At 45.2% G+C, this 57671-nt stretch carries 56 protein-coding genes and 5 riboswitches (2 of these 61 only partly in view); of the genes, 10 read left to right on the forward strand and 46 right to left on the reverse strand.

The features are described 5' to 3' along the window. Positions 1 to 342, forward strand: the 3' portion of a protein-coding gene (locus A8F94_RS08230; protein WP_066198228.1) for a YhcN/YlaJ family sporulation lipoprotein. Its footprint begins 297 nt before the window's first position; 342 of the gene's 639 nt are visible here — the last part of the coding sequence; its start codon lies off the left edge, out of view; its stop codon occupies positions 340 to 342. 79 nt (positions 343 to 421) lie between these two features. Here A8F94_RS08230 and lipA read toward each other — a convergent pair whose 3' ends face one another. Then, positions 422 to 1351, reverse strand: a complete 930-nt coding sequence (gene lipA / locus A8F94_RS08235) for a lipoyl synthase (protein WP_066198231.1) — start codon at positions 1349 to 1351, stop codon at positions 422 to 424. 265 nt (positions 1352 to 1616) lie between these two features. On the opposite strand from lipA, the gene A8F94_RS08240 reads away from it, so the two are divergent. Continuing rightward, on the forward strand, positions 1617 to 2606 hold the full coding sequence (locus A8F94_RS08240) for a M23 family metallopeptidase (RefSeq protein ID WP_066198233.1): 990 nt from the start codon (positions 1617 to 1619) through the stop codon (positions 2604 to 2606). Positions 2607 to 3034: 428 nt separating this feature from the next. Here the strand turns inward: A8F94_RS08240 and A8F94_RS24895 are convergent, their stop codons facing one another. From A8F94_RS24895 to A8F94_RS08360, 25 genes are all read right to left on the reverse strand, one after another. Beyond that, a complete protein-coding gene (locus tag A8F94_RS24895; RefSeq protein ID WP_077247614.1) occupies positions 3035 to 3142 on the reverse strand; it encodes a methionine/alanine import family NSS transporter small subunit in 108 nt (35 codons plus the stop codon). A 1-nt stretch (position 3143) separates the two neighbouring features. Continuing rightward, positions 3144 to 4652 carry a sodium-dependent transporter gene (locus A8F94_RS08245; protein WP_066198236.1) on the reverse strand — a complete coding sequence of 503 codons (1509 nt, stop codon included), beginning with the start codon at positions 4650 to 4652 and terminating at the stop codon, positions 3144 to 3146. A gap of 207 nt (positions 4653 to 4859) precedes the next feature. Beyond that, on the reverse strand, positions 4860 to 5162 hold the full coding sequence (locus tag A8F94_RS08250) for a YunC family protein (RefSeq protein ID WP_066198238.1): 303 nt from the start codon (positions 5160 to 5162) through the stop codon (positions 4860 to 4862). Between the two features lie 148 nt (positions 5163 to 5310). Then, positions 5311 to 6663, reverse strand: coding sequence for a bifunctional metallophosphatase/5'-nucleotidase (locus tag A8F94_RS08255; protein ID WP_066198241.1), 1353 nt, complete (start codon positions 6661 to 6663; stop codon positions 5311 to 5313). 16 nt (positions 6664 to 6679) lie between these two features. Beyond that, positions 6680 to 7084 (reverse strand): DUF6157 family protein, encoded by a 405-nt coding sequence (locus A8F94_RS08260; RefSeq protein WP_066198242.1) that lies wholly within the window; start codon positions 7082 to 7084, stop codon positions 6680 to 6682. A gap of 14 nt (positions 7085 to 7098) precedes the next feature. Beyond that, the gene (locus tag A8F94_RS08265; RefSeq protein WP_066198245.1) at positions 7099 to 7917 is read right to left on the reverse strand and encodes a sulfite exporter TauE/SafE family protein; all 819 of its coding nucleotides are present in this window, start codon (positions 7915 to 7917) and stop codon (positions 7099 to 7101) included. A gap of 241 nt (positions 7918 to 8158) precedes the next feature. Further along, on the reverse strand, positions 8159 to 9004 hold the full coding sequence (locus A8F94_RS08270) for a DUF72 domain-containing protein (protein WP_066198250.1): 846 nt from the start codon (positions 9002 to 9004) through the stop codon (positions 8159 to 8161). A 462-nt stretch (positions 9005 to 9466) separates the two neighbouring features. Further along, positions 9467 to 10864 carry a Fe-S cluster assembly protein SufB gene (gene sufB, locus A8F94_RS08275; RefSeq protein ID WP_066198252.1) on the reverse strand — a complete coding sequence of 466 codons (1398 nt, stop codon included), beginning with the start codon at positions 10862 to 10864 and terminating at the stop codon, positions 9467 to 9469. A gap of 142 nt (positions 10865 to 11006) precedes the next feature. After that, on the reverse strand, positions 11007 to 11447 hold the full coding sequence (gene sufU / locus A8F94_RS08280; RefSeq protein WP_066198255.1) for a Fe-S cluster assembly sulfur transfer protein SufU: 441 nt from the start codon (positions 11445 to 11447) through the stop codon (positions 11007 to 11009). Next, positions 11437 to 12669 carry a cysteine desulfurase gene (locus A8F94_RS08285; RefSeq protein ID WP_441294181.1) on the reverse strand — a complete coding sequence of 411 codons (1233 nt, stop codon included), beginning with the start codon at positions 12667 to 12669 and terminating at the stop codon, positions 11437 to 11439. The genes sufU and A8F94_RS08285 overlap by 11 nt, the downstream gene beginning before the upstream one ends. After that, complete coding sequence (gene sufD, locus A8F94_RS08290) at positions 12666 to 13970, reverse strand: Fe-S cluster assembly protein SufD (protein WP_066198258.1); 1305 nt, start codon at positions 13968 to 13970, stop codon at positions 12666 to 12668. Before sufD ends, A8F94_RS08285 begins: the two co-directional genes overlap by 4 nt. Positions 13971 to 13987: 17 nt before the next feature. After that, positions 13988 to 14773: a Fe-S cluster assembly ATPase SufC gene (sufC, locus tag A8F94_RS08295; protein WP_066200335.1), complete on the reverse strand. Its 786-nt coding sequence runs from the start codon at positions 14771 to 14773 to the stop codon at positions 13988 to 13990. A 343-nt stretch (positions 14774 to 15116) separates the two neighbouring features. Beyond that, on the reverse strand, positions 15117 to 15305 hold the full coding sequence (locus A8F94_RS08300) for a hypothetical protein (protein WP_066198260.1): 189 nt from the start codon (positions 15303 to 15305) through the stop codon (positions 15117 to 15119). 282 nt (positions 15306 to 15587) lie between these two features. After that, positions 15588 to 15959: a carboxymuconolactone decarboxylase family protein gene (locus A8F94_RS08305; protein ID WP_066198263.1), complete on the reverse strand. Its 372-nt coding sequence runs from the start codon at positions 15957 to 15959 to the stop codon at positions 15588 to 15590. A 1324-nt stretch (positions 15960 to 17283) separates the two neighbouring features. After that, on the reverse strand, positions 17284 to 18123 hold the full coding sequence (locus A8F94_RS08310) for a MetQ/NlpA family ABC transporter substrate-binding protein (protein ID WP_066198266.1): 840 nt from the start codon (positions 18121 to 18123) through the stop codon (positions 17284 to 17286). 65 nt (positions 18124 to 18188) lie between these two features. Continuing rightward, positions 18189 to 18857, reverse strand: a complete 669-nt coding sequence (locus A8F94_RS08315) for a methionine ABC transporter permease (RefSeq protein ID WP_066198268.1) — start codon at positions 18855 to 18857, stop codon at positions 18189 to 18191. Then, positions 18850 to 19875, reverse strand: coding sequence for a methionine ABC transporter ATP-binding protein (locus A8F94_RS08320; protein WP_066198270.1), 1026 nt, complete (start codon positions 19873 to 19875; stop codon positions 18850 to 18852). The genes A8F94_RS08315 and A8F94_RS08320 overlap by 8 nt, the downstream gene beginning before the upstream one ends. A gap of 156 nt (positions 19876 to 20031) precedes the next feature. Further along, positions 20032 to 20147, reverse strand: a riboswitch (SAM riboswitch). A gap of 144 nt (positions 20148 to 20291) precedes the next feature. After that, positions 20292 to 20391, reverse strand: a riboswitch (SAM riboswitch). Positions 20392 to 20435: 44 nt separating this feature from the next. After that, positions 20436 to 20813, reverse strand: coding sequence for a hypothetical protein (locus A8F94_RS08325; RefSeq protein ID WP_066198272.1), 378 nt, complete (start codon positions 20811 to 20813; stop codon positions 20436 to 20438). Between the two features lie 462 nt (positions 20814 to 21275). Then, the gene (locus A8F94_RS08330) at positions 21276 to 22535 is read right to left on the reverse strand and encodes an MFS transporter (protein WP_066198275.1); all 1260 of its coding nucleotides are present in this window, start codon (positions 22533 to 22535) and stop codon (positions 21276 to 21278) included. 299 nt (positions 22536 to 22834) lie between these two features. Continuing rightward, positions 22835 to 23146, reverse strand: coding sequence for a thioredoxin family protein (locus tag A8F94_RS08335; RefSeq protein WP_066198276.1), 312 nt, complete (start codon positions 23144 to 23146; stop codon positions 22835 to 22837). After that, positions 23143 to 23511, reverse strand: a complete 369-nt coding sequence (locus A8F94_RS08340; protein ID WP_066198281.1) for a toprim domain-containing protein — start codon at positions 23509 to 23511, stop codon at positions 23143 to 23145. Before A8F94_RS08340 ends, A8F94_RS08335 begins: the two co-directional genes overlap by 4 nt. A gap of 169 nt (positions 23512 to 23680) precedes the next feature. Then, positions 23681 to 23920, reverse strand: a complete 240-nt coding sequence (locus A8F94_RS08345; RefSeq protein WP_066198284.1) for a YusG family protein — start codon at positions 23918 to 23920, stop codon at positions 23681 to 23683. A gap of 131 nt (positions 23921 to 24051) precedes the next feature. After that, positions 24052 to 24432: a glycine cleavage system protein GcvH gene (gene gcvH, locus A8F94_RS08350; RefSeq protein WP_066198290.1), complete on the reverse strand. Its 381-nt coding sequence runs from the start codon at positions 24430 to 24432 to the stop codon at positions 24052 to 24054. Positions 24433 to 24514: 82 nt separating this feature from the next. Continuing rightward, the gene (locus A8F94_RS08355) at positions 24515 to 24871 is read right to left on the reverse strand and encodes an arsenate reductase family protein (protein ID WP_066198293.1); all 357 of its coding nucleotides are present in this window, start codon (positions 24869 to 24871) and stop codon (positions 24515 to 24517) included. A 207-nt stretch (positions 24872 to 25078) separates the two neighbouring features. Continuing rightward, positions 25079 to 25855 carry a Cof-type HAD-IIB family hydrolase gene (locus A8F94_RS08360; RefSeq protein WP_066198301.1) on the reverse strand — a complete coding sequence of 259 codons (777 nt, stop codon included), beginning with the start codon at positions 25853 to 25855 and terminating at the stop codon, positions 25079 to 25081. A gap of 398 nt (positions 25856 to 26253) precedes the next feature. Here A8F94_RS08360 and A8F94_RS08365 point away from each other — a divergent pair, with 398 nt between their 5' ends. Further along, entirely contained in the window at positions 26254 to 26535 is a 282-nt protein-coding gene (locus tag A8F94_RS08365; RefSeq protein WP_066198304.1) for a transporter suffix domain-containing protein, read from the forward strand. Between the two features lie 51 nt (positions 26536 to 26586). Here A8F94_RS08365 and A8F94_RS08370 read toward each other — a convergent pair whose 3' ends face one another. From A8F94_RS08370 to A8F94_RS08380, 3 genes are all read right to left on the reverse strand, one after another. Beyond that, positions 26587 to 27498 carry an AEC family transporter gene (locus A8F94_RS08370; protein WP_066198307.1) on the reverse strand — a complete coding sequence of 304 codons (912 nt, stop codon included), beginning with the start codon at positions 27496 to 27498 and terminating at the stop codon, positions 26587 to 26589. A gap of 79 nt (positions 27499 to 27577) precedes the next feature. Continuing rightward, positions 27578 to 28006 carry a DUF5946 family protein gene (locus tag A8F94_RS08375; protein ID WP_066198310.1) on the reverse strand — a complete coding sequence of 143 codons (429 nt, stop codon included), beginning with the start codon at positions 28004 to 28006 and terminating at the stop codon, positions 27578 to 27580. A gap of 51 nt (positions 28007 to 28057) precedes the next feature. After that, positions 28058 to 28936, reverse strand: a complete 879-nt coding sequence (locus A8F94_RS08380) for an ADP-ribosylglycohydrolase family protein (RefSeq protein WP_066198313.1) — start codon at positions 28934 to 28936, stop codon at positions 28058 to 28060. A 137-nt stretch (positions 28937 to 29073) separates the two neighbouring features. Between A8F94_RS08380 and A8F94_RS08385 the strand changes: the two genes are divergently transcribed. Both A8F94_RS08385 and A8F94_RS24900 read left to right on the forward strand, forming a co-directional pair. Next, positions 29074 to 30072, forward strand: a complete 999-nt coding sequence (locus A8F94_RS08385) for an ankyrin repeat domain-containing protein (RefSeq protein WP_066198316.1) — start codon at positions 29074 to 29076, stop codon at positions 30070 to 30072. Between the two features lie 580 nt (positions 30073 to 30652). Beyond that, positions 30653 to 31681, forward strand: a complete 1029-nt coding sequence (locus tag A8F94_RS24900; RefSeq protein ID WP_077247615.1) for a polysaccharide deacetylase family protein — start codon at positions 30653 to 30655, stop codon at positions 31679 to 31681. Positions 31682 to 31902: 221 nt separating this feature from the next. On the opposite strand, the gene A8F94_RS25695 is transcribed toward A8F94_RS24900, so the two are convergent. The 14 genes from A8F94_RS25695 to gloA2 all read right to left on the reverse strand — a co-directional run bounded on the left by A8F94_RS25695 (position 31903) and on the right by gloA2 (position 47545). After that, on the reverse strand, positions 31903 to 32067 hold the full coding sequence (locus A8F94_RS25695; protein ID WP_175384379.1) for a hypothetical protein: 165 nt from the start codon (positions 32065 to 32067) through the stop codon (positions 31903 to 31905). 35 nt (positions 32068 to 32102) lie between these two features. Then, positions 32103 to 32189: riboswitch (cyclic di-GMP riboswitch) on the reverse strand. Positions 32190 to 32432: 243 nt separating this feature from the next. Then, complete coding sequence (locus A8F94_RS08395; protein ID WP_066198319.1) at positions 32433 to 33005, reverse strand: competence protein ComK; 573 nt, start codon at positions 33003 to 33005, stop codon at positions 32433 to 32435. A gap of 1177 nt (positions 33006 to 34182) precedes the next feature. Further along, positions 34183 to 35673 (reverse strand): UDP-glucose--hexose-1-phosphate uridylyltransferase, encoded by a 1491-nt coding sequence (galT, locus tag A8F94_RS08400; protein ID WP_066198322.1) that lies wholly within the window; start codon positions 35671 to 35673, stop codon positions 34183 to 34185. A 19-nt stretch (positions 35674 to 35692) separates the two neighbouring features. Then, positions 35693 to 36682 carry a UDP-glucose 4-epimerase GalE gene (gene galE / locus A8F94_RS08405; protein WP_066198325.1) on the reverse strand — a complete coding sequence of 330 codons (990 nt, stop codon included), beginning with the start codon at positions 36680 to 36682 and terminating at the stop codon, positions 35693 to 35695. Positions 36683 to 36684: 2 nt separating this feature from the next. Continuing rightward, the gene (locus tag A8F94_RS08410) at positions 36685 to 37869 is read right to left on the reverse strand and encodes a galactokinase (protein WP_066198328.1); all 1185 of its coding nucleotides are present in this window, start codon (positions 37867 to 37869) and stop codon (positions 36685 to 36687) included. Between the two features lie 252 nt (positions 37870 to 38121). Further along, on the reverse strand, positions 38122 to 39933 hold the full coding sequence (locus A8F94_RS08415) for a glycoside hydrolase family 2 protein (protein WP_066198331.1): 1812 nt from the start codon (positions 39931 to 39933) through the stop codon (positions 38122 to 38124). Between the two features lie 45 nt (positions 39934 to 39978). Continuing rightward, positions 39979 to 41055, reverse strand: coding sequence for a glycoside hydrolase family 172 protein (locus tag A8F94_RS08420; protein ID WP_066198334.1), 1077 nt, complete (start codon positions 41053 to 41055; stop codon positions 39979 to 39981). A gap of 70 nt (positions 41056 to 41125) precedes the next feature. Continuing rightward, positions 41126 to 41539: a hypothetical protein gene (locus A8F94_RS08425; RefSeq protein WP_066198337.1), complete on the reverse strand. Its 414-nt coding sequence runs from the start codon at positions 41537 to 41539 to the stop codon at positions 41126 to 41128. A gap of 32 nt (positions 41540 to 41571) precedes the next feature. After that, on the reverse strand, positions 41572 to 42408 hold the full coding sequence (locus A8F94_RS08430) for a carbohydrate ABC transporter permease (protein WP_066198340.1): 837 nt from the start codon (positions 42406 to 42408) through the stop codon (positions 41572 to 41574). 10 nt (positions 42409 to 42418) lie between these two features. Continuing rightward, a complete protein-coding gene (locus A8F94_RS08435) occupies positions 42419 to 43327 on the reverse strand; it encodes a carbohydrate ABC transporter permease (protein WP_077247617.1) in 909 nt (302 codons plus the stop codon). Positions 43328 to 43452: 125 nt separating this feature from the next. Continuing rightward, the gene (locus A8F94_RS08440; protein ID WP_066198346.1) at positions 43453 to 44706 is read right to left on the reverse strand and encodes an ABC transporter substrate-binding protein; all 1254 of its coding nucleotides are present in this window, start codon (positions 44704 to 44706) and stop codon (positions 43453 to 43455) included. Next, positions 44706 to 45776 carry a glycoside hydrolase family 43 protein gene (locus tag A8F94_RS08445; protein ID WP_217490910.1) on the reverse strand — a complete coding sequence of 357 codons (1071 nt, stop codon included), beginning with the start codon at positions 45774 to 45776 and terminating at the stop codon, positions 44706 to 44708. Before A8F94_RS08445 ends, A8F94_RS08440 begins: the two co-directional genes overlap by 1 nt. Before the next feature lie 390 nt (positions 45777 to 46166). Further along, complete coding sequence (locus tag A8F94_RS08450) at positions 46167 to 47075, reverse strand: ArsR/SmtB family transcription factor (protein WP_066198349.1); 909 nt, start codon at positions 47073 to 47075, stop codon at positions 46167 to 46169. 80 nt (positions 47076 to 47155) lie between these two features. Next, entirely contained in the window at positions 47156 to 47545 is a 390-nt protein-coding gene (gene gloA2 / locus A8F94_RS08455; RefSeq protein ID WP_066198352.1) for an SMU1112c/YaeR family gloxylase I-like metalloprotein, read from the reverse strand. A 133-nt stretch (positions 47546 to 47678) separates the two neighbouring features. Here gloA2 and A8F94_RS08460 point away from each other — a divergent pair, with 133 nt between their 5' ends. The 5 genes from A8F94_RS08460 (at position 47679) to A8F94_RS08480 (ending at position 53071) form a co-directional block, all read left to right on the forward strand. Next, positions 47679 to 48509 (forward strand): hypothetical protein, encoded by an 831-nt coding sequence (locus A8F94_RS08460; protein ID WP_066198355.1) that lies wholly within the window; start codon positions 47679 to 47681, stop codon positions 48507 to 48509. A gap of 218 nt (positions 48510 to 48727) precedes the next feature. Then, a riboswitch (SAM riboswitch) is annotated at positions 48728 to 48827 on the forward strand. Positions 48828 to 48904: 77 nt separating this feature from the next. Beyond that, a riboswitch (SAM riboswitch) is annotated at positions 48905 to 49006 on the forward strand. Between the two features lie 111 nt (positions 49007 to 49117). Next, the gene (locus tag A8F94_RS08465; protein ID WP_066198357.1) at positions 49118 to 50149 is read left to right on the forward strand and encodes a methionine ABC transporter ATP-binding protein; all 1032 of its coding nucleotides are present in this window, start codon (positions 49118 to 49120) and stop codon (positions 50147 to 50149) included. Then, a complete protein-coding gene (locus tag A8F94_RS08470) occupies positions 50139 to 50789 on the forward strand; it encodes a methionine ABC transporter permease (protein WP_066198360.1) in 651 nt (216 codons plus the stop codon). The genes A8F94_RS08465 and A8F94_RS08470 overlap by 11 nt, the downstream gene beginning before the upstream one ends. A gap of 71 nt (positions 50790 to 50860) precedes the next feature. After that, positions 50861 to 51691, forward strand: a complete 831-nt coding sequence (locus A8F94_RS08475; protein ID WP_066198365.1) for a MetQ/NlpA family ABC transporter substrate-binding protein — start codon at positions 50861 to 50863, stop codon at positions 51689 to 51691. 171 nt (positions 51692 to 51862) lie between these two features. After that, positions 51863 to 53071: a M20 family metallopeptidase gene (locus A8F94_RS08480; protein WP_066198368.1), complete on the forward strand. Its 1209-nt coding sequence runs from the start codon at positions 51863 to 51865 to the stop codon at positions 53069 to 53071. A gap of 441 nt (positions 53072 to 53512) precedes the next feature. Here A8F94_RS08480 and A8F94_RS08485 read toward each other — a convergent pair whose 3' ends face one another. The 3 genes in view from A8F94_RS08485 to A8F94_RS08495 are tightly spaced (each overlapping or abutting the next) and all read right to left on the reverse strand, a layout consistent with a single transcriptional unit that may run on beyond the window. Further along, on the reverse strand, positions 53513 to 55351 hold the full coding sequence (locus A8F94_RS08485) for a DUF2357 domain-containing protein (RefSeq protein WP_066198371.1): 1839 nt from the start codon (positions 55349 to 55351) through the stop codon (positions 53513 to 53515). Continuing rightward, entirely contained in the window at positions 55335 to 57449 is a 2115-nt protein-coding gene (locus tag A8F94_RS08490) for an McrB family protein (RefSeq protein WP_066198373.1), read from the reverse strand. Before A8F94_RS08490 ends, A8F94_RS08485 begins: the two co-directional genes overlap by 17 nt. Further along, on the reverse strand, positions 57442 to 57671 hold the end of the coding sequence (locus A8F94_RS08495; RefSeq protein WP_066198375.1) for a hypothetical protein. It continues 862 nt past the right edge of the window; 230 of the gene's 1092 nt are visible here — the last part of the coding sequence; its start codon lies off the right edge, out of view; the stop codon is at positions 57442 to 57444. Before A8F94_RS08495 ends, A8F94_RS08490 begins: the two co-directional genes overlap by 8 nt.

A 57671-nucleotide genomic window follows, 5' to 3' on the forward strand; every position in this document is an offset into this window, starting at 1 on the left:
GTAAATGAAGTCACTACCCTTGTAACAGATGAGGAAGTCTTGATTGCCTATGAGACAGATACAAACAATCGTGAACTGACAGCAGACCAGGTGAAACAAACCGCCATGTCTGTCGTACCGCGTTTCTTCCATGTGTATGTTTCCGATAACAAAATGCTAATGAATGATATTGAAACATTGTCCAGCTTGAATACTCTCAGTGATGATGCTGATGCTGCCATCGCTGCGGTCGTCAAGGAAATGAAGAAATCTCCACAGGGAAAACCGATGAGTAAATTGGAAAATGACAATGGGGAAACCAAAGATGATATGAAAAACAATCATCAAAAAGGCCAATCCTAATATCCGCGTCTGGCTTAGGCCAGGCGCGTTTTAAAAAGGCACCCGCAGTTTTGCGGATGCCAATGTAGTTTTTATCTTTTTACGCCTCTAGTGCTTCACCAGTTGCTGCTGAGGCAGCCATGGCTGCCTTTGCCTTTGCAGCTGAATTGACCTGCTCATCCGCATGATAAGAGGATCTGACTAGCGGGCCGGACTCACAGTGGCTGAATCCTTTTGAGAGAGCGATTTCTTTAAGCTGGTTAAACTCATCTGGAGTATAATATTTGTCCACTCTCAAATGCTTCTTGGTTGGCTGCAGGTATTGGCCGATTGTCATAATGTCAACATTGTTGGCGCGAAGGTCGTCCATCGTCTCAATAATCTCGTCCCATGTTTCACCGACACCGATCATAAGACTGGATTTAGTTGGGATATCAGGCTGCATTTCCTTCGCACGGCGCAGGAACTCAAGTGAACGCTCGTAGGTGGCCCTGGCGCGGACTTTAGGAGTCATCCTCCTGACTGTTTCGATATTATGGTTCAGTATATCAGGACGTGCATCCATAAGCGTTCTTAGATTTTCCTCAACCCCGCCCATATCCGAAGGCAGAACTTCGATGGTTGTAAATGGATTTTTGCGGCGGATAGCCCGGACGGTTTCAGCAAAAACGGCTGCCCCTCCGTCACGTAAATCGTCACGCGCAACTGCTGTGATGACAGCGTGCTTCAGGTTCATCTGTAAAACAGAATCCGCAACCCGTTCTGGCTCTTGAAGATCAAGTTCATTTGGAAGGCCCGTCTTGACTGCGCAGAACCGGCATGCACGGGTACAAATATCACCAAGAATCATGAATGTAGCCGTCCTTCTGACAGCCCAGCATTCATGGATATTCGGACAGCGTGCTTCTTCACATACTGTATGAAGATTCTTTGAGCGCATCATTTTCTTGAGGTCTGTGTAATTTTCATTTGTATTTAGTTTTATTTTCAGCCAGTCAGGCTTACGTTTGTATTCCTTACTCGTTGTCAATTGATCCACCCCAATGCTATGTATAGGATATTGAAGCTCTTTTCGTACTTTAACACATCAAAGCCCCGCCATTCAAGGAAAGAAGCCTTTTGCTCCCATTGAAAGCCCTGTCATTCCTAAGTTGGTACTTTTTTGAAAAAATATTTTCCCATTGAGAAGTATTTATATTAGGTTTGTCTTTCTGGAAATTATTGTCGTTATGAACATTTCATCAAGACGCCAAACTATTCTTATAAGAATTCACACTATAAAAGGAGGATGCCCTGTGAGGGTACTACTATTGCTGGCACTATCCTTCGCTTTGGCTGGGAATGCCCTTGCCGCCCCACAAGAGGCAAGCCCTGCAGATTTGTATAACAAGCGAATGGAACTTTATAAAAAAAACGAGGCAATCACACAAATTCCATGGTATTACATTGCAGCGGTAGATCAATATGAGCGAAATATCAGACTTACCCGAAAGGACTTGCCTGACCCTAAAGGAGCAGTTGCAATCTATTACAGCCCTGAAATATGGGCAGGCCTTACCAATCCAAATCCGAACGATAAAAAGCCAGGCTCAATTGCTTTTTTCGGCGGGGTTGGCGTAGATGGAAATGGCAATCGGAAAGCAAGCCCTAATGAAGGCGAGGATGTGCTCCAGGCATTCTCCAACCATGTGCTTAGTTATGGATATGACGATGATAATTTCAGGATTGCTCTCTGGGAATATTATCATCGGGATAAAACCGTTGGCATCATTATGGGAATAGCTAAGCTCTATAAAAAATATGGACGGATTGATCTTGAGGGAAATGCATTTCCCGTTCCCTATCGAATGAACCACAGCTATAAAAATACATGGGGGGACGCCCGCGGCTGGGGCGGACGGCGGATGCATGAAGGGACAGACATTTTTGCAGGTTATGGCGTACCCGTTAGGGCCACAAGTTACGGAATTATTGAAATGAAGGGCTGGAACCGCTTTGGCGGCTGGAGAATTGGCATCCGCGACCAGAATAATACGTACCATTATTATGCTCATCTAAGCGGCTTTGCCAAGGATTTAAAAGTTGGCGATATAGTTGAACCCGGCATGCTTATTGGCGGGGTGGGCAGTTCCGGATACGGTCCACCGGGAACATCGGGCAAGTTTCCTCCCCACCTTCACTATGGAATGTATAAAGATAACGGGTATACCGAATGGTCCTTCGACCCATACCCTTACCTCAGGAAATGGGAGCGGCTGGACAAAAAGAAGGGGAAGAAAAAATAATAAACAGGGGTCTGACCCTTACCCGGTGGGGGTAAGGGTCAGACCCCTCATTGCATCTAGCTCTAGCGCCTACGCGTGCGCAAACTTCATGCCTCCTCCCTACGATAAGTCATCATCGAATCGTAAGGTGCTCCTGCGCCAAAGCCTATTCATGGAAGCATATCTTCAGCTCGTCGCAAAGCCCACGCAGCTCTTCGAAGATGGTTCTTCATGATGTAAGGCAGGTAGTTGCTTCGCTCTTCGTGATTCCTTTATCTCAGTCGAAGCCCCTCCAGTTTGTACGGCGATGACCACTAAGGAAAGCTTCTAAGAATAATCATCGCAGGGACACAAAGGAAAGCTCCCTGAATAATCATCGCAGAGACAGGCGGTTTTTGCCTGTCGCGAGGCGTTCTTTGCCTGTCACGAAGGCGCTTCCGCTTTTGTTGTTACTTTGCTCTTTTGGATTTGATTACAGCGTTTGCCAGGCTTGCAGCGAGGCCGCCCCAAATAATGATCATTCCAATAACCATCATGACGATTGCATCTCCGGACATTTTAGGAAACCTCCCTTTCAGTTCCTGAATTCAAGGTATTCTTCCCCCAGCGCAAGGATGAGAACATGATTGCGGCTATAAGGGCGAGGATGGCGACTCCCCATCCTGCGACCAGCAAGAATGAAGTCGGGTAACCCCCGTAATTTTCCTGAATGTTCGTGATAAAGTTTTGAACTGTCATATAACCAAGGACGATTGGCGTAATGAAGCCCAATGATATTTTCCACCAGCTGCCTATGCGAATGTCTGAAATCGCATTTGCATGGTTTTGTAGCTCGGTAAGTTTTTTCGCAACCCAGACAACAAGAACTACTTCAACCAAACCGGCAACTACGATACCGAATGTATTGATAAATGCATCAACGGAATCTAGGAAGTAGAGCCCTCCATTTGTTGCATAAAGAATTGAAATAAGTGCAGATAGGCCTCCACCGATTGCTACCGATTTTGTTCTGCTGACATTGAATTTATCTTGTACCCCGGCAACGAATGTTTCAATAATCGAGATGGATGAAGTCAGCCCAGCCATGAAGAGGCAGGCAAAGAACAGGAATCCGAAAAATCCGTTCATGGCAGGGAATTCGTTAATGATTTGCGGGAAGACAACGAATGCAAGGCCGATGCCCGATTCAACCACCTCATCAATTGCAACACCCTGCTGGTTTGCCATGAATCCGAGAGCAGCAAAGACGCCAATCCCAGCCAGTAACTCAAAGCCTGAGTTGGCAAAACCTGTTATGAATGCATTATTGGTGATATCTGTTTTCTTTGGTAAATAGCTCGCATAAGTAAGCATGATAGCGAAACCGACTGATAAACTAAAGAAAATTTGTCCATAGGCAGCAACCCATACTCCTGGCTTTGCAATATCACTCCAGTTTGGTTTGAAAAATGCATTCAAACCATCTGTGGCTCCTTCAAGTGTGAGAGCACGGACCACGATAATGAGGAACATTATGACCAGCGTTGGCAGCATGAATTTGTTGGCAATTTCAATTCCCTTTTTGACACCCTTGAACATAATTCCAAATGTAAGGGCCCAGACGATAAGAAGGGCGATAAAGACTCCGGGAACAATCCCTCCGACATCTCCAGGATTTTCAGCAACCTTTAGGAAGTTACCCATCAAGAATTCGTCAGGCTTGTCCCCCCATGAAAGATTCACAGAGAATACCGCATATGACAATGCCCATGCAATAATGATTGGGTAATAGGTCGATATTACAAAGGATATCGCGACCTGCCACCAGCCCAGCCATTCATATTTCTTGCTGATCCTTGCAAATGTAAGGGGTGATGATCCTTTATACTTGTGCCCCAAGGTGAATTCAAGAATAAGGAGCGGTATTCCGGCAGTTAAAAGTGCAAATAGATAAGGAAGAAAAAATGCTCCCCCTCCATTATCATAGGCTACAGCCGGAAACCTCCAAATATTCCCCAATCCAACCGCCGAGCCGATTGCCGCTAAAACGAAGCCTGCTCTTGTTCCCCATTGTGGTCGATTTTCCATCGAACTACCTCCTAAGATGCAATGAATAAATATAAGATTTAAAGTTTTCTGATTTTTTGCATAACGCTATTATATGTTGGTTTTAAGAGCATGTCAAGAATATTATTATTGTAAAATATAGTTATTTGGTTTTTTATCTAGTGTTTTTTACATTTTTTGTTATTGTGAAAAAATAGGACATCCACTTTGATATGGATGTCCACAACTCTATATCATTTTCAGGAGTGCATCCCTGCCAATCATTCCTTTGTGGATGCCTCGGTTTTCTGCTTCGTATGTCACCGATTCGAGCGGAGCGTCCAGAAGCTGGTCAATCGTCCTTACCCCGACAGCCCGCCCTGCAAGGACACGTCTGTCCGTCAGCTTCGCATTTAGCAGTCCGACATCAAGGGCACCGCACATAATATAGCCCAAATCACTTGTTACGGCGAGAAGGGTCGTCTTTGGCAGCTTTACAGTTATCCCGAGAAATGTTTTACCTTGAATAGTAATTGGGGTTACTTCAATCATCCGCCCACTCCTTTCCCGTCCCTATACAGTATGCGGGGAAGCAGGAAGAATGAACTTGTCCGTTACGTGCCGTTTACTGGATGATTGAGCCTGAAATTCCAGTATTGGGTAAAATTTATTTCATCATGCACTCAATTTACCAATTCATTCATAACTGGTTCAGTTTCCAAGCCAGTACATCTCGCAGGAATTCAGGCATGAAGTATTTCTTATCATTAGTACGGATGATTTCCGGGAACAGCCTGCCGAATGTATACATGTCCGGAATTGCAACAGAATAGTCCCGATCGCCACTTATCGGCTTACCGTTAACGAGGAATTCAAGCCCGTCCTCTACTATCTCGATATTATCATAGACGAACTTTCCCATTACAGTGCCGCGGAAGCCGAGTCCCATAACTTGAAGATGGTGCAAGTCCTCGTCCAGCGTCATCCTGAGTACTTCCTTAAGCTCATTTCCATTTAACTGGACAAGACAAGGATTGATAGGGTGGGGACAGATGGACAGAAGGTCGAACTTTGTTACAGTTCCCTGAAGCGGTCCCAAAATCAGTCCGGCATTCAAAAAGGCACATTCCGCCCCGCACCAGTCACGAAGTGCTTCACATAAAAGCTGCGGCAGATCGCATTCTTGAAAGTAATCGGCTGTCAATTCTCCCTCGAGCTCTGCCACCTTTTCCTGGAGCAGGCTTTTACCTGCATCGTAAAGACCGGCTGAAGCCTCGGCTTCCCATGGTTCACGAGAAATTTGGCCAATTGGGTATAGAAGCGCCTTTTTACTTATAAGCTGTTTTTGGTCAATTTCAAGAATGACATGCCCTGCGAAATTGCCATACTTTCCTGCAGCCGCAAGCAATGTATTATTTATCGTTTTTCCATCGTGAAGGATATGGTGGGTATGTCCGCCCAGAATGACGTCAATCTCTGGAAACGTTTCGGCAATCCGCTCATCATCATGAATGCCAAGATGGGAAAGGAGGACAATGATATCAGCCTTCCCGCTTATTTCTGCTAGTTGTTGCTTTAGTTCTTTCAGCGGGTCACTAATCTTCCAGCCGAGCATTTTATAGAAAAGTGCAAAATAGGCAGTTAAGCCGATGACCGCAACCCTGGTCCCTTCCCTCGTTGTATATAATTTATAGGGCACGGCCCACTCTGGCCGGGAACCGTTCTTGTTATAGAGATTGGCAACGATGACATCAAAAGTCTTCTTTTGGTAAAGGGAATCAAGACCTTCATATGAGAGGGTAATTCCTTCGTTATTGCCAATGGTTGCTGCTGTATAGCCTGTTTCATTCAGCATCTTGGTATTGCCTTTCCCCATCGTTCCTTCCGTATAGGGATGCCAGCGGTCAACATGGTCACCGATATCAAATACGAAGACCGGTTCGCCATGTTCCTGATGAAACTTGACCCGGTCACGAATAAGGCGGCTAATTTTTGGCCAATGCTCAAAATGGCTGTGTAAATCATTTGTATGATAAATATGTATTGTTTCCATGTTGGTCGCTTCCTTTTTATTTCCTTTTTGAGCGCATCCCTTTCAAAATTTTGACGATCCCGTCGCGAAGGAAAGTTTGATACTCATCTGACCCGGAATTATAAAGGGCGATGAGCCCGTCTTCATTATAGTGAATGCCCCATCCATATTTTTTTACCAATGGAGAAGCTCTGAAGCACGCCCTCGATTTGGCGAAAAATTGCTCGCGCAGCTCTTCAAGGTTTGGACTGTCTTGCAGCTGATTTTTCGCTGCATATGTCTGAAATTGGACGTCTTCCTGACTAAATTGATATGGGCTTGAAGAGATTATTTCGTATTCGATTGACGCAATAGTCGGCTTGCCGTTCCGGGGACCAGGGATGACCGCTTCTTTTAACTCACAATCCTCGGATTTTACTATGAACGTATTCTTATAGCACATCGTTTGTCTCCTTTTTAACCTGCGAATCCTTCAACTATAAGCCGGACCCCGATTATGACCAACACGATTCGCAATATGAGTACAATCGTTTTGCTTTTTAGCCGTTGGTTCAAGTATACCCCACCCCTGGCACCTATCCACGCACCAGGAACAAGCAGAGCCGCATATAGCCAGTCAATGTTGCCGAGTGCGATATGGGCGACCGAGCTTACAATTGAGGATAGAAAAATCATAAACATAGACGTGGCCACTGCTACATGGGGCGGAAAATAGAAAAAGATAATCATTGCCGGAACCATCAGCGACCCACCGCCAACCCCGAAGATCCCTGAAATAAAACCAATAATCAGCGCAACAGCGATTGCAACGAAAGGGTTGAAGCCATATTCATATGTATTCCCTGATGGGTCGGTAAATGTCCGCACATAGCCTGTCTCTTTATTGAATGGCAGCGGCTTGATTTTATTTCGAATCACCATTACAAACGAAACCAACAAAATAAAAGTACCAAAGTAAAAATTGAAGGCTTGGACATCAAGAAACTTGACCCAATATGCACCAGCAATACCGCCGGGAGCGCTCCCAATCAGAAACAGCAGACCGCTTTTGTAATCGATTGTTTTATGCTTAATATAGCCAATTGTCGAGGACATCCCCGTGAAAATCATCGTAAAAAGTGAGGTTCCGACAGCTACCTGAGGGGAAACTTCAGGTAAGCCAAACGTACCGATAAAAAGAAGCGCAGGGACAACGATAATCCCACCGCCAAGTCCGATTAATGAGCCAAGCGCACTTGCCGCCAGCCCAATTAATAGTATCAGCAGCCATTCCATCCTATTCTCTCCCCGCGTTAGCTATAACTTTCTCTTTCTTAAAACTAATTCGTTTTTTTACTTGGGTTAGAGATTTTCCCTCAGTAAAAGGAATCTGCTTCAAAAGGAAAAAGTTGCTCTTCCCGGGAAGTACTTTTTCCTTTTGCACGCCTCATGAGGAAATTGTCGCTTTCCCGGGATGTATTATTTCCTTTTAGACCTGCTTACCAGCCAAACTTAACTCGAGCCACCATTTCTTTTATTAAAATAAGTCCAGCTGCCTAGGGGCGAGGAAGTGATACTCAATACCGAGTATCTCCATCATATCTTTGGCGTTGCCGGCAGCATCTCCGCCCGAGTTGTTGTTGAACAGGACGTATAAGTCTTTGCTTTTCTGCTGAAGTTCTTTAAGATATTCCGCCCACTCGATTAACTCTTGGCGGTTGTATTTATACAAATAGCGCACCTCGCGCCAATTTTTCGCATTTTTCTTTTGCCAGCTGTGTACGTTCCTGCCATGGAAACGGACAAGCGTCCTACTCGGGTCTGTTGCCTCAAGGACAATAGGAATGGAACCTGTGCCTGCTTGCGGCTCATCGCAGACAGAGTGAATCCACTTTTCTTCCCTAAGGAAGCTAAGAGTCCCTTCACGGAATTCCGGCAGATACCACGACTGGTGCCTGAATTCGATTGCACACGGAATGTCCTCCATTTTTGCTTTGCAAAAACGAAGGTATTCAACATTTTCCTTTTTACAATCGAACCAAGGCGGGAACTGGAACAGTGCCATTGCTAGCTTATTTCGTTTTCTATAAGGCTCTAGTGAATCTTTGAAGGCCTCGAACATTTCATCTTCTGATTCAAATGGCGATTCGCCGCGCTGATGCCCGGTCATGCCTTGATAGGCTTTGACGATGAACTGGAACGAGTCCGGCGTCTGGTCGACCCATCTTTCAGCATTCTTTTTCGGCTGAATCGCATAAAATGCCGCATCCACTTCCACGACCGGGAAGTGCCCCGCATATTCACTTAATTTCTCCCTGGCCGAGACCCCAGGCCCATATAGGCTATCATGGTCTCCCCAGCCCGTAACCCCAATATAGATCATACTATCCCTCCAGTACCATCATAGCACAAACGTTCTAAAATACTTATGTAGACAAGTTTCCCCTGGGAAGGGAAAGTAAACAGCCAACTACCACTACGCGAAAATACGATTGCATGATATGAATGACAACTCTTAAGCATTTCACACTCGAGTTGTTATTCATCAACACTATGAATGACAACTCTTAAGCATTTCACACTCGAGTTGTTATTCATCAACACTATGAATGACAACTCTTAGGCATTTTACACTCAAGTTGTTATTCATCAACACTATGAATGACAACTCTTAGGCATTTCACACTCGAGTTGTTATTCATTAACACTATGAATGACAATTCTTAGGCATTTCACTATCAAGTTGTTATTATCAACGCTTGAAACTATAGTTCTCAACCAAGCCAACATCCAAAACGCAAAAAACCCGGCCTAGGAGAGCCCCGGCCGGGTTTAGCAAGCAATATTAACCGATTGAGCCTTCCATTTCGAATTTGATCAGGCGGTTCATTTCAACTGCGTATTCCATTGGCAGTTCTTTTGTGAACGGCTCGATGAAGCCCATGACGATCATTTCGGTTGCTTCTTGTTCGGAGACACCGCGGCTCATCAAGTAGAAGAGCTGCTCCTCGGAAACCTTTGAAACTTTCGCTTCGTGCTCGAGCGAAATGTTATCATTGAGGATTTCGTTGTAAGGAATCGTATCCGAAGTTGATTTGTTATCAAGAATCAGTGTATCGCACTCGATATTGGAGCGGGCACCGTCAGCTTTGCGTCCGAAGTGGACGATTCCGCGGTATGTTACCTTTCCGCCGTGCTTCGAGATTGATTTTGACACGATTGTTGAAGATGTGTTTGGTGCTAGGTGGATCATTTTTGCACCTGCATCCTGGTGCTGGCCTTTGCCTGCCAAAGCGATAGACAGGGTCAAGCCGCGCGCGCCTTCACCTTTTAGGATGACAGCCGGGTATTTCATTGTCAGTTTGGAACCGATATTACCGTCAATCCATTCCATCGTCGCGTTCGCTTCACAAACCGCACGCTTAGTAACGAGGTTGTAGACGTTGTTCGCCCAGTTCTGGATTGTTGTATAACGGCAATAGGCGTCTTTTTTAATGATAATTTCAACAACCGCACTGTGAAGTGAGTTTGTAGTGTAGACAGGAGCTGTACAGCCCTCTACATAGTGAACAGAAGCTCCTTCATCAACGATGATCAGCGTACGTTCAAATTGCCCCATGTTCTCGGAGTTGATGCGGAAATACGCCTGAAGCGGAGTATCCACTTTTATACCAGGAGGGACATAAATGAATGAACCTCCAGACCATACCGCTGAGTTAAGAGCAGCGAATTTGTTGTCAGTTGGAGGGATAACTGTTGCCCAGTGCTTGCGGAAAATGTCTTCATTTTCCTTAAGTGCCGAGTCAGTATCCTTGAAGACGATGCCAAGCTTTTCAAGGTCTTCCTGCATATTGTGGTATACAACCTCGGATTCGTACTGAGCCGATACACCTGCAAGATATTTCTGTTCTGCTTCCGGAATACCAAGCTTATCAAAAGTACGCTTAATTTCCTCAGGAACTTCATCCCAGGAACGCTCTGTTTTTTCGGAAGGCTTGACATAATATGTGATTTCATCGAAATTCAATGTATTCAAGTCGCCGCCCCACTGAGGCATCGGTTTCGCATAAAAATGCTCAAGGGATTTTAGGCGGAAATCGAGCATCCACTGCGGCTCTTCTTTCATTTTCGAGATTTCCTCAACGATCTCGCGCGTCAGGCCGCGCTTAGATCGGAAGATGGAAACGTCGCGGTCGGCAAATCCATATTTGTAATCGCCGATTTCTGGTGCTTTTTTAGCCATCTCCATATTCCTCCATTCTTAGGCGCCTGGGCAGTTTTTTAAAATTGCGGTCACTGCACGCAATTTCACCGTATGCTGCCGCGTTAGCCTGAAGTAGTGAAGCCCTTAAAAGCTTCGGTTAGCTCTTCTAAAGCATAATGCATTATTCTTCGGTTTGGTCGCCAAGGCCCTTCTCCATTGCCTTCCATGCAAGGGTTGCACATTTGATTCGGGCCGGGAACTTTGAAACGCCAGAGAGCGCTTCGATATCGCCAAGGTCAATCGAATCATCATAATCCTTGCCTTGCATCATATCGGAAAATATTTTGGAAAGGTTCAAGGCATTTTCAATTGAATTCCCCTTGATCGCCTGTGTCATCATTGAAGCGGAAGACATCGAAATCGAGCAGCCTTCCCCTTCAAATCTCGCGTCGGTTACAATCCCGTCTTCAACATTCATTGTGAGCTGGATCCGGTCTCCGCATGTAGGGTTATTCATGTTGATTGTCAGGCTTCCATCTTCAATGACCCCTTTATTGCGCGGGTTCTTGTAATGGTCCATAATGACCCGGCGGTATAACTGGTCCAAGTTATTAGAAGACATCGCTGAAATACTCCTTTGTTTTGACAAGGCCTTCTACCAGCCTGTCAATATCTTCTTCGGTGTTGTATAGGTACATGCTTGCCCTCGCAGTCGCACTTGCTTTCAGCCACCTCATCAGCACCTGGGCACAGTGATGGCCGGCTCTGACTGCAATGCCTTCCGCATCAAGGACTGTTGCAACATCATGCGGGTGGACATCCTCAATATTGAACGTAACAATCCCTGTCCGCTTCGATATATCAGATGGGCCATAAATGGTGATGCCCTCGATTTCGGACATTTTACTCAAAGCATAGGCTCCGAGCTTGCGGTCATGGGCATCGATGTTATCAAGTCCCACTTCCTGTAAAAAGTCAATGGCAGCGCCAAGTCCAATTGCACCTGCAATGATTGGTGTGCCAGCCTCGAACTTCCACGGAAGCTCCTTCCAGGTTGACTCATAATCATGGACAAAATCGATCATTTCACCGCCAAACTCAATCGGCTCCATATTTTCCAAAAGATGCTTTTTACCGTATAATACCCCAATTCCGGTCGGTCCGCACATTTTATGGGCGGAAAAAGCAAAGAAATCACAATCCAAATCCTGGACATCCACTTTAAGATGAGGAGCGCTCTGGGCGCCATCGACGACCATGATTGCCCCGTTCTCATGAGCTATTTTTGCGATTTCCTTAACAGGGTTTACAACGCCAAGCACGTTTGAAACATGCATGATCGATACGATTTTGGTGTTCGATGTCACCGTATTGCGGACATCTTCAAGGGAAATCGTTGCGTCTTCCTGAAGCGGCAAATACTTCAATATGGCGCCGGTCCGCTTTGCGACCTGCTGCCACGGGATGATATTGCTATGGTGTTCCATCGGGGAAATGACGATTTCATCGCCTTCCTTTAGGTTTGCCATCGCATAGCTGTGGGCGACTGTGTTCAAAGCGGTCGTCGTCCCTCGTGTAAAAATAACTTCCTGAATCGATTTGGCATTGATGAACTTCCTGACCTTCTCGCGTGCTCCTTCATAGGCATCGGTTGCTCTTGTTCCAAGCGTATGGACACCGCGGTGAACGTTGGAATTATACTCACGATAGTAAGCATCAAGCGCCTCAATGACTTGAATCGGCTTCTGTGAAGTAGCGCCGCTGTCCAAATAGACAAGCGGCCGCCCGTTCACTTCCTGATTCAGAATTGGAAACAGTTCACGCAATTCTGCAGAATTAATCATCTGACTTTCCTCTCAATCACTTCGGAAAGCTGCCTTTTCACGCCTTCAATAGCAAGAGAATCGACAACCGGTGCGAGGAATCCATGAATGATCAGGCGCTCGGCTTCAGTCTTCGAAATTCCACGGCTCATTAAATAATACAATTGGAGAGGATCAACACGGCCGACAGATGCCGCGTGTCCAGCGACTACATCGTCTTCATCAATAAGCAGGATTGGGTTTGCATCGCCGCGAGCTTTTTCGCTCAGCATCAATACCCGTGATTCCTGCTGGGCATTCGATTTGGAAGCGCCATGTTCAATCTTGCCGATACCGTTAAAGATCGAAGAAGCACTGTCCTTCATAACGCCATGCTTCAGAATGAAACCTTCTGTATTTTTGCCAAAATGGACAATCTTGGACGTGAAGTTCTGGATCTGTTCCCCGCGGCCTACAACGACCGTTTTCAGATCACTTTGCGAGCCGTCACCAATTAGATTTGTAACATTATCGGAAATTGTATTGCCGTCGTTCATCAGGCCAAGTGCCCATTCAAGATGGGAATCACGGCCGGTAATGCCGCGCCGGTTTACATAAGTCGTAATTCCTTTTGCAAGATTATCAACTGCGCCATAACGGACACGTGCATTCGTGCCGAGGACGACTTCGCTGACGATATTGAAAACACCTTCGCCTTCCACAGTGGAAATGTAGTTTTCAACATAGGTAACGGAGCTGTTATCATCAACTGCGATAATCACATGGTTGAACAGGCTTAGATTTTCATTGTCACGAATGTACACAGCCTGGATTGGTTCGGCAATTTCAACATTCTTTGGAACATAAAGGAATGCTCCGCCGTTCACCAATGCTGCATGAAGGGCAGTCAGGCGATGTTCGTCAACCTGGACAGCCTGGTTCATGAAGTACTTGCGCAACAGATCGCCATGCTCTTTTGCTGCAGTCAGGATATCTGTAAAAATAACACCCTGGTCTTTCAGCTCCTGTGACAGAGAAAGGTAAGCAGGCGTATTATTGCGCTGGATATACAAGTTTTTTTGCGCATCCGCGTCAACAAACGATTTCACCTCTTCAGGAAGCTCATCAAGCGATGCGTATGGTGCGCTTTCAACAGTAAAATGGCTGAACTTCGAAAAGTTCCATTTATCGATTTTAGTTTTATCAGGCCTTGGCATCGGAAGCTCTTCCGCACTCTTCAGCGCTTTAACGCGCAGCTCGGTAAGCCATTCCGGTTCGGCCTTCTCTTTTGAAAAAGAGCTTACGAACTCTTGGTCAAAAGGAAGTAAAGTTTCAGTTGTCATGATTAATCCCCCTAAGCTTAAGCTTCTTGCTCGACAGATTCATCTTCAATGCCAAGCTCTTGCTTGATCCAATCATAGCCTTCAGCCTCAAGGCGCTGGGCCAATTCAGGTCCGCCAGACTTCACGATGCGGCCTTGCATCATTACATGCACATGGTCTGGAGTAATGTAGTTTAGAAGGCGCTGATAGTGGGTAATAATCAGACAGCCGAAATCTTCACCGCGCATTTGGTTGATTCCTTTGGAAACAACTTTAAGTGCATCAATGTCAAGACCGGAGTCGATTTCATCCAGGATCGCAATCTTAGGCTCAATCATCATTAGCTGGAGAATTTCATTGCGCTTCTTCTCGCCTCCGGAGAAACCTTCGTTCAAGTAGCGCTGGGCCATATCCTGGTCCATTTCCAGCAAGTCCATTTTTTCATCCATTTGGCGGATGAATTTCATCAAGGATATTTCACTGCCTTCTTCTCTGCGGCTGTTGATTGCAGAGCGTAAAAAATCGGCATTTGTCACGCCGCTGATTTCGCTTGGATATTGCATGGCAAGGAACAGGCCTGCGCGAGCGCGCTCGTCCACTTCCATTTCGAGCACATCCTCACCATCAAGTGTGATGGAACCGCTCGTTACTTCATATTTAGGGTGGCCCATGATTGCTGAGGAAAGAGTCGATTTACCAGTACCATTAGGTCCCATAATCGCATGGATTTCCCCGCCTTTTACTTCCAGGTTAACCCCTTTAAGAATTTCTTTGCCGTCGATTTCGACATGCAGGTCTTTGATCGTTAAAGTTGATCCGCCCATTTCCATACCTCCGCTAAAAGTAAGAAGCTTAGTTGCTGTTGTTGCCAGCCAAGCTTCCATTCTCATTTTATTCTCATTACAATCTTATAACAAATTTAAATAGTTAGCAACCCTTTCAAACGTTGTAAAAAGCTGCTCACCATTTTCAATAACCACGCCCCAGTGAGAATGAGCCGAGCATAATTCTACAGCTATTTTCCCCTGCCAGCCTGACTTCATGTATCATACGTACCTACAATAGCTCAAAAAATGGCGAAATGCCAGTGAAAAGGTCCACTGGCATCCCGGCTTTCTTCCTATAATATATTAATTGTTTTCGGGCCCTTATCACCCGCTTATAAACCTAAAATACCTTCCGGTCAATATCAGCTACAATCCTTTGGCTTTTGAGATACTCTTCCTCACGGCGCTGCTCGACCTCCAGGCGTACCTCATGCTTAAGATTATACTCCTCATAGCCAATTCCATGGGACTGCTGCATCGCTTTTTCCATTTCAGACGTATACTTCATATCAAGTTTGTTGTTATCCATTTTCCTCTCCCTTTCCAGTAACACTAGCTGTTTTTTGCAAAAATGGCCTACACCTCAAGCGAGGGCTATGTCTGTAGACTATCTTTGCTGCCTGTTTGCAGTTTTGGCATCTTTTTAAATCAATGCCAAAAACTCTGCCATTTTTTGTTTACCCTTAGAGGTTTTGAGGAAACGTCTTTTGAAAAACGGGTTAATGGAAACTTGTTCCAGCTGTGCCAATCGATCAACAGGAACAACGCATAAAAAATGCGGCCCTTTTTGTAAAAGGCCGCAAGTATCTTTCTATTGTTTTAACTGATTTAATTCATCCATCGCTTCCTGTACAAGGGTTACGCCCTGGCTCATCGCGGCTCCCCCGCCGAATGCCGCTGTTACACCGACTGCCTCCAAAATTTCCTGTTCGGATGCTCCCTGATCAAGGCATCCTTTCAAATGATAGACAATGCAATACTCGTCCTGTGCATTTAGAGCGACACCGAGGGCGATTAATTGTTTCTGCTTTTGTGAAAGAGCCCCTTCTTTAAAGCATGCCTCCGTAAAGGCATTATAATGGCGGGCTATATCCGGCATCTTTTGTGTGAAAAGGCCAAGGCCAGCTTTATAGTCATATAACGCTGCCTCCGTTGAATTTTGCGGCTCATGAAAATGTTCCATTTTTCCCACTCCTAACGTTAGTCATCACAAGGATTAGTATGCAATAACAAATGGGAGAGTATTCGTAACGAAACAGCACCGACATACCGGGACCTTGTTCAAGTATTTTTTACAAAAGGAATACGAGTGCCCCAAAAGTTAAACGCTAGAACATGTGTTCGGATACAATTTGTTAGGCAGCTCTTAGGTGTTCGTAAATTGGATCAGGACGGATTTACAGGAATTCAGGACAAATCACCCAGCCGTGTAAGGATACTTCGATGGAACAAAACTTCCGCTGATTGGGGTTCGAAGACAAATTGAAGCTCTGAACTAGGCGAAAGGTTCACGGACATGGGTTCGTGGACAAATTAAAGCTCTGGACATGGCGAAACGTCCACGAGCGTGGGTTTCGTGGACCAATTAAAGCTCTGGACTTGGTGAAACGTCCACGAACGTGGGTTTCGAGGACAAATTAAAGCTCTGGACTTGGCGAAACGTCCACGAACGTGGGTTTCGAGGACAAATTAAAGCTCTGGACTTGGCGAAACGTCCACGAACGTGGGTTTCGTGGACAAATTAAAGCGCTGGGCTTGACGAAACGTTCACGAGCGTGGGTTTCGTGGACAAATTGAAGCTCTGAACATGGCGAAACGTCCACGAGCGTGGGTTTCGTGGACAAATTGAAGCGCTGGGCTTGACGAAACGTTCACGAGCGTGGGTTTCGTGGACAAATTGAAGCTCTGAACATGGCGAAACGTCCACGAGCGTGGGTTTCGTGGACAAATTGAAGCGCTGGGCTTGACGAAACGTTCACGAGCGTGGGTTTCGTGGACAAATTGAAGCTCTGAACATGGCGAAACGTCCACGAGCGTGGGTTTCGTGGACAAATTGAAGCGCTGGGCTTGACGAAACGTTCACGAGCGTGGGTTTCGTGGACAAATTGAAGCTCTGAACATGGCGAAACGTCCACGAGCGTGGGTTTCGTGGACAAATTGAAGCGCTGGGCTTGACGAAACGTTCACGAGCGTGGGTTTCGTGGACAAATTGAAGCTCTGAACATGGCGAAACGTCCACGAGCGTGGGTTTCGTGGACAAATTGAAGCGCTGGGCTTGACGAAACGTTCACGAGCGTGGGTTTCGTGGACAAATTGAAGCTCTGAACATGGCGAAACGTCCACGAGCGTGGGTTTCGTGGACAAATTGAAGCTCTGAACTAGGCGAAGCGTCCACGAACGTGGGTTACGTGGACAAATCAAGCAACCTAGGTTTAAACCCAACATTGTCCCATTCATTTTTCCACAAAAAAACAGGCCCCAAATTGGGAGCCTGTTTCATAATCTCATTATTCACCAGATACAGGTACGACAGAACCGCCGTATTCCTTCAGAATCCAGTCCTGGATTTCCTTCGAACGAAGCACTTCTACAAGAGTTTTGATTTCCTCTTTGTTTTCATCACCTTTGTTGACTGCGATGATGTTAACATATGGGGAATCGGATTCTTCAATTGCAATTGAATCTTCAACTGGGTTTAAGTCAGCATCAAGAGCATAGTTGGAGTTGATTAGGACTGCATCGCCTTCACCGTTGTTGTAGATTTGTGGAAGCAGCGCTGCTTCGTATTTTGCATCAAAATTCAGGTTCTTAGGGTTTTCAACAATGTCTTTTGCAGTTGCAGTCGTTTTGTCGATACCTTCTTTGAGTTTAATCAAGCCTTTAGCTTCAAGCATAGACAAAATACGTCCATGGTCTGCTACAGAAGAGCTCACGATGATGTGCGCGCCTTCCGGAAGTTCTTCAAGGGTTTTGTATTTCTTTGAGTAAACGCCAATTGGCTCAATGTGGATACCGCCTGCATTAGCAAATTCATATCCGTTTTCTGCGATTTGCGCCTCAAAATACGGGATGTGCTGGAAGAAGTTAGCATCCAGATCCCCGGAATCAAGAGATTTATTTGGCAAGACGTAGTCAGTGAAGGTTTCAATTTCAAGCTCGATGCCTTTTTCCTCAAGAAGCGGCTTTGCTTGTTCTAGAATTTCAGCGTGTGGAACGTTTGAAGCACCAACAACCAGTTCCTTCTTTTCTTCCTTGCCATTGCCGCTTGATTTATCTTCTGAGCTGCCACAAGCTGCAAGCGCCAACGTAAGCGCGAGTGTTAATAGTAAGCCAAACCATTTTTTCATTTGTTCCCTCTCCTTTTTGGACTATAGAATATGTGTTTTAAACCGGCCATTTGCGGCCGAAGGAATCATCTCTTATCAACCTTTTTAGTAATTGCGTCTCCAATAAACTGTATGATAAAAACGATAATTAAGATGACAATCGTCGCAACGAGAGTTACATCAGGCCTTGTGCGCTGGAATCCTTCAAGATAGGCAAGGTTTCCAAGCCCCCCGGCACCAATCGCACCTGCCATCGCCGTATAGCCGACTAGCGCAATGGCTGTCACGGTAATCCCTGAAACAAGAGCTGGCATCGACTCTGGCAAAAGCACCTTCCAGATAATCGTCCACGTAGATGCTCCCATCGATCTTGCTGCTTCAATCACACCTTTATCAATTTCGCGAAGGCCGATTTCAACGAGTCTTGCGTAAAATGGTGCCGAGCCGATAATCAGGGCCGGCAAGGCTGCATCTTCCCCAATCATTGTACCGACGAGCCAAACAGTGAAAGGAATCAATAGCACAATTAGAATGATGAACGGAATCGACCGGAATACGTTGACAAAGGAAGCAATAATTTTATTTATAAAAGCATTTTCCCATAGGTTTCCTTTGCCTGTCAGGAAAAGCAGCAAACCGAGAATGATACCTAGAATAAATGTAATCACAACCGAAATGCTTGTCATATAAAGCGTTTCAACAGTCGCTTCCCAAATGTCTTCCCAGTCAACGTTTGGAAAAAGTTCCTCAAGCATTCGCAATCACCTCCACTCCGACCTGCTGGGAGCGGATGAATTCCAGCGCCTTCTCCACTTCCTCATCGGTTCCATCGAGATGGACGAACAAAGTCCCATACGAGCCACTCTGGGTTTTCGAAATCTTACCCTGCAGGATGTTAATTGTAAGATCATATTGACGGACCAAGTTGGTGATTAACGGCTGCTCCGCTGATTCACCAACAAAGGTAAGCTGAATGACCGTCCCTGATGGATATTGCTCCAGAAGATGCTCTATCGTTTCCTTTGTCTCCTCCGGCTCTGTAACCTGCTGGACAAATCGCTTTGTAATCGGCTGCTTAGGATTTCTGAATACATCAAGAACCGGGCCCAGCTCGACGATGCGGCCGCTTTCCATGACAGCAACCCGATGGCAGATTTTCCTGATCACATGCATTTCGTGTGTAATCAGGACAATTGTAAGCCCGAGCCGCTTGTTGATATCCACCAGTAAATCAAGGATGGAATCAGTTGTTTGCGGGTCAAGTGCCGAGGTCGCTTCATCACAGAGAAGAACCTTTGGATTATTGGCAAGCGCCCTTGCGATGCCAACACGCTGCTTCTGTCCGCCGGAAAGCTGTGAAGGATAGGCATTCTCCCTTCCTTCAAGGCCGACCAGCTTAATCAATTCATCAACCCGCTTTTTCCGTTCTGTTCCTGATACACCGGCGATTTCGAGCGGGAATGAAATGTTTTCACGGACAGTGCGGGACCAAAGAAGGTTGAAGTGCTGAAATATCATCGCAATTTCCATGCGCGCCTTCCTTAGCTCGCTGCCCTTAATCTTTGAAATCTCCCTGCCGCCGATTGTAATCGACCCTTCGCTTGGTGTTTCAAGCCTGTTCAGCATCCGGATCAATGTACTTTTTCCGGCGCCGCTGTAACCAATTACGCCAAAAATTTCACCTTCATTAATGGTGAGATTTACGTCTTCCACTGCTTTAAGCGCTCCCTGTTTTGAAGGGAACAGCTTGCTGACATTTTTTATCGAAATCATCGTTTCTTCACCCTCTTTACACCCATTTACCCTGCAATATTTGTAGAAATCGTATCTTTTCTATCTATCGTTTGAGAATATCACCTTTATCATTCTTTTAAAAAGAAAAAGCCTTTCTGCGAAACGGCAGAAAGGCATAATAAACAGTTATCCTTTCTCCCATCTCCCAAAGCAAACGCTTTGCGTGAATTGGCACCATTTCACTGAGAAAAAAATTCAGTGACGGTTGCCGGGCTTCATAGGGCACTTCCCTCCACCTCTCTTGATAAGAGCAATAAATAGTATTCAATTAATCACAGGTGATAGAGTATCAGGGATAAAAAAACGTGTCAATAAAGAATTTTTGGAAAATATTCTTTAATCCAATACTTATCTGTAAAACAAAAAAACCACTTCATAAGAAGAGGTTTTATCTCTCCTTATCTTTTCAGGGATCTCCTGCTGGAATTGGCACCTTGTATTAAAACTGGTTGCCGGGCTTCATAGGGCCAGTCCCTCCGCCTCTCTTGATAAGATTTATTAAATTTTTGCTGAATTTCTTCTTTAGGAATGAGTTTATTCTATCTCACACTATTCCGCTCGTCAATAAATAAGTTTACCTTGTCCTCGAAATGATTTTCCTTTGCCAAAAGAAAAATAGCCTCGAGCAAAAGTACGGATCGGAACGACCCGGTTACTTCCAGTACCCCAAGTGCTGCCAACGCCCTCAGGCGCTCTCTCCCACCCACTAATTCCTTTAACGCTTCCCTTGAACCCTTTATGGAAATATAATCGGCATCGCCATTGGGTATGTCTTCTAAAAGGGCTGCCGATTCTGCCGATATTTGCATCAACCATTCCCCGAAGTCTACCACCAGCAGACGGTTGGTCCGGAACAGCCCGGATATTTGTTTTTTCTTATTATAGCTGTTGGTAAACCTCTGAATTTCGGCGATCATCCTCATCCCTCCGCCTACTTAATTCAATAAAGGCACCTCAAACCCTTTATTAATCGTTCGACAGATTTTGTGGCTGGGCGTTTTGGCATCAACGACCTTTTTGTTTGAAAAAATCATTTAAGGTCGTTGATACGGATGCATCAACGACCTTTTTGCCTGAAAAAGTCATTTAAGGGCGGTGATAAGGATGCATCAACGACCTTTTTGCTTGAAAAGGTCATTTAAGGGCGTTGATAAACGTGCATCAACGACCTTTTTGCTTGAAAACGTCATTCAAGGGCGGTGATAAGGGTGCATCAACGACCTTTTTGCTTGAAAAAGTCATTTATGGGCGTTGATAAGCATGCATCAACGATCTTTTTGCTTGAAAAAATCATTTAAGGGCGTTGATACGGAGGCTCTCAACCGACCTAATTAATTGCGAAAGCAGCCTCCAGCAAGCCTCAAAGTTTATTCAGCTTTTTACACAGTCGCAGCGGGCTTCTTGAGTTCCTTCCTTCCAAACACCAACAGGAAGTAAACGGATCCTATTAGATAAAGGACTGCTGTAATTGAAAAAACATACGCATAGCCCCAATAGTTTCCATATAGGACCACGATACCGGTCGAGACCGGACCCATCAGCGCCCAGCCGAGATTGAAAACCATCTGGTTGATTGAGTTGGCTAGCCCCTTCATTCCATCGTCCACCTTTGACATAATTAATGAACTCTGAATCGGGTTACCTGCATTCATCAACGCCTGCCTGAACAAAAATCCGACCGCTGCGAGGAACAAATTTTGGGTGTAAGCTGTCAGAATCAAAAATGGCAGGGATGCCAGTTGCAAATATACAACTGCCCTTACTTCTCCGACTCGTTTTACGACCTGCGGGCCAATGAACATCGCAAATGCTGTTGCAGCCTGGCCCAGCGAAATAATAAAGCTTGTCGTTGAAGCGGAGGCCGAGAACCTTCCCGCAAAATACAAGTTCAAGTATGGAATAACGAGCCCTGCCCCAAAACCGATTAGCATTTGCGAAATGGCAAACAGCGCAATAATCTTAAATCCTGACAAATTATAGCTGCTTTTTTTACCAGAAGAACCTGCTGCCGATGGCGAGGATTGCGCTCGATTTATCGGTGCCTGGAAATTGAAGGCCGGAATTGCACCGGTAATATAAATTCCTGCGCCAATCAGCAAGGTTAATCGAATGCTTTCCAGGTCCGACATAAATAAACCGAAGAAATCAGTCAGCAGCCCGCCCAGCAGATTGCCGACCACGCTGGCGGCGGTCATTAAGGCAGCCTGAAGCGCAAACAAATTCACCCGCTCAGACGGTTCCGAATTTTCGGCAAGCCACGGAATTCCTGATACTTGCAGGAATGCACCGGCAAGCCCGGCGGCGAAGGCCAGGTAAATCAGTAATCCCTCGTCGGTTGCAACAGCCCTTGAGAAAAGCAGCAGCCCCGACACAAGAATGCCGGCCAAAATGACCCGTTTCCGGCCAAACCGGTCACCAATCATCCCTGCAGGAACAAGGATAATCGCTGTGGCCAAAGAGGCCATTGCAATAATTTGCCCATTTACTGATTCCGTGTATCCTAGTTCGCGGACATAAAAATTATAAATAACAATAAAAATACCCAGTCCAATCTGGGTAATCATGTTTGCCGTCATGCTCAACCGAATATTGCGAGTATATGTACGATAATTTGCTGCCCATTGCCTATAAAACGCCATCTTGCCTCTCCCCTTACCCCAGCTGCCAATCCCTTTTATTTCGCATCCCTAAATAGTTTAACTTTTCAGGAACCATTTGTAAATGGTGGAACAACATGGGATTGAGTGATTTTAAAAGAGGGGGTTGTGGATGTGAAAGCAAGTTGTTTATCAGGAATAAGTCCACTTTACACTCCCGGCGGACGACTGTCCTGAATATCTGTAAATCTGTACTGAACCGCGCGGGAAATGTCCTGAATCACTCAAGAAATGTCCTGATAAATAAAATAAGAAAGCTGCCCAAGCGTATTTGAGCAGCTTCACATTAACACGGTATTTATTTTCTCCAGCAGGTAAGGGACGGAATGGAATGCATAGATGGAATCGGCAACCTTGCCTTCTTTTATAAAAAACAGGCACGGTACACTCATGATTTCATATTCCTCGGCTAGTTCCGTGGCATAGTTTAAATCAATCTTGCCGGCTTCCAAATTGGGGTTCATTGCTTGAATGACTTCAAGCATCCTTGAAGCTACCTGGCATGTTCCGCATATCGGCGTATAAAAGTAGGCCAATCCGGTTCTGCCTTCATCCAGAAAGGCAGTAAAATCGGCGCTTGTCCAGTTTTTCATTCAGCAGTGCGCCCTATTTCCAAATATTCCGCATGAACATCAATATTGGCACCGAGCAGTACCATCGCCAAATGGTGGTATGGAGCTGTCGCCACTTCACGATACATGCGGTCGATGTACAAATGTTCAGCCTCGGGGTACTCTCTCCGGAATTGCCGGCGCAGTTTTTCCCCTGCCTCATCGGCATCTGCGAGGATATACACGTCCCGGTCACCAAACGAATCAATTAACTCATCAAGCCTCGAAAGGGATATCGTCCCGTTGGTACAAATCACTTCCACTCGATCCTTGATAATGCTTTGGACTTTCTTTTTATCCGACTTGCCCTCGACAATTAAAATCTTGTCTGCGTATTCTTCGCTCATTTGGTATCACCTGCAGGAAAGTTGATAGTAATAGCTTATTCGCATACTTTGGTTTTGTGTTGCCTCTCACCATATTTTCACTATATCATGATGCCTATTTTACTTATAGAATTTTGCTTTAAGCCCACTGACGAATATTCAATACAATCCCTTTTGAAAAACAAAAATTTTAGCACCATCCAAGCTGGTCACAGTCTGTGTATTTCTCATCCGGTCCGCCAAGCACGGTAACAGGCTGCAAAATCCGCTGCTCATTCACTTCAAAACGCTTGTCCAGCTCGAATTCTGCCTTGCCGCTTAATATGATTCGGCCGATTTCTTCCTTTTCCAGATACAGCTTTATTTCCCCATCTTTGAGTTTTCCAACCACTCTGTCTGTTATATCGATTTTCTGCTCTTTTAACGCCATAGAAGATCACCCTTTTTGTTTTTCCATTAGCATGCCCACGTGTCGCGTTTCGCATGGTTGGGAATCAAAGGGGGGAGAACCATTTTTACAAAAATAAAAGGCCGAACCATTGAAGGTCCGGCCTTGGTGTATTATTCGTTGATCATTTCTTCGTATTTGGCAGCATCCATTAGCTTTTCAACTTCGCTCATGTCTGCTGGTTCAACAACGACCATCCATGCTTTCTCGTAAGGGGATTCGTTGACGAATTCAGGGCTGTCAGCGAGGTCCTCATTTACTTCCACAACTTTGCCGCTGATTGGCGCATACAGTTCGGAAACGGTCTTGACGGATTCAACACTTCCAAATGGTTCGTTCGCTGTAATCTCGTCGCCTGCTTCAGGGAGCTCGACGAATACGATGTCACCCAGCTCGGACTGTGCAAAATGTGTAATGCCAATGCGTACTTTTCCGTCTTCAACCTTTACCCACTCATGTTCTTCTGAGTACCGCAAATCCTTCGGTGTGCTCATTGCAATCCCTCCAAAAATAAATTCTTTATCTTGTATCGATATGCTAATCGATAGCCCACGAATGCCGGTCACGGCAGAGGCTTTAAAGCCAGGCTTCTTGATATTGGTCTTCCTTGAAGCCGACGGTTACTTTTTCACCATCAGTCAGGATTGGCCGCTTAATCAGCATGCCATCGGATGCAAGGATATCCAGCAGTTCGTCCTCTGACGCCGTCTTTACTTTGTCCTTCAGGCCGAGTTCCTTGTATTTCTGGCCAGTCACATTAAAGAATTTCTTTAACTCCAGCCCGCTTTTTTCATGGAGATCTTTGAGGGTCCCTTTTGATGGCGGCTCCTCTACAATATGTACAGCGTTATAGGCAATCCCATGCTCGTCCAGCCATTTTTTTGCATTCCGGCATGTACCGCATTTCGGATACCAGTAAAATGTCAATGCCACTTGAATCACCCCTAATCCTTTTCCCCTGAAATAGTATCATAAATACGGGAAAAATCCCAATCACTGTGTTTATAGAAGGTCCACCTGTAATATTCGCTGTTTAGCCCGGAATTCCTGCATTCTTTTCGATATTTTTCAGCGAAATATGGCAAGCTTCATATTGCCTTAGTCACTTGTGTGCCCATTCAGTTTGGCATTATCAATCGATTAAAGAAGGCCCACCATTTTTAGCCCATGCAAAATACCGCCGTCGTTGACATGAATCGTTTCGTACTTGGCGACCGCTTTTGCTTCCGGGTGGGCGTTGCCCATTGCAACGCTGTTTGGAATCTTTTTGAGCATGTCAACATCATTCAAGCCATCACCGAACGCGTACGCATTGTCCATCGAAAGCCCGAGAGCGTCGACCAGTTTTTTAATACCATGGGTCTTGGAGCCGCCGGCAGGCAAAACATCAACGGAAAACGGATGCCAGCGGATAAAGTCGAATTCCTTGAAAGTATCCTCATACGCCTTTTCTTCGCCAACCTGGCAGAATAGCAGCGTCTGATAAATTTCCCTGCTGCGGAAATAATCGGGATCAAGCGATGGCTCTTTCTTAAGCTTCAGGGTGCTGATGCTTTCGGTGACCCATTCGTGCTCGGGTACCGACGTTTTCATGTCATCGGCATCCATGTAAACGAGCGGGTGACTGTTGTCGGCGGCTGTATCGGCCAAACGCTCAAGTGCATTAAAGTCAAGGCAATTTGTATGAATCGGCTTGCCTTGCAGAACTACATATTGTCCGTTGAAGGAAACGTATGTATGAATATCAAGCTCTTCACGTAAATCCTCAAACATGAATGGCGCGCGGCCTGTCGCAATGGCCACTTCATGGCCAAGCTCCTTCAGCTTAAAGACAGCCTCTTTCGTCGACGCAGGCAGGCGTTTGTTGTCATCGTATAATGTCCCATCAATATCAAAGAAGATAATATTCTTTTCCATATCCAACACCTTTCTATTTTTTAAAAACACTAGCCGGGCTGCCGGCTTCATTGCCCACATTGTACAGAAGTTGGCATAATTAATCCATCAAGTGAACCTTCCTGAATGGTTGGCCGGGCTGTTTGGAAAGTTCGGGCGGCGGGTCATGAAGACGGAAACATACGCAAAATAGTGGCCTTACCTTCCTTCATTCTGTCTATGAAGATGGGAACAGATGGGAAGTAGCAGGCTTTGGTTGTTTGCTTCCCAGCAAATGTCTAAATACTCATATCAGTTCTTATTGGCTCATATGTACGAGTATCAAAAATGCAATTAAAATCAGCAGCTGACTCGTTTATAGTAGTCCTCCCCCTTCGTTTCCTTTATAATTTTTTACAAACAGTTTGTGGAGGAATCAGATGGAAGAAAATCATCAGAGTGCAGCCGTCCCGAAACAGAAGTCCAAAACATTGATCAGAATTGGAGTCGGCCTGATTATAGTATCCTGTATTTTTTATTTGGCCATTCTGCTTGTTCCCATGACAGACTTTTCGACGGGCAGTAAGGTTGCGATAACTGGCGGGCTGGTTGTTGCAGGGGAGGCAGCGTTCTGGATTGGCGGGATTATCGTCGGCAAGGAAGCTGTGACGCACTATCGGAAAAACTTGAATCCGACAAACTGGTTTAAACGCAAAAAATAAACCGGCCCTTGTACAGCAAGTACATGAGGGCCGGTTAATTACAGATTGACCTTATAAAACGAAGTTAGCAAATACATACAAGATTACAATACTCACCAAGATAGTAATATTTGAAATCGTGGCAACCAGCCGTTTTGCGGTATCACTGTAGTTGAATTCAACCGCAAACGTTAAAGCTGACGCTGCTGCAGGGAGGAGCAGGCCGATCAGGACAGTATACCTGAACATCTCATTGAACGGCAGTACAAAGTACAACGTTAAACCGAATAGAAGGCCCAAACTGTAGCGGTAAACCAAAAATTTCAGCATCGGCCGAATGAATTGTTTATCGAATGTAAAGTTCAGATAAATCCCGAGAAGCAATAACGAAAGCGGGATGTTGGCGCCGGATATCAAGCTTGCCACTTCAATGACTGCATCAGGCAATTTGATGTGGGCAAGATTCAAGATACTTGAAATCAGATAGGCCATCAAAGGAACAGAAGAAGCAAGCCGTTTTACAATTTCAAGCGGGTTCAGCTTAAGCCCTTCCTTCGAAAAATAGCTGCCCATTATATAGGCAATCCCGAAAACAATCAGCGATGTCCCGACATCGAACATACTGAAGTAGGATAAGCCACCCATCCCCCAAATTGCGTATACGAGCGGAAACGCAAACAATCCTACATTAAAGCCGGAGGCCAGCATTAAAAATGCGCCTTTCAGCTCCCGGTCCTCGTTTTTAAAAACTAGCGGGCCGACAACCGCATTAACTATCCCGTAAACCAGCACAATAACCGGCAGCAAAATTAAGGAAGTCTCAATTTTAACTGAATCAAATGTAACGATCACCAAAGCCGGCAGGGTTATTTTAAAAATGAGTTTTGAAATCGTTTCCCCGTCTTTTTCTTGAAGGATATTCAGCCGTTTTAAGATATACCCGAGGGCTATAAGTAATATGATATAAAGAAATTCCTGGTTCACACGCGCTCTCCTTGATGTAGATGGAATGAATACGATTCATTATAGCGCAATTGGTTGCGATAGTGGTATACAAGCCCATCTACTCTTGCTGCATCTGCTTCCGGACGATTTTCGACCAGGCACGGACTCGGTCGGCTGCACCCTTTCGTTCGCCAACTAGATAAACCTCCGAAATGGTCATCGCCCAGTCGCGAAAAACAGGCGTATAATGGGGCTTAGCCTTTCCTTCGGCATATGCTGATACTTCTTTCCAGATGTCACTGCCAGGGAGCTGACTGTCATATGCCTGGCAAAATACTTCCTTCAGCTTGCGCTCAGCATCTTCCTTGAAACGGGCCGGATGCTGGATAGTGTAGCATGCAACAGCCCAGGAGTGCTGGCTCTTCAAGTCAGGGTCTGCATGCTCCCAAGAAAGAATTTCACCAAGCTGCCCAAAGCAATCAAGCCCATTCGCCTCAGGAGCACCACATTCCGGACACCTCTTCGTATAATCAATTGCTCTGTTCATACCGGGAAACCCCCAAAGGTTTATTTTTGGTAGATACAGAATGACAGAAAGCTAACGATTGCCAGATAACCCGGCGAGTTTTTCAGAAATCTCATCGAGTTCTTCTTTATTTAAAAGGGAGCTTGTGTATTCATCAGGGAGTGCATTAAATCCGCAGGCAAGCCCTGCCAACCCGCCTGCAATAGCAGCAACTGTATCAGTATCATATCCTTCATTTGCGGCTCCGATAACAGCCTCAGCAAATGAGTCCGAGACAAGCAGCCAGTGAAGAACCCATTTCATTGTGTCAACAACAAAACCGCTCTGCTCGCATTGCGGCGGAGCCCCGTTTAGTACCTCCTCATACCGCGTGCCTGTGATTTCGGCCTTTATCGCCTCTTTAAGGTCCTCCCCATTTAGAACTCTCCAGGCAGCCCGGTTGTAAATAATACAAGTCTCGTCTGCCAATTCATCGTAATGAGTCATTTTGGACTGAGCCTTTGTTACCTTCTCGACCGTTGCCAAGTCCCTATAGGCAAGCGCGACCGGCAGGCAGCGCATCAAGGTTCCGTTTCCGGCCGATTTTTTTCCGAGATAGGTAAAGTGCGCTGTTCGTGCCGCTTCCTCCCAGTTCCCTTTATAAATGGAGAGAACGGTTGCGATAATGTTCCCGATGTCTTTCGGATTCGTCCTTTTCCAGGCGAGGAATTCTGCCCCAATGGGCTCGACAGGTTCAGCCGGATTTGCGAGTATTCCCCTTGCGACTGCAAGAGTCATGGCAGTGTCGTCTGTCGTCTCGGCTTTTTCAAGCTTCCAAACACCGCCGCCAATGATTTGCGTCAGCTTGCCATATCTTCTTGCGATTTCCTGTTTTGTTAAAAATTCCGTCGTTCCTCCCAGAGCATCTCCTATTGCCAAGCCATATAATGAACCTTTTAGTTTGTCAAGCATGGAGTTTTTCCCCTTTTCAAAATAATGTAAATTGGCAAATTTAATAAATTGTCGAAACAAGTCCCACTGACACCCAGGTCGCGTTATAATGGAGTTACAACCAAAATCCGATAAGCAGTTGATCGATTTTCAGGGGGATGATTGCCATTTTGACGGCAAATGAATTTTTTTGGACAGCAGTGAAAAAGGGACGGAAAGAGACAATCTTAACACAGCTGCCGCACGTCACCCTCACTGACCAGGAAGCGTGCGACCTGCTGGCGAGGAACGGTTATTTGAAAATTGATGCTCTCTATCCAATTGTTTTTGCTCAATACACGTTTACTACATCTACGCTGAACCGCCTTCTTCATGGCGCGATTATGAATCAATATGAATATGGCGTACGCTTCCTTCTTCAAAAAGGGGCGGATGTGAATAACCCGAACCATTTTGGAATTCAGCCGATTAATAATATTATACCGTACTCGAGGCATCGCCCGGGAATTATTCAAATTCTTCTGGAACACGGAGCCGATCCAAATACCCCGGACAAAAATAAATCCAATCCGGTCCAGAAAGCTCTGACTTACGGAAGGACAGATATCCTTGACCTTCTAAAGGCATACGGGGCTGTTATCAGGAATGAAGACCTGAAAAAAGCCCTTTCCTATGCAGCGCAAAGCGGTGATCAGGAAAAGGTCGATATGCTGTTGGATATAGGTGCGCCAATCAGCCACCATGCCTATTTTTGGTGCTGCATGGCCAACCAATATGAGATGGCTTATTACTTGTTATCGAAAGATGACCACTTTTCGCTTTATACAGATGAAAAGCTGAATACAATTCCAATTACCGCCTACCATGGCCAGATTGATTTGCTGAAGGAATTCATCCGGCGCGGACGCATAAACACATCCAGCGAAGACCTTCGAACTGTTCTATCTATAGCCCTTTATTCTGCCATTGAAGCGGGATTTGGTCATATTGTGAAATTCCTTGTTGACCAAGGCGCGGATATCAATTATGTGGACGAAGAAGAAACCCCTTATGATTATGCAATTTCCATCGGCCAACACTCCTTGGCTAACACCATCCGGCATCTTGGCGGCAAACGGTACCACTCCACTCGCAAAGTAATTAAGCTTCATAATTAGACTACAAAAGCACAAGCGCCTCGTGACAGGCAAATGGCGCCTTTCCCTCTGACGATTATTCTAATAAGCTTTCCTACGGAGTTAGACGTAGACAATCTGAATAAAAGAACATCCACAATTAAAGAAATCTAACGTTCAACAAAAAAAGAAATGGACCTCGATATTAGCAAGGCCCATTTCTTTTTTGCAACTTTTATAAAAGGCAATGCTTTTTAAAAAGCTTGTGTAAATCCATTGTCACTGCTTCTAACACCTTCTGAATATACAACGAAAATATCCTCACAGGGACTTTTTAAGGAGCAATAACAAAATCCTCTTGTCCAAAGATATATCCTTCTGAAATGGATTCTTTAATGGATAAAGAATTCTTAAATGCTTCGTATTCACTCTTTTTGCCAAACGTTTTAATCCTTCTACTAGTAAACTATTTTCTCCAGCCTCGCTTTGCGACTCTATTATTCACAAAAAATTTAAGTATTTTTGTAAACTATCAGCAATATTTGTAACATAATAGAAATATATTTCGTTTAATTAAGTGATTGCGAAATATACGAACAGAGGGAAAGGAAATGAGGAAAAAATGCTTAGCAACATGAGGCTGAGGGCTTTTTTGGCTTGCGTTGTCTTGGTTCCGCTTGTCTATGGATTAATTTTTGCTGGATTTTCGTTAACATCGACCGCTAAAACGAAGGAGGGAGCCCTTCCTGTCATAACAGCTCCCGAGAAAATTGAACCTTCAGCAGAGTTCCCGAACTATGGAACACGGCTTCTTCCTGAAAAGCATGTCCCCGCACAGCCAATTCAAGAAGAGGAAAAGGAGCCGGCTCCAGCCCAGCCAGACAAAACGACAGAGGAAAACAACAGCCAACAGCCAACACCAGAAACAACAGTGAAACCATCTGAGCCAGCAGCCACTGCACCAAAGAATGAAGCTCCTCCCGTCAAGCAGCAGCCAGTAGTCGCAGTACCAGTCAAAAAACCGGCTCCTGTTAAAGTAACCGCTCCTGGTAAGCCACGTCCTGTCTACTTGACCTTCGACGATGGGCCAAATAAGGTGTCAGGGCAAATCTTGAATATACTTGATCAATATAACGCAAAGGCAACCTTCTTTATGCTGGACCCGAATATGAATCAATTTCCGGAAGCAGTCAAAAGGATGGCTTCATCCGGGCATGCTCTTGGCCTTCATGGGGTAACACATGACAAAAAACTTTTCTATCAATCTTCAACAACAGTAATTTCGGAAATGAATCAGGCAAGAGAGACTGTTAAAAAGCTAACCGGAATTGATACAATCCTGATTCGGACGCCTTTTGGCAGTTCCCCTCACATGACTCCTGCCTATAAACAGGCGGTCAGTGAAAATGGATACCGGATGTGGGACTGGACAGTCGACAGCAGGGATTGGCAATACCGGAGCAGCCGGTATGTAGATGCGGTCATAGAGCAGGTTGAAAAACAGAAGAATGGTTCCGCCCCGATTGTCATTTTGCTTCACGAACGCCCGGAAACACTTGCACACCTTCCGAAACTGATGGACTACCTGAAAAAACAAAATTTTACCCTTGAACCGCTCACAAGCGAAATGCAGCCGGTCCAATTTAAATAGAAGAGAGAAGGGTCAAGGGGGTCAGACCCCTCTCGTGGACACTTAGCTTCACGAACCCGCATAGTTAAATGTTTTGTCTTTGTCCAGTGGACACTGGACAAAAAAATTGCCTGGGAGTTTAATCTCCCAGGCAATTTTTGAAGTCTAGCTCCACAAGGAAAGCTTCCTTCAGGACTCCTCCAGTTTGTACGGCGATGATTCAGGCGCTTGTGCTTTTGTTATTATTCAAACTTGGCAGTCAGGCCGATTGCTTTCGACCAATGGTAGCGCGCCTTCTTTACAAGCTCCGCTTTTAGTTCCTCGCAAATTGCATCATTGACTAACTGCTGGTTGTGATTATGTAAAAACAGATGAAAATAATACTTTGCTTTTAAAATGGTTTTCACACAATTTCCCCCTTTTAAAAAAGTTGGGCCTTATCGGCGGCAACTGGCTGACGCAGCTTTTTTAAGCCTTAGCCCCTCTAGCTTTGCGCCCCCGCTTTTCAACGGGTTTGCCTTTTTTACATAAATTATGTGTTTATGTCATTAACTTATCAAAAATTGGCAGCCCATATAAACCATATGAATAGTTTCATTTATACACATACATATTGGTTTTTCCCAAAACTATTCCTTGGTAAACTACTTTTTAAAACTTTTCGATGACTATCGTATCTTTCTGTCCGTCACCTTATTCCGGCTTTTTCATTTATCTCTACAAATAGTAAAATAGCCTGTACCGACAAGGCCGGCACAGGCTATCTGCTATGTTATTCTTCTGCTCCCTCTCCATTCTCTTTAATCCACAGGCGGTTTTCCTCTTCATCGCTTACCTGGAGTCCTTTTTTTGGTTCAATGTAAAAGGTGAGAGGGCTTGTCGTGTTTTTAGTAATGATTTCTCTTAAATCTTCCGCCTTTTTTCGCTTTTGATTAAAAAAAGCTTCCTTCATATTAATTTCAAATGTATGATTGTAGCTCAAGTAAATTAACGTCTTTTTTAGGCCAGTCTTTTTGGTTCCTTTCACGTGAGTAAGTGAGAACCAGACACACGTAGGCTGTTCAAACGATTTTGACGGAAATAACCAGATTCCCAGGCTCGTATTGATGGTGACCGGGTGCATGCGGATATCGCCAAGGAGCACTTTTGAGCTGTGCCGCGCACCATCGAAGCTTGAGCCCAGCCTCAAGAGTGATCGGTTTATCACCTGTACAGGAGGCATACTGACAAAAATAAGCTCCTCCCCCTCAAGGATTTTAGAATACAGTTTTCCATACGGGCTATATTCTCCTGTAATCAGGACTGTTTTTTCGTTTATAAAATAATCGTCCACAATCGTACTCATCCATTTCCTCCTAAGCAAATATTCCCCCATTAGGAAACATTTGCTATTTATCATAAAAGGAGTATACTAACTATGTTGGTATACTCCCAACCGAGGCCCCTGGAAAAATGTCCGCGATGACTGTTTCCCGGGGTTTTCCCGACTTCGGCAAAGGCCTCCCCTCCTTTGGCCGAACAAATACAACCATATCGTTATGTAAGAAGCATTCCCTCCTTCCTTATTTTAGTGGCCATTCGTCTGCCCCATCTTATTTTTGCAAAATCATTCCTGGGGTAATAACAATTAGAAATGGGCGTTGGCTGAAGGCAGGCAAGCGATCTGAATGCCATAGTTCTAGAGGTTCAAAGCAGCAAATGAGATGAGATGAGACGGGGCAAGCTCTAGAAGACTTCGTTGAAAGTTGGGATGAATTCTGTCACATCATGTCACAGCTTATCGATTTAATTATACGTATAGCTTCTATATCCTGTAAATTACTATTATTGTATATAATTTCCTCCTCCAATGACTTCCAACACTTTTGTTCATAATTGTAAATCCTATTGAACCAGTTATACACTCTTTGTTATAATATTTATTTTTTTCAAAAACTTCTCCTTTAAGTAATATCCTTCTTTTATATTCAGCCTATCCTATCAACTTCTCACTATTTTCATATTATTATTAGACCTACTATTGTTTTGACAACGCCTGGCTTACCTTCACAAAATAGTCAGAATTCAGGCTAAAATGAATATTTCTTTAAAGTCAATTCCGCTGAACCCTGAAAGATTGATGATATATAGATTGAAATTAATATTTTCTAAATAGGTTGATTTCCGTTCCACAAAGGGAAGCTTCTTAGGATTTTCATCGCAAGGACAGGCGTTCTTTGCCTGTCACGAGGCGCTTCGCTTTCCGCGGGGCGTGCGCTGAGCCTCCTCGCCGCCGTTGGCGTCTGTGGGGTCTCACCTGTCACGCTGCTCCCGCAGGACGTTGAATAAGCTTCCCTGAAATAGCATCGCAGGAGAAAATGCGCTTTTTGCATTTTCGAACGAGCTTCGCGCCTTCCTCTCCAATCAACAGGACTGCAAACAAGAATTTTTCAAATTTAACATATATAGTGTGAATAATTTACATATAAAAAAGCTGCCCAAAGACCATTACGTTAATGGATGTTTAGGCAGCAATCCTACTTTTATAGCGCTTCAATAAACTTCCTGAATTTAAGCTGTCCGGTTTCTGTCTGCTTGTAAACTCCTGCATCCTCCAGGACACGGACGAACTTGGCGCCAACATTCTTCCTGACAATCTCTGTTACATTCTCCGCAGTCAATTCGGCGGCATGTTTTTCCTCCATTTCATATGCCCATGCCTGATGGTACTCTTTCACATCGGCAGCATCGCCAAGCAAGTACTTTTCAATCTCCTTCAGCTCTGTTTCCAGCCTTGCCGGAAGGACGGCGAGCCCCATTACTTCAATCAGCCCTATGTTTTCTTTTTTAATATGATGGACATCCTGATGCGGATGGAAAATGCCGAGCGGGTGCGCTTCGCTCGTTCTATTATTTCTGAGTACAAGGTCAAGCTCGAACTTTCCGTCACGTACCCTGGCGATTGGCGTAATGGTATTATGCCGCTCATTGCCTGTATGTGAAAGGATGCCAGCCTCCGGATCACTGTAGCCAATCCATGCTTCGAGGATGGACTGTGCGGCATCGGCCAGCTCCTCCGGGTTGCTTCCTTTCAGGCGAATAACCGACAGCGGCCATTTCAGCGTAACAGCCTCAATCCCGGGATATGTTTTCATGCCAAACGAATATATTTCCGCCGCTCTCGCCATCGCAAATTCATAGCTGCCTCCCTGGTAATGGTCGTGAGTCAAAATCGAGCCTCCTACAATCGGCAGGTCTGCGTTCGAACCAAGGAAATAGGTTGGGAACTTCCCTACAAATTCAAGCAATCTCGAAAACGCATATTTATCAATTTTCATATCACGGTGTTCGGCGCTAAGGACGATGCAATGCTCGTTATAATAAACATACGGTGAATACTGCAGAAACCATGGTTCTCCTGTCAGTTCGATCCCGATAACCCGATGATTCGAACGGGCCGGATGGTTAATCCTCCCCGCATAGCCTTCATTCTCAATACAGAGGAGGCACTTCGGATAATTGGATGAAGAAGGCTTCATCTGTTTCTCAAGGGCAATCTGCTTCGGATCCTTCTCCGGCTTTGACAGGTTGATCGTAATATCCATCGTCCCATAGTCCGTTTCAATCTGATAGCTAATATTCCTGGCGATTTGCTTTGTTTGGATATAGTTGCTGTTCAGGCTTAATTTATAAAAATAATCTGTCGCTTTTTTTGGATCCTCGCTGTATTTTTCTTTAAAGGTCCTGTTCAGATCGGATGGCCTTTGAATAAAGACATTCATGATTTTTGCAGAAAAAATATCTTTCTCGCTTGACACATCTTCAATGAGTCCACGATCGACAGCATAGTCTGTTAAAACTTCAAGCAGTTCAGGGATGCTGAGCTCCCCATTTGTTTCTGTTTCAGCAGGGAAATCATCCAGACTTAATAAAGAAAGAATCTGGTTACGGGAATAAATCTCATCCTGCTCAAGGATAAGCTCTGTCTCCAGAGCCTTATTCAGCAGGGATTGCAGTGCCTGGTATACATCCATTTGCGGTACCTCCAATCAGTCAATCCTGATAGCCATCCGGGTTGTTTCGATGCCACTGCCAGGCATCTTCAAAAATTTTCTGGACCGATGTTTTATTTGGCTTCCATCCCAATACCTTCTTTGCCTTTTCGGATGATGCAATCAGGCGGCTTGGGTCTCCCGCTCTCCTTGGTGCAACTTTGGCGGGAATGTCATGGCCGGTCACCTTCCGGGCAGCGTCAATCATTTCTTTTACAGAAAAGCCCTCCCCACTGCCGAGATTAATAATCTCACTATTTCCGCCGTTTTGCAGATAGGTCAGGGCAAGGATATGCGCATCGATTAAATCCTCAACATGAATATAGTCACGGATGCATGTGCCGTCCTCGGTGTCATAATCGTCGCCGAAAATTGAAATATAGTCTCTCTTGCCAAGCGGTACTTGGAGGATGAGCGGAATCAGGTGTGTCTCCGGATTATGGTCTTCGCCAATTTCGCCAGTCGAACGCGCGCCGGCCACATTGAAATACCGTAAAGACACATATCTCAGCCCATAGGCGGTCTCACACCACTTCATGATTATTTCCATTGTCAGCTTTGTTTCCCCATACGCATTGGTTGGGTTAGTCGGAACTTCCTCGGTTATCGGCATTACTTCTTGCTCACCATATGTTGCGGCTGTTGAAGAAAAAACAATGTTCTTGATGCCGAATTCAACCATTGCTTCAAGCAATACTTGGGTTCCATATACATTGTTATTAAAATAGTCAAGCGGCTTTTCCATCGACTCGCCGACAAGTGAATTGGCGGCAAAGTGAAGAACACCGTCAATTTTTTCTTTCTCAAACACACTTCGCAGGAACTTCTTGTCACGGATATCACCTTTGAAAAACTTAGCCTTAGGATGGATTGCTTTTTCATGCCCGGTCTGCAAGTTATCAATTACAACTACATCATAATTCTGGTCAATCAGCTGATAAACGGCATGGGAACCGATGTAGCCGGCCCCGCCCAGCACCAATATGCTCATGTTTATCCCTCCGGCTTTATTTCTTTTGTTCCGTCACCTATGCTTGCGACATAAAAGGTTGCCCCGTAGCCAATTTTCTCTTTATAAATCTTGCCTACTTCCTCTATAAAATTGTCAACATGGGCTTTTTCAACGAGCGCGATTGCGCAGCCTCCGAAGCCTGCTCCGGTCATCCTTGCACCGAGCACACCCTCCTGTTTCCAGGATGCTTCTGCCAGTGTATCCAGTTCTATGCCGGTGACCTCATACTCTTCCTTCAGCGATCGATGCGATTCATTCATAAGCTTGCCGAAGTTTTCGAGATAGCCATTTTTCAATTCTTCAAGGGCTTTTGCAGTTCGTTGATTTTCGTATACCGCATGCTTTGCCCGTTTTTGTAAAACTTCGGTTGGAATAAGATGTTTATGCGCCTCAAATTGCTGTTCACTAAGAGCGCCTAGCGATGTAACGTCGAGCTCTTTTTGCAAATAGGAAAGGGCTGCCTCGCATTCACTGCGCCGCTCATTATACTTGGAGTCAGCCAGCTCTCTGCGCTTGTTTGTATTCATAATGATAATCTGGTGGTTTTCTAGATTAAGTGGTGCATATTCATAGTCAAGAGTTTCACAATCTAAAAGAATGCCGCAGTTCATCTTGCCCATCCCGACAGCGAACTGATCCATGATGCCGCTATTGACACCAATAAACTGATTTTCAACCTTTTTACCCAGCTGCACGAGCGCAATCCTGTCAATGCCCAGTTCGAAAACCTCATTGGCAATCACACCAATCAGCATTTCAAGCGATGCGGAAGACGACAGGCCTGCACCATTCGGGATATTCCCATTCACTAAAATATCAAGGCCGCCATCCAGGCCGTAACCTTCTTCCTTAATGTAGCGAATCATCCCCTTTGGAAAGTTCGCCCAGCCATGCGCGTTGTTATAATCGAGTTCTTCAAGGCTGAATTCAATGATGCCAGCATTAGGAAAATTCATGGAATACAGCCTTATTTGCCGGTCATCGCGCCTTTTGACGATTCCATACGTTCCATATGTGATTGCCGCTGGAAAGACTCGCCCGCCGTTATAGTCGGTGTGTTCACCAATCAAATTAATCCGGCCCGGGGAAAAGAACGTCCGGATGCCATCCGCGGTTTCGTAACCAAAAACACTGCAAAAGTCTGCTGTTAAATGGTGAAGATTCATAGGTCACTCTCCTTATCCGTTAATAGTGTAATCCCACATCGCTGGCAACCTGCCCACAAAGAGTTGGTTTTTTAAAAAATCCCTCTCTAAGAACGTGAACATATTATTGTTTCACTACAGTCCTTTGGAAAGGGATTTTGTCGAGAAGCTAGCATATCATTTAAGGTATTCGCCCACCTTGTGTGCTTCGCCTTTTCTAACTGCTCATAGTATATAGTTTTAAGTAAAAGTTTTATAGAATTTCACTAAAATTTAGTAAGATTTTAGTAATGTTTTTGGATGCCACGTATCATTGATTTCCCGGATTTTCTTCAAATCGCATTTCGGTTCACGATGGTACGTCAGTAAGCCGTTTATCTCCTGTTCCACATCGGTCAGCTGTGTGTAGCAATAACCATGAAGTCCTGTTGAGGCGTAGACAGCCTCCATGACACGCCTGTAATCTGCTACAAAATCTTCTTCATTTTTAACAGATGTATAGCCCCAGCCACTGTCTTCTCCAACTTTAAATCCAATACCTCCAAATTCGGTGAGGAGGATTGGTTCACCGCGATGCTCAAAACCATCGGCATATACGCCCCGAAGTGCCGGCATGGAATGCAGCAGCTTTTCTTTCGTAGAAATGGACTCCTTGAAAGCTTCGTATTTCGCCTTTTCGCTTGCGTTGCCATGATTGTAGTTATGGATGGCGCAAATATCTGTAACAGTCAGTTCCCAGCCGTCATTCGAAATGACCATCCTGGTCGGGTCAAGCGAATGAATAAGATGGTACATGGCAAGAGAATGATGCTGCTGCTGCTTGTTGTTCTTAATAAAAGGTACACCCCAGCTTTCGTTAACCGGTACCCAGGCGACAACCGATGGATGATTGTAGTCACGCTCAATGATTTCAATCCATTCCTTCGTCAGCCGGGCCGCCGCATCTTCACTATAGGAAGGAGACGCCGCGCATTCACCCCATACAAGGAAGCCAAGCTTGTCTGCCCAGTAAAGAAAACGCGGATCTTCCACTTTTTGATGCTTTCGGCAACCATTGAAACCCATTTCGAGTGTTAATTCGATGTCCCGTTTTAAATCTTCATCAGAAGGAGCGGTTAGAAGTCCATCCGGCCAATATCCCTGGTCAAGGACAAGCTTCTGGTAGTACGGTTTGTTGTTCAGGTAGACCATTCCGTTTTCGGTATGGACTTTTCTCATCCCAAAATAAGAATCCACACTGTCCAGCACTTCGTCGGTACCGGCTTTTCTCAAGACCAAGCTAATATCAAACAGATTCGGTGTCTCGGGCGACCAGTTCCAGCCAATGTGATGGAAAGACGTGCGGAATACTTTCCGATTATAAAGATTGATGGCCCGTTTTGTGTATGCCTCCACTACTTCAACAGTGTCTTTTACGACCCTTTCACCCTTGAACCGGATGTCAATATCAACGGCCTTACCTTCAAACTCACCGGTTACTTCCCATTCGACAATCACATTGCCATTGTCGATATCCGGAGTCATTCGGAGCTTGGTGATACTTTCGGGAGCAACCGGTTCAAGCCAGACTGTCTGCCAGATTCCCGTTGTCCTCGTATACCAAATCGCATCCGATTTCTCAATCCAAAATTGCTTGCCCCTTGGAATCGTTTCATCTGTGGATGGGTCCTCCACCCTTACAACAAGGGTTTCTGTTCCCCATGTCAGTTCGTTTGTGATATCCAGTGAAAACGAGGTATGCCCGCCTTCATGAAAACCGGCAAACTTGCCATTCACATAAATCCAGGCACGGTAATCGACTGCCCCAAAGTGGAGGACAACGTTTCGCCCTGACCATTCTTTAGGAACAGTAAATTCCCTGCGATACCATACATGGTCATGAAAAGATGGATCGTGGATACCGCTTAACTTCGACTGGTAAGCGAACGGTACGTTGATCTTCCTGTCAAATCCCCCGCCGTCCTGAAACCATTTTGCCTTAACCCCGATATTGTTGTCATCAAAGGCAAAATCCCATTCACCATTCAAGTTCTTCCAATCTTTCCTTACAAATTGCGGTCTCGGATATTCCGGCCTCAAATTCATCCATATCACTCCTATGCTAAATCTATCCTGTTATTCAGTGGCGGATTAGGTTACTTCAAGGTCGTCTTTGCCCGGTAATTCTGGAAAAGTGGTATGCGGCTCCGCCTGGTACCAATAGGCGACTGATGCAATGTCATCCTTAAGCGGCAAATATCTGCCTTCCGAACGCCATCCCAGTGCCTGAATCGTCACTCTTACATCTTCCTCGAATCGAATTGGATCCATCACATGCCAGCGGTACATACCGAAGCGTTGTTGCGCCCTGTATAAGCCATCAGGCTTAATCACCTGATGCATTCCTAAAAAGGGAGTTGAATATGGGCAATACTGACCCTTAGGCTGTTCCCAGTTCCATGCTCCACCAAAATAATCCTCAGTCCCCGTTCCGCAGATTGTCGGAAAATCCTGGTCCCCATCCATGTAAAACTTGATTTCTCCCTCTCCCCACCAATCATTGCTGTTGACTTGCCAGGCGAGATACGTTCCGACATAATGCCCATGGCCTTTGACACCATCCAAAATAGTATGGACATCCTTGTATTTCAATGGATTACTGCGCCTCCACGATGCGTGGAAATAAGCTGCGTCATCTGGAACCTCCGTCATCGTATAAGTAACCTGATAGTAGACGTAATAGTCTTCATTAGAGATATTCTCAATTGTCATTTTTGCCGACTTCCTAAACGGCATTTCCCAGTAGCTGTTAAAGCCTCCAGCAGGATTTACGGAAATCGGAAGCGAATTTACATTGACCCGTTCACACCAGCCGTTGCAAAAAAAATCGCCGAGCGGGACTTCAACGGACGGACTGTCTTCACCATCCCAATACATCCTAAGAATCAGCCTCCGCCATGAATCAGGATGGCATGTCAGCCAAATATGCTGAATCGCACCTTGTTCGTGAATATCTGCAACCACATGGGTAGAGTTTTGCTTGACGAGGACAGACGGAGATACCTTCCAACCTTGGCCAAGCTCCCTCGCAGGACCCTCACCTGTCCCTTTGATTGCCATGCCGCCCTTTCCCTTTTCTCCAGTAAAATTCTCAGGGCTAATCGATCTTGTCTTTGCCTTTGATAAACGGGACAACTGGCCAAGCCCCATTCCCAAACCATTGAACATTTCGCTCCATCCCCCTTATGTTATAGAATCCGTGTGCCGCGGCCAGGTCTTGCATGACTGCTAAATACACTTACTTCTGATTTGCCCGATACGCCTGGATTGGTTTGTTTTTTGCGAGAGCTATCACAGCCCCCATCATCAGGAATGCCAGACTAATATAGTCAGAAAGGAAATAACAAACTATCGCAAGCAAAATCCAATAAAGCGGAAGCTTATGCTGAAGCGTGTCGTCCTTAAGGATTCTTTTTGCAAAAATGACATTCAAAACCCCGATGATCACGAAAAACAGGCCGTAGGTGACTGTATAAGTAAACATGCTATCAAAAAGTGATTGGACACCCATCTGCTCAGGAATCTGAAGATGCTCCAGATTTGCTCCCTGCTGTTTGACGTACATGGAGTAAAAGAACATCGTAATCATCCCAGTGACAATCTGCCAGCCGCTAGCGATATAAATAATTTTCCGTTCAAAGGATCTGTCCATTAAAATCACTCCTCACAAGTTCAGGCCGAACCTTATCCTTTAACTCCCGATGAAAGCGACATTGATTGCATAAAATATCTTTGTGCAAATAAGTAGAGCAAGAACGTCGGCACGAGTGCAATCATTGCCCCGGCAGTCCCGATTCCCGGATAGGTCAGGTATTGCCCCTGCAGCAATTGAAGGCCTGGGGTGATTGGCAGTTTTTCAATGTCATTCAGAACGATTGAAGGCCACAGAAAGTCATTCCATGCACCTGTAAAGCTGAACAATGCAACCACCGTCAATACCGGCCGGATGAGCGGCAGGATTATATGCCAGAAGATCTGGAATTCATTTGCACCATCTATTCTTGCGGATTCATCGAAAGTCTTCGGTATTCCAAGCACGAACTGCCGGACAAGAAAAACGTTGAACACGCCAGCGGCTCCCGGAACGATGACGGCAAGGAAGTTATTGACCCAGCCAAGGGAATCCATAATTCCGTATAGCGGGATCAGGTTGACGACGCTTGGAAACATCATTGATGCGAGCAAAGCGCCAAACAGCCAGTCGCGCCCTTTGAATTCAAGGCGTGTATAGCCATAGGAAGCGAGAGCCACTACAATCAGAACGAGAATCGTGTGGCCGATTGAGATGATAAGAGAATTTGTGAACCATTTGACGATTGGGGTTGAATCATTATTGAATAGCAACTCGACATAGTTGCTAAGCGACCAGTGGATTGGCAGGAAGCTAACCCCGGCCGATGTTATTTCCTCCTCCGATTTGAAAGAGGTAAACACACCCCATAGGATTGGAAAAGCCCATATTATAGCCATAACCAGCAAAAAGATAAAAGCAGCTATTTTTGATAACGAGCCCTGTTTCATATTGTCACCCCTAATCTCTGTCCCTTAACAGGTAGAATTGGATTGCCGAAACGACCATGATACAAAGCCCAAGCAGGACGGCCATTGCGGAAGACATACCGGCAACCGACATTCCTGAACCAAATGCGTTTTTCTGGATGTACATAAGAAGAACGCGTGTCGAATCATTCGGTCCGCCACCTGTCAACATTAATGGCTGCCCGTATACATTGAACTGGGCAATCGTCGTCATGACCGTCGTAAACAGAATTTGGTATTTGATGCTAGGAAGAGTCACTCTGAAAAATTTACTGAAAATCCCCGCGCCATCCAGCTCTGCAGCTTCAAGCAAATCTTTCGGCACGCCATTCAGTGCAGCAAGATAAATAACCATATTACCGCCGATCGTCCACCAAACGGTTACAATAACAAGTGAAATCCAGGCATGCGGCTGGTTATCAAGCATATTGGTCGAAATGCCTAAATAGTTTTGTAAAGGCCCGTATGTTACGCTCAGTAAGAAATTCCATACAATCATAACGGCCGAAATGGCAAAGAGCGAGGGTAGGTAAAACAATGACTGGAATACTCTGTTCAATCTCGGCTTTACTGATAGCGCAGTCGCAATCAGGAGCGGAACAATAATACAAAACGGTACTGTAATCAGCACAAAGATAAACGTGTTCTTTATGCCATTGTAAAACTGGTTATGAAAGCTCGACTCTTTGTCAAATAAGATAGTTTGGAAGTTTTGAAGACCTACCCACTCAGGTGATGTGAACAAGTTCCATTTGGTAAATGCAATGTATATACCATAAAAGGAAGGCAGGAGGAAAAAGATCAGGAATAGCAGAAGATGCGGCCCAACAAATAATATCGGCCAAAGGTTCGGCTTTTTGCGTTTTTTATCTGTTACGTTTCTTTCAACAATCGCCGCCAATAGTTTCACCCCATTAATTAAGAAAAGTGCGTGTGCCTCGAAACAAAGTTTCGTCCGGTCGTGCTGCCATTAGCCGGTTTTAAGAGAAAAGGAGGAGGAACAGGTTCCTCCCCCTTTTGTTAAACCTATTGAGCCATCTTATCGTTTACAGTCTGCTGGATTTTCTTCAGCTGTTCTTTAATGTCTGCCTTGCCTTGAATCATATCCCAGATTCCGGTATCGATTTCACCGAATACATAAGAGCTGCCTGGGTCTGTAATGATGGTTACGGCTTGGCGAGCTTCATCCGTTTTAAGCAAGAAGGATTGTGGCATGTCTGTATATTCCTGATTGTCCAACATGCCGAGCGCAGTAGGGTTTGCACCGGATTTAATCCATTCTGTCGTGTTGCCCTGTAGCCATTCAAGAAACTTTACGATACTCTTGATTTTCTCTTCAGAACGTTCTTTACTTACGAACATGGCGAACTGGTCAGCACCAGAGCCTTGGATAATATTATTTGCATCCCATTGCGGAGTGAATGTTTGGGCCCATTTAAAGCTAGTGATTTTTTCCATTTGCGACAACATCCATGTTCCCTCAGGCAGGAAGATAACCTTGCCGTTGTTAAACAGCTTGTTCATGTCTTCGCCCTTTTTGTTCATGTAGCCAAGGTCATGAAGCTTCTTGAATTGCTCAATTGTTTTTACAGCAGTGTCGTTATCAATGGTTGGCTTTTCACCGTCAGAGAACTTACCGCCCATTTGCAGGTACAAGTTGTTGAAGTTTTGCATTCCCCAAGTGAAACCATAAGCATAGATACCGTCTGCCTTAGCAGCTTCACCGGCTTTTTCAATTTCCTCATAGGTGATGATATTGTCATCCGCAGCTCCTGGTACATATTTATCAACTAAGTCTTTGTTGTAGTACATGACCCAGCTTCCCATAGTTGCAGGAACACCAAATTGCTTGCCTTCCTGGGTACCAACCTTCCATGCTTCTTCAAGGTAGTTTTCGCCTTTAACTTCAGTTCCTTCGATGTACTCATCCCACGGCTCGAGCATACCTTGGGAATGGTAAGTCGAAACAGCTTCTGATGCGATCAGAGCAATATCTGGAACACCTTTGCCGGAACGCGTAACTGTGGCAAGCTTATTGCCAAGCACTACGCCTTCCATTGCTACAATTTTTACTTTGTAATCGGGATTTGTTGCATTGTAACGATCGATATCCTTTTTAATCAAATCGCCATCCGGGCCGGTCGTACCGCTCCATAGAACAATTTCCTTCTTTTCATTTTTTGCATCGCCTGAAGAGCTTTCACTTCCGCCGCCGCTGCACGCTGCCAAAATCAAGGATGCAGCTACCGTCAAACTTAACAATAATTTGCTTTTCTTCATTATTTCTCTCCCCCTAAATCAATTTTTTGCTCCGTGTGAGTCGGTCCATCAATTTTAAGCTTTCCATCTTCAAAATAGAGCCGGTCCATATTCATCTGCCTGTCTCCGCTGGGCGACTCAGGATACGTATGTGTATGATATACGGTATAAAGCGTCTTGCCATCCGGGCCAACAGTCACACTGTTATGCCCGGGCCCTGATATCCCATTATCAAGATCCTTTGCCAAAATCGGATTTTCCTCAGCTTTCACAAATGGTCCTGTCGGGCTGTCCGAAACGGCATAGCCAACACCGTACTCGGAGCTTGCATAGTAATTGGAAGAATACATCAGATAGTACTTGCCATTATTTTTTAATACAAACGGGCCTTCATTCCACTGATAATCCCCGCCTAGCCCTTCCCACTCCTGGTCGGGCTCGAGCAGCAGCGTCGGTTCGCCTGTAAGGGCAGTCAATTCTTCATTCATTTCCTGGACCAATATTTGGCTAACATGATAGCCGTCTATGATATTCTCAGAACAATCCTTCACATAATAGAAGTAAGGCTTCCCATCATCAAAAAATATGTGTCCATCAATATAGGAACCTTCTTCTTTAACAATCTCCGTACTTACGTCCTTGAAAGGGCCCAACGGATCTTTGCTGGTTGCAATTGAAATTTGCAAGGAGCCTTCCTGATTCCTGGCACTGTAAGTCATATAAAACTGGCCTTTATGCTTAATAACCTCGGGTGCCCAAAAATCTCCTGTTGCCCACTCGTCAGATTGTTCTGCGATATCGTAAGCCATTCCTTTTTCTTCCCAGTCCACTAAATTTTCCGATTGCCAAACTCTAAAGCCAATGGTTGCAGCCGATGTTGCGTACATATAGTACATATCGCCATCCTTCATGACAAAAGGGTCCCCGATGTTTGTTATCTCTCCGACCGGGTTTTTGTAGGTAATATAGTTTGGTTGGTCTCCGCCCTGAAGCGTTGCAGCCAAGACTCCTATTCCTGCCATTACGATCACAACCCCCACCACGGCCAAAATTTTCAACCGTATTGTTGTTTGTTTGCGCTTTTCTTTCAAAATTTCAACCCCTTAAATCGATTTTTTCCAAATCGCCTCCTTGAGGGTTAGTCTTAGAATGTTTGCGCTTTCAAAAAAACGGATAAAGAATAGCTGTAGGTGTATTTCCCTCCAGATGTAATGTAAGCCCTTACAATTTAATTAACATGACTATCTGGAATGATGACTATAAAGAAAGTGCAAACCGAACCGCAACAAACCTAATTTGTACGACTTTGAGAAGGTGGAAACAGGAGATAAAGCGAGGGATTCATTCACATCATTATACAGCGCTTCATCTAGCTTCCTATGATTATAAATTATTACAACTACATTATTACACGTTTTCTTATTATATTGCAAGTATTTCGGTAATAAAAAAAGCCTGGTTTGCAAAACCAAGCTTGATCCTTATCGATACTTACCTATCAATATAACTCCCTGCTCATAATTGCCGAACTTTTTACCGAATAAATTTAATCCACCCTTATTAACCGCCTCGTTCTTTATCCCAATTTTCACAGAGATAAAAGGTCTTGTATCGATCCTCAAATCCGAGATGGTTACATCTGATATTTTAATCCCATCGACAAAGCAACCAGAAGCATTGATCTTCCAATTTTTCAACAGGCCAAATTGGGTACTATTGGTACTCCACCATGAAGGAGTAAGAAAACCGCGCTCTCCTCCAAAGTCCCCTGGCGATGTCCATGTGCCAATTTCTACGTTGTTCACCCAGCAAGTAATATCGGAGGGCCAATCCTCTTTGTAATACGGGGCCTCAGAACAGATTTCAGCCGAAAAATTCAGTTCTTCCATCCTCAATCCAAACGGAACCCGATTAGGAAAATGATATTCAACAAATCCCTTTCTGAACCACAACAATTGGGCAAGTTTTCGCTCCTGCTCGTAAAACGCGCGCGGATCATCGAGTAAATGAATGATTCCGGTATCACTTAATAAGCCGCATGTCGGCTCAACTTCACAATTCACAAACTCTCCAATATTCATCTCAATCCTGAAGACATTTTCTTCGGAGCCAGTTTTATCAGTAAGGTTAATGACAACTCGGTCATATCGATTCGAATTTACCTTTTGCGACCCTCTTCCAGGAACGATTTCAGTGGAGATAATCTTGGCATCTTCCAATTTTTTTATGTTCGCTGCAGCTGTCGAAAATGGAACGCCCAGCTTTTCAGATAATTCATTTACATTTTGCGGGCCATCAGTCAAAATTCGGATGATTTGCATGCGGTGTTCATGTCCAAGCGCTTTGCAGATCTCAATTGCTTCTTCCAATGTTAATTCTAATGTTCTCAACAAATTCAGCCCTTTATTACAATATTTTTCGTAATAAAAATATCGTAAATTAATTTTAAAATTTAGTCAAGCCGCTGCTTTCAATTTCCTTCATATAACTCGATTGGCAGGCCGTCTGGGTCATGGAAGAACGTGAATTTCCTGCTTGTAACCCGATCGATGCGAATTTCTTCCACTTCAACTCCCAGTCCTTTCAATTCTTCAGCGGCTTGTTCCACATCTTCCACCTCGAACGCCAGATGCTTCAGGCCTGCAGCTTCCGGGTAGCTTGGCCGCGCCGGCGAATCGGGAAAAGAGAATAACTCAATTTGATAAGCTCCATTTACTTCAAGGTCTAGCTTATAGGAATGCCTTTCATCACGATAGATTTCGTTAATAGGTTTCAAGCCCAGGATTCTCGTATAGAAATCCTTGGACTTGCTGTAATCAGAGCAAATAATCGCAACATGATGAATACGTTTTATTTCCATTCATTGTTCACCTCGTTTTGTTAGTTGGTTATGGTACTTTCATTACAATCTGCGTCGAAAAATAGTGGTTGCCCCTAATAAATTTTAAATAGATAATGGGCTTAGTTAATTGAAAATGGGGGATGCCTTTAGTATGAATACGAAATTAATCCTTGTCGAAGGACTGCCTGGTTCCGGCAAGTCGACGACTGCAAAATTAGTCCACGAAATTCTTTCCGGGATGAACAAAGAAACCGAACTTTTCTTCGAAGGAAACCTTGAACATCCGGCAGATTATGATGGGGTCGCCTGTTTTGACAAGAACGGCTGGGAGAATCTCCTCTCAATGAGCGGGGATGCAAAATCAGCATTGCTCGTAAATGTCCAGGAGAAAGATGGCCATTACCTTCTGCCCTATCAAAAAATGAGAAACAGCCTTTCGGATGAGCTTATCCAACTGATTTTTAAACATGATATCTATGAATTGCCACTCGAGCAAAACATCGAACTTATTGCAGACAGATGGGCTGACTTTGCAAACAGCGCAGCGTCAGGACAGAAAATCTTTATCTTCGAATGCTGTTTTATCCAGAACCCAGTAACAATGGGCATGGTGAAATACAACGCGCCGAAGGAAACAACGATCGGCTATGTCCAAAAATTAGCTGACTCCATCACCAGACTGAACCCCCTGCTGATATATGTTGCACAGGACAATCTTGAACTCTCCTTTAGAAAAGCAGTAAAAGAGCGCCCTGTCGAATGGTCCAACGGATTCATCTCCTATTATACCGAACAAGGCTATGGAAAAGCACATAACCTTATGGGACTGGAAGGCACCCTGCAAGTATTGGAGGCGAGGCAAAGCTTGGAAAAGGAAATCTTTGACAGCCTTGAAATGAGGAAAGTAATTGTCAATAATTCTAGCTTTGAAGAGGACAGCTATAAAGAAACAATAAAGAAAATTCTAAGCCAAAATGTATAGTGAAATAGTATCCCGCTTCCGGCTGCGGATGGACTTTATGACAATTTTAAACTGGGAAGTCCATTTAGGAATATCTGAACAACACGCACTAATTGAAAGCGCTTCATTATAGTGTGGGAAACTTTTCCTGAAAATAGTAGAGTATAAGTTTGTTGACATATATGAAATAGCCTAGTAAAGTAAGTGTCAAGCAATTCCGAAAAGCAAATAAACTTACCTTCTTATCAAGAGAGGTTGAGGGACTGGCCCTATGATACCTCGGCAGCGGACTAATCGTTCTGTGCCAAATCCAGCAAGCAGAAGCTTGAAAGATAAGAAGAGGCCGAATCTGTTCGTACATGTCCTCTTCTGTCTGAAGGGGATTTTTATTTTTTCAAAAAAATGAATATGCGAAATTCTTATCAAGAGAGGTTGAGGGACTGGCCCTATGATACCTCGGCAGCGGACGTAATGGTCTGTGCCAATTCCAGCAAGCTGACAAGCTTGGAAGATAAGAAGAGACGCGCTTGCATTCAGCTTGCCTGCCCTCTTCTGTCTTCCGGAAGAGGGTTTTTTTATACGAATAAAGCCTGCCGTTTATGGCAGCAAGAAATAACAGGAGGTCAAACATGATTGAATTTCAGCAAGTCAAAAAAGTGTATGACAGCGGTGGAAATCAAGTTACCGCACTGAACGGCATCGACTTGAAGGTTGATAAAGGTGAAATCTTTGGCGTAATCGGCTTCAGCGGCGCCGGAAAAAGCTCCCTTATCCGCTGCGTCAATCTTCTGGAGCGGCCAACATCCGGCCATGTAATCGTCGACGGCCAGGACCTGACAACCCTTTCTGCGAGAGAGCTCCGTGAAGTGAAAAGGAATATCGGGATGGTCTTCCAGCATTTTAATCTATTAAACTCTAAAACGGTTTTCACAAATGTAGCAATGCCTTTGAAACTGGCAAAGCTGCCTAAGGAACAAATCAAAAAGCGCGTCCATGAGCTTCTTGAATTTGTAGGGCTTGCTGACAAGGCTGACAGCTATCCTGATCAACTTTCCGGCGGCCAAAAGCAGCGGATTGGCATCGCAAGGGCACTGGCGACTCAGCCAAAAATCCTGCTTTGCGACGAGGCGACTTCTGCCCTCGATCCGCAGACAACAAGCTCAATTCTTCAGCTGTTGAAAAAAATCAACAAAGAATACAACATCACGATCCTGATTATTACCCATGAGATGGGAGTCATCAGGGAAATTTGCGACAAGGTTGCTGTCATTGAAGGTGGAAAGATTATCGAGGAAGGTTCAGTGTTTGACGTATTCTCGGCACCGAAAACACAGACTGCACGCAATTTTGTTTCTTCTGTTATGAATGACAAGCTGCCTGAATCCGTCACCAGCCTTATTGAGGAGCATGCTGGCCTGCAGAAAGTTTACCGTATTAATTTTGTCGGTAATTCCGCCGGACAGCCGCTGCTTTCCCAGCTTGCCAAAAAGTTCGACATCGACGTTAATGTGCTGTTCGGGAATATCACCGAGCTCCAGGGTACTCCGTTCGGAAATCTGATTGTCGAGTTCCAGGGCAGTGACAAAGAAATTCTAAGGGCATTGCAATTTATTCATCAACAGAATGTCTCGATAAAGGAAGTGACAGCAAATGCTAGTTAATTCGGATCAAATCATTGAAGCACTTATCGAAACAATCCAGATGGTATGCTTCTCGCTATTGTTTTCAGCTCTTCTTGGTCTCCCGCTCGGAATCCTGCTTGTTGTGACAAGAAAAGGCCAGTTACTGGAAAACGTGCCCTTCTTTAACATCTTGAGCGGCATCATAAATGTATTCAGGTCAGTTCCGTTCATTATCCTTTTAGTCGCGATCATTCCAATTACAAGGCTGATCGTCGGCACATCAATCGGTACTGCTGCCGCAATCGTGCCAATGGTTTTCTATGCCGGACCCTATATTGCAAGGCTTGTAGAGAACTCGCTGCTTGAAGTCGATCCGGGCGTAGTTGAAGCGGCGGAAGCAATGGGAGCCACTCCAGCACAAATCATCTTCCGATTCCTAATTCCGGAAGCATTAAGTTCACTTGTTCTCGCCTTCACGATTGCAACCATAGGCCTTGTCGGTGCATCAGCAATGGCCGGGGCTGTCGGCGGCGGCGGAATTGGCGACCTGGCAATTACATATGGCTACCAGCGCTTCGATACAACGACAATGCTGATCACAGTCGCCATCCTCGTTGTCATGGTTCAGGGCCTACAAACAGCAGGTAATGTTTTAGCGAAGAAAATCAGGCGGAGGTAACAGGTTGAAGCCTGGCCAACTCGTACAATTTTTTCAAAAAACAAAAGAAGATAACTCAGGAGGAAAACATCATGAAAAAAGTATTTCTAACATTTCTCGTATTGGTGCTGGCAGTTTTCAGTGCAGCATGCTCAAACTCATCATCGGCATCGGATGACACTGTTAAAGTAAAAGTCGGTGTCAGTGGCACAGACACCCGGATTTGGGACTTTATCGCTAAAAAGGCCGAAAAAGAAGGCATTGAAATTGATGTTATTACGTTCTCGGATTATGTTGCACCAAACACTGCCCTTGCTGAAGGGGAAGTTGATATCAACGCTTTCCAGACCGTCGCTTATTTTGACGAATTCATCGAAGAACACAATGTTGACCTTGTACCAATTGCAACTACTGTCCTTGCGCCAATGGGCCTATACTCAGAAAAATATAAGGACGTAAAAGACATCCCGAAAGGTTCAACAATCGCAATTCCAAACGACCCATCCAATTCCGGCCGTGCATTGCTGCTTCTTCAGGAAGCTGGCCTAATCACTCTGCCTGAAGACTACGATGGCATCGCTGGCCCTGAAGTAATTGTCGAAAACCCTAAGAACCTGAAAATCGAACAATTGGTTGCTGCACAAACTCCAAGGGTATTGCCTGACGTTGCCGCTTCTATCATCAACAACGGGATCGCCGTGGATGCTGGCTTCACACCGACCAAGGATTCGATTTTTCACGAAAGCGCAACAGCCCTTCCATATCTGAACATTATTGCAACACGTGCGGAAGACAAAGACAACAAAACGTACAATAAAATTGCTGAGCTTTACCAATCCGACGACACTGCCGAGTTCATTGAAAAAGAATACAAAGGTAACATGATTCCAACCTTCGTTCCACTTAGCGAAATCGGCTGGTAAGTTGGCTGATGGCCGCGGTTTGTTCCCTGGCTAATCGGGACGGTGCTCGTTTGCCAAGTTCAAAGGAAAAATCAGCCTGGACAATCGGCACGAGCTGTGATGCGACGGAGTTTTGATCAGTTTTCCGGGAGGAGGGGATAGCCCTTCCTCACCTTTAAGGAGGAGTTAGTGATGGCAGTATCGGTACAAACAGATTTTCGAAATGTAATTATTGAGAGCATTGACAGCAAGCGCGATCTTTATATTTCAACCAGCCACGCAATCCATGCACGGCCAGAGATTGGCAACCAGGAGTTTTTTGCCTCAGCACAGCACATCAAGCTATTGGAAGATGAGGGATTCCAGGTCGATAAGGCTGTTGCCGGTCACGAAACCTCCTTTGTTGCACGGAAGAAATCATTGAAGCCTGGTCCTGCAATCGCCTTCCTTGCTGAATATGATGCGCTTCCTGGTCTTGGCCATGCTTGCGGACATAATATCATTGGAACCACAAGTGTTGCCGCTGCAATCGCATTGAGCAAAGTCATCGATGAAACCGGTGGCGAAGCAGTGGTGTTCGGCACTCCTGCCGAAGAAGGCGGCCCGAACGGCAGTGCCAAAGGAAGTTTCGTCAAACACGGCCTAGTTGAGGGAATTGACGCAGCGCTAATGATTCATCCATCAGGAAGGACAGCCCTGACGTCCCCTTCCCTGGCAGTCGATCCACTTGATTTTGAATACATCGGCAAACCTGCCCATGCAGCCGGGGCCCCGCATGAAGGGATTAATGCTTTGGATGCAGTCATCCAGCTTTTTAACGGAATTAGCGCACTTAGGCAGCAGCTCACCGACGATGTCCGTATCCACGGCATCATTACACATGGCGGTGATGCACCTAATATCATTCCGGAATACGCAAAGGCACGCTTCTTTATTCGTGCAGCAACCAGGAGCGGACTTAATGAAGTAACCCGGCGAGTGAAGGCCGTAGCAGAAGGTGCTGCACTCGCCACCGGAGCAAAGCTGAATGTCATCGCATTCCAAAACGAAGTCGATAATCTTCTATTAAATAGAACGTTTGATGGGCTGTTTAAAAAGGTCATTGAGGAACTTGGCGAATCGGTATTTACCGGAGAGCGTGACGGAATCGGTTCGACCGATGCAGGCAACATCAGCCAAGTCGTTCCAACCATTCATCCGTATATCTCGATTGGCCCCGAAGACCTTGTTGCCCACACCGTCCCATTCCGTGAGGCAGCCGCCTCCCCTAAAGGAGACCAGGCACTGATCACCGGCGCAAGAGCACTCGCATTAACCGCGCTAAGACTCATAACCGATTCAGAAGCACTCGTGTCAGTCAAACAGGAATTCGCGGACAGAAAAGCAGCAGAAACCAACTAGAAAAAGGGTCTGATCCATACCCGCCGGGGGTAGGGGTCAGACCCCTTTTAGTATTCAGCACCACACTTTTTCACTAAACAGATTAGCGAAATGGCTACTTTTCACTAGTCGGTCTCCGAGTAGTACTAGTCATCCTCGCGTAAAAAATAGTAGTACTCTGAGTAGTACTACAAATGACTATGCGTCCGCACTACACTTTTTCACTAAGCAGATTAGCTGAATGGTTACTTTTCACTAGTCGGTCTCTGAGTAGTACTAGTCACTCCCGCGGGAAAAATAGTAGTACTCTGAGTAGTACTACAAATGACTATATCTCCGCACTACACTTTTTCACTAGCAGCTCACGAGTATCACTAGTAAACCAACCAGCAAAATCGTTCAAAACAATGAAAACCGGCCTGCGCAGACAAACTGCGCAGGCCGGCAAACGAGAACCCCCCTTTACCCCATAGGATGCAGAACAGATTCCTTTGTTTGGATGATCTCACTGATCACTTCTTTCAGCTCGTGGACAAGGTGGCTGTTGTCGAAGGACGGGCTCAATTCTACAAGCCGGACTCCATGGTCTTCGTAATAATCCGAAGCGCCATTGGAATGCCGCTTCGGATACAATGCCCACACCTCTGGTACCGGACGCAGCCTTTTCCTCAAAAAGTCGTTCAGCCTGTCACCGTAAAGATGGTTTGAGCTGAAGTTGAATGCATAACTGACAAGCTGTTTCATCGTGTTCGTCTGGGCATTGGTGGAGATCAGTTCTTTTTTCCAAATTGATGCTTTAGGACGATATTTGAAGTCAAAAACAAGGCTTCCAATATAGATGCCTTCCTCATATAAATCGAGACGCCCGTCAGGACGGTTGTTGGTTCCGTTTGTATAAAGAGGGGCGTTTTCCGCATTCGTTTCGGTGCTCTGGGACGGAATTTTCCCATCATAGACAAGCGACGCGGTGAGCTTGTCCTTTGCAAAGGTGATTTTCGTGCCAGGCGGAATCGTTGGTATAATGATATCCTCAATGACATTATCCATTCCATAAATCCAGCCGCCTGTCGGAACAAAGCCAAGTTCCTCGTGCTGCAAGAGCTTTACGAATTGAAGGAAACCCCAGATCTCATAGATTTTGTCCGTGCGCTTCCACTGGTACGTATACTCCTGGTCAAAGGAAATGTTAATCGTTTCATTATTTAATTCCCGCTGCACTTGGTAAAGTGTCCGGTAGCGGACATCCGTCGTCATCACATGGGGAATCCTTGCATCCATCTGCTGTTTCACATCACCATACCATGGTGCTGTCCGAAACCAATTCAGAGCGCCGCGCATTTTTTTCGATTTGTCGAGATACACTCCAAGGTCTTTTAGGACAAGCCGCTTTCTGCTAATCGTATTAGCTTGGTTGAACCGTTCCTGTCCAAGGGCTTCTATTTCGGCAGCAAGCTCATTTTGGTAATTTTCCACGGAGAGAATGAATTTGCTTAGTGTTGAAATAAGCGACTTCACAATTTTTTTGGCTATCCGGTTTTCAGGCAAATCATAATTGATTTTTTTAATAGGCGTCATCAGCCATTCTTCTGATTCCGGATGCTGGACCCGATGCCTGATTGTAATCTCATCAACAATCTTTGCCTTCTCCTCAGGCATAAGCTGATATTCCTTTTTAATCGCAAAATTTATTTTCTTATATAAATCGGTGATTGAAGCCATAATTGCCGGGAAGCGGTGCACAATGACCCGGAATTGCCTGAGGATGTCCGGCGATAGTTTGATGTCGGCATCCTTTGGAAACCCGTAGCTCTTCCTGATCAAGTCCTGGGCAAGGCCGCGGAGCTCCGCTTCGACCTCGTCCCGCATCGTCTCCCATTGGTCAGCATTGATTTGCTTTGGTGTAATCCTCAGCCATGAAAAATAAGACCTTTCCCCGACATCAACCATAATCCGATACAAACCAGGGATATAAGGATAATACTCTTCTCCATTATGCTCGAACAAAACTAGCGGGGAAGAGGATGGCTTGAGGAAGATGTTAGAGCCATCCCCTTCTTCCTCCAACATTCGGGCCGGGAGGGCATCCAGGCCATCCATGAATAACCTGGCCGTTTTGTTTTCAGCCATGAACGTCACGTTCAATGGAACATTCTCGGGAATTTCCAGTACTGTTGAATCAACATGTTCGAACAGTTCCTGCTCTGTTTCGTAAAATATCTCTGCCTGTTTATCAACACTTCCCGCCAAAAACCCAAGCGTAAAGGTAATTGAGAACGGCAATTCACTATAGTGTATAGCCATTCAGCTTCAACTCTTTCGCTTTGTCGACGACAGATTGGCGGGTCTGTTCAAAATCCGATATATCTTTGTACTCATCCAGCAGATCCCATAAATAACTTTTCGCTACCGTGCCCGAGTTTTTATCATACGTGCCCAGGAAAGAATAAAGCTGGTCCTCGGAGCCCCTGATTTTAGTTAAAATCCGCTGGACGATTTGCAAATCAAATGCATCTTCCCTTGAGAGAGCTTCCTGAGCAGGCAGGTTCTTAAGATAGCCATCTATCTGGCGGACAATCCGCTGGCCGATGCCACTCTGCCTGTTGACTTGCTGAAGCCCATTATGCAGCTTCCAAAGAAATTCAAGCTCGCGGCTCGTCAGGTTCAAGGCAGTATTGTTATTTTTAAAGGAATCATAATCCTCATAATTCAGCACTTGATCACGGGAATGGAAAACCTTCTTTTTGTCCCCCAGCTCCTTCAGCTGTTCATACGGAAGGACTTCAAGCTGGATAACATTGGCCCGGTCAAGTACCTTATCGGAAAAGTGATAGGTCGACTCATCGAGGTTGACTGTACCAACGAACATGACGTTATCCTTGATTGAGATGGTTGGCGGATATTGAGCCGAGTTATACAGCCGGGTTGCAAGCTCATCATTATACAGGCGCAGCTCGCGGCGGCCAAAATCCATTTCAAGAATGGACAGGAATTGTGAAAAATAATGTTCGACGCGGGCAAGGTTCATCTCATCGAAGCAGATGATGAACAGCTTGTCCTTTTCCTTTTCAGCCTGTTTAAGGACATTGATTAAGCCGGAATCACCAGGCCGATACACCATATGCAGCGTGTCAGCATAGCCAATCAGATCAGCGTCGTCAGTCCAGGACGGGCGGACTGAAATAAAGGTGAACTGGTCGGAATACAATCCGAGTGCACGGCTGTACGCCTGGACGAGCTTTGATTTCCCCGTTCCGCTCATACCTGCCAAAATGACAAGGTTTGAAGACTTCATCGCTGTATGGAAGTTGACGAGGTCTTTTTCTGAATATAGAAGCCCCATCTCCTGCGTTGTGGCGACAAAGTAATCAAGGAAACGCGACTCCGAGGTTTCTTCCTTTGTTTGCGGCTGGGGACTTCCAGCTTGAGCGGAAGCAGCCTGGGATCCTGCCGGGAATGAACCAGCTTGCGGAGCAGCTTGCTGCACGGATGATGGTGTCCGCTCCGCACCTATTCCTGCAGGTTTCGAAACAGAGCGTTTTTCTTCTGAGACAGCCTTTGAGACAGGCTCGGCTGTTAAGGCAGCTTTCACATCTTCTTTTTCAGGAGCAGCAAGGCCAACAGCAGCTTCCTGAAGGGCGCTTGTTAAATCAATTTCGGCAGAAGCTTCAATTGCTCCAGCCAAGTACTGGTACGTATCAATTGTTACGTACATCACATTCGGGATATGAATTGGGTCAATATAGGAATCGTCGAGCCATTCCTTTTCAAAAGGAGTGCTCTTTAGCCCTCCCCTTATGGAAAAACTAAAGCCGCCATGCGCATATTGGTGCTTATCAAATTCGCCGAACGCGATATACTCATTCTCTTCATTTTTCCAAAGAATAATGGTTGGGGTATCATTCGCTTCGGTCGATATTCCCTCAATCCTGCCAATGAACTTCCGCTTGGTCACCTTCTCAAGGAACTCTTCATACGCCATTCCATGGGCTTCACAAGAAAAAATTGGCAGAGGGAACAATGCTACCTTATCATGGAAGCTCTCGGCTTTCGGAATCAGCCTGATATTTTTCGCCTGATAAACCTCGTTATGGTTATAAAGGATTTTTCTTTCAGCAATAAATACGAGCAGACTGTCATTCAGCCAATCACGCAAATTCTGCTTCCGCTCATCGTCAGTGGTATATGGGTCGTCCTCAAACCCCCACTTGACGAGATCTGATGCAAACCCGGTTATATATTTAACATTCGGGAAACTGTCAGGCGGTTGTGAAATAAGCTTAATTTGAAATTGCAGCAAATCCTGGCTGTTAACAAACACAGCTTCCCGGAACGTATTTTCAATATAAGTATCCTCGGCGACAACGCCAATTAAATCTGTAGTCCAAACTTTGTTATGCATAACGATTCCCTCTTTCAATCAAATTCCGTAAATCCATGAATGTATTGATAATTTTCACTGGTTTTTGAAGATGCGTGTGGATGAATGCCTGCTTTGTGGCTGGCACCTTATAGTTAAGGAGCCAAACTTCCTTGAATTCATCCCAATCAACGCTTTCAAAAATGTCTTCAATTTCAGACGCTTCAAATATGGCCAGTTCATATTGTTCATTTTTCATAATCG

The sequence above is a fragment of the Bacillus sp. FJAT-27225 genome (assembly GCF_001685025.1).
Taxonomy (GTDB): Bacteria; Bacillota; Bacilli; order Bacillales; family Cytobacillaceae; genus Bacillus_D.

Coding starts and splice junctions, on each gene's coding strand:
- A8F94_RS08430 (WP_066198340.1), bottom strand. CDS start 42,408: ATGAAACAGGGCTCGTTATCAAAAATAGCTGCTTTTATCTTTTTGCTG.
- A8F94_RS08465 (WP_066198357.1), top strand. CDS start 49,118: ATGATTGAATTTCAGCAAGTCAAAAAAGTGTATGACAGCGGTGGAAAT.
- A8F94_RS08480 (WP_066198368.1), top strand. CDS start 51,863: ATGGCAGTATCGGTACAAACAGATTTTCGAAATGTAATTATTGAGAGC.
- A8F94_RS08380 (WP_066198313.1), bottom strand. CDS start 28,936: ATGCTTGACAAACTAAAAGGTTCATTATATGGCTTGGCAATAGGAGAT.
- A8F94_RS24895 (WP_077247614.1), bottom strand. CDS start 3,142: ATGTCCGGAGATGCAATCGTCATGATGGTTATTGGAATGATCATTATT.
- A8F94_RS08365 (WP_066198304.1), top strand. CDS start 26,254: ATGGAAGAAAATCATCAGAGTGCAGCCGTCCCGAAACAGAAGTCCAAA.
- A8F94_RS08395 (WP_066198319.1), bottom strand. CDS start 33,005: ATGAGTACGATTGTGGACGATTATTTTATAAACGAAAAAACAGTCCTG.
- A8F94_RS08335 (WP_066198276.1), bottom strand. CDS start 23,146: ATGAAAAACTGGACAAGCGCCGATTTTACTGCCTTTCTGGATGAAGGC.
- A8F94_RS08475 (WP_066198365.1), top strand. CDS start 50,861: ATGAAAAAAGTATTTCTAACATTTCTCGTATTGGTGCTGGCAGTTTTC.
- A8F94_RS08490 (WP_066198373.1), bottom strand. CDS start 57,449: ATGCATAACAAAGTTTGGACTACAGATTTAATTGGCGTTGTCGCCGAG.
- A8F94_RS08330 (WP_066198275.1), bottom strand. CDS start 22,535: ATGGCGTTTTATAGGCAATGGGCAGCAAATTATCGTACATATACTCGC.
- sufC (WP_066200335.1), bottom strand. CDS start 14,773: ATGGGCGGATCAACTTTAACGATCAAAGACCTGCATGTCGAAATCGAC.
- A8F94_RS08485 (WP_066198371.1), bottom strand. CDS start 55,351: ATGGCTATACACTATAGTGAATTGCCGTTCTCAATTACCTTTACGCTT.
- A8F94_RS08265 (WP_066198245.1), bottom strand. CDS start 7,917: ATGGAATGGCTGCTGATACTATTAATTGGGCTGGCGGCAAGTGCGCTT.
- A8F94_RS08245 (WP_066198236.1), bottom strand. CDS start 4,652: ATGGAAAATCGACCACAATGGGGAACAAGAGCAGGCTTCGTTTTAGCG.
- A8F94_RS08460 (WP_066198355.1), top strand. CDS start 47,679: ATGAATACGAAATTAATCCTTGTCGAAGGACTGCCTGGTTCCGGCAAG.
- sufU (WP_066198255.1), bottom strand. CDS start 11,447: ATGTCTTCTAATAACTTGGACCAGTTATACCGCCGGGTCATTATGGAC.
- A8F94_RS08310 (WP_066198266.1), bottom strand. CDS start 18,123: ATGAAAAAATGGTTTGGCTTACTATTAACACTCGCGCTTACGTTGGCG.
- A8F94_RS08250 (WP_066198238.1), bottom strand. CDS start 5,162: ATGATTGAAGTAACCCCAATTACTATTCAAGGTAAAACATTTCTCGGG.
- A8F94_RS08305 (WP_066198263.1), bottom strand. CDS start 15,959: ATGGAACATTTTCATGAGCCGCAAAATTCAACGGAGGCAGCGTTATAT.
- A8F94_RS08420 (WP_066198334.1), bottom strand. CDS start 41,055: ATGTTCAATGGTTTGGGAATGGGGCTTGGCCAGTTGTCCCGTTTATCA.
- A8F94_RS08325 (WP_066198272.1), bottom strand. CDS start 20,813: ATGATCGCCGAAATTCAGAGGTTTACCAACAGCTATAATAAGAAAAAA.
- A8F94_RS08285 (WP_441294181.1), bottom strand. CDS start 12,669: ATGATTAATTCTGCAGAATTGCGTGAACTGTTTCCAATTCTGAATCAG.
- gloA2 (WP_066198352.1), bottom strand. CDS start 47,545: ATGGAAATAAAACGTATTCATCATGTTGCGATTATTTGCTCTGATTAC.
- A8F94_RS08470 (WP_066198360.1), top strand. CDS start 50,139: ATGCTAGTTAATTCGGATCAAATCATTGAAGCACTTATCGAAACAATC.
- A8F94_RS08410 (WP_066198328.1), bottom strand. CDS start 37,869: ATGAATCTTCACCATTTAACAGCAGACTTTTGCAGTGTTTTTGGTTAC.
- A8F94_RS08375 (WP_066198310.1), bottom strand. CDS start 28,006: ATGAACAGAGCAATTGATTATACGAAGAGGTGTCCGGAATGTGGTGCT.
- A8F94_RS08320 (WP_066198270.1), bottom strand. CDS start 19,875: ATGATTTCGATAAAAAATGTCAGCAAGCTGTTCCCTTCAAAACAGGGA.
- A8F94_RS08385 (WP_066198316.1), top strand. CDS start 29,074: ATGATTGCCATTTTGACGGCAAATGAATTTTTTTGGACAGCAGTGAAA.
- A8F94_RS08315 (WP_066198268.1), bottom strand. CDS start 18,857: ATGCTTGAGGAACTTTTTCCAAACGTTGACTGGGAAGACATTTGGGAA.
- A8F94_RS24900 (WP_077247615.1), top strand. CDS start 30,653: ATGCTTAGCAACATGAGGCTGAGGGCTTTTTTGGCTTGCGTTGTCTTG.
- galE (WP_066198325.1), bottom strand. CDS start 36,682: ATGAGCATATTGGTGCTGGGCGGGGCCGGCTACATCGGTTCCCATGCC.
- A8F94_RS08260 (WP_066198242.1), bottom strand. CDS start 7,084: ATGTGCTATAAGAATACGTTCATAGTAAAATCCGAGGATTGTGAGTTA.
- A8F94_RS08440 (WP_066198346.1), bottom strand. CDS start 44,706: ATGAAGAAAAGCAAATTATTGTTAAGTTTGACGGTAGCTGCATCCTTG.
- A8F94_RS08360 (WP_066198301.1), bottom strand. CDS start 25,855: ATGGAAAAGAATATTATCTTCTTTGATATTGATGGGACATTATACGAT.
- sufB (WP_066198252.1), bottom strand. CDS start 10,864: ATGGCTAAAAAAGCACCAGAAATCGGCGATTACAAATATGGATTTGCC.
- A8F94_RS08255 (WP_066198241.1), bottom strand. CDS start 6,663: ATGGAAACAATACATATTTATCATACAAATGATTTACACAGCCATTTT.
- A8F94_RS08300 (WP_066198260.1), bottom strand. CDS start 15,305: ATGGATAACAACAAACTTGATATGAAGTATACGTCTGAAATGGAAAAA.
- A8F94_RS08270 (WP_066198250.1), bottom strand. CDS start 9,004: ATGATCTATATTGGGGTTACGGGCTGGGGAGACCATGATAGCCTATAT.
- sufD (WP_066198258.1), bottom strand. CDS start 13,970: ATGACAACTGAAACTTTACTTCCTTTTGACCAAGAGTTCGTAAGCTCT.
- A8F94_RS08345 (WP_066198284.1), bottom strand. CDS start 23,920: ATGGCGTTAAAAGAGCAGAAAATCGATATAACAGACAGAGTGGTTGGA.
- A8F94_RS08340 (WP_066198281.1), bottom strand. CDS start 23,511: ATGAGCGAAGAATACGCAGACAAGATTTTAATTGTCGAGGGCAAGTCG.
- A8F94_RS08415 (WP_066198331.1), bottom strand. CDS start 39,933: ATGAATTTGAGGCCGGAATATCCGAGACCGCAATTTGTAAGGAAAGAT.
- galT (WP_066198322.1), bottom strand. CDS start 35,673: ATGGATGTATACCAGGCACTGCAATCCCTGCTGAATAAGGCTCTGGAG.
- gcvH (WP_066198290.1), bottom strand. CDS start 24,432: ATGAGCACACCGAAGGATTTGCGGTACTCAGAAGAACATGAGTGGGTA.
- A8F94_RS08425 (WP_066198337.1), bottom strand. CDS start 41,539: ATGGACAGATCCTTTGAACGGAAAATTATTTATATCGCTAGCGGCTGG.